General features: G+C 62.7%; 40 protein-coding genes. 20 read left to right on the top strand and 20 right to left on the bottom strand.

Annotated features, from left to right (window positions below; translation table 11 throughout):
• Positions 1 to 248: 248 nt before the first annotated feature.
• Entirely contained in the window at positions 249 to 1,487 is a 1,239-nt protein-coding gene (locus tag J3361_RS26440; protein ID WP_186706521.1) for an MFS transporter, read from the top strand.
• Here J3361_RS26440 and J3361_RS26435 read toward each other — a convergent pair.
• The 3 genes from J3361_RS26435 to J3361_RS26425 are packed head-to-tail and all read right to left on the bottom strand — an operon-like array spanning position 1,484 to position 5,216.
• Positions 1,484 to 3,685 carry a xanthine dehydrogenase family protein molybdopterin-binding subunit gene (locus tag J3361_RS26435; protein WP_207967022.1) on the bottom strand — a complete coding sequence of 734 codons (2,202 nt, stop codon included), beginning with the start codon at positions 3,683 to 3,685 and terminating at the stop codon, positions 1,484 to 1,486. The genes J3361_RS26440 and J3361_RS26435 overlap by 4 nt on opposite strands.
• Positions 3,685 to 4,686, bottom strand: a complete 1,002-nt coding sequence (locus J3361_RS26430) for a xanthine dehydrogenase family protein subunit M (RefSeq protein ID WP_207967021.1) — start codon at positions 4,684 to 4,686, stop codon at positions 3,685 to 3,687. The genes J3361_RS26435 and J3361_RS26430 overlap by 1 nt, the downstream gene beginning before the upstream one ends.
• Positions 4,683 to 5,216 (bottom strand): (2Fe-2S)-binding protein, encoded by a 534-nt coding sequence (locus tag J3361_RS26425; RefSeq protein ID WP_207967020.1) that lies wholly within the window; start codon positions 5,214 to 5,216, stop codon positions 4,683 to 4,685. The genes J3361_RS26430 and J3361_RS26425 overlap by 4 nt, the downstream gene beginning before the upstream one ends.
• A gap of 192 nt (positions 5,217 to 5,408) precedes the next feature.
• Here J3361_RS26425 and J3361_RS26420 point away from each other — a divergent pair, with 192 nt between their 5' ends.
• Entirely contained in the window at positions 5,409 to 5,687 is a 279-nt protein-coding gene (locus J3361_RS26420) for a type II toxin-antitoxin system RelE/ParE family toxin (protein WP_186706609.1), read from the top strand.
• Between the two features lie 15 nt (positions 5,688 to 5,702).
• The gene (locus tag J3361_RS26415; protein ID WP_186730615.1) at positions 5,703 to 5,990 is read left to right on the top strand and encodes a HigA family addiction module antitoxin; all 288 of its coding nucleotides are present in this window, start codon (positions 5,703 to 5,705) and stop codon (positions 5,988 to 5,990) included.
• 6 nt (positions 5,991 to 5,996) lie between these two features.
• Here the strand turns inward: J3361_RS26415 and J3361_RS26410 are convergent, their stop codons facing one another.
• Both J3361_RS26410 and J3361_RS26405 read right to left on the bottom strand, forming a co-directional pair.
• Positions 5,997 to 6,563: a DJ-1 family glyoxalase III gene (locus tag J3361_RS26410; RefSeq protein ID WP_207967019.1), complete on the bottom strand. Its 567-nt coding sequence runs from the start codon at positions 6,561 to 6,563 to the stop codon at positions 5,997 to 5,999.
• Between the two features lie 161 nt (positions 6,564 to 6,724).
• A complete protein-coding gene (locus J3361_RS26405; RefSeq protein WP_207967018.1) occupies positions 6,725 to 7,177 on the bottom strand; it encodes a DUF4879 domain-containing protein in 453 nt (150 codons plus the stop codon).
• Between the two features lie 204 nt (positions 7,178 to 7,381).
• Between J3361_RS26405 and J3361_RS26400 the strand changes: the two genes are divergently transcribed.
• The 4 genes from J3361_RS26400 (at position 7,382) to J3361_RS26385 (ending at position 11,438) form a co-directional block, all read left to right on the top strand.
• Positions 7,382 to 8,677, top strand: a complete 1,296-nt coding sequence (locus J3361_RS26400; protein WP_207967017.1) for an NCS2 family permease — start codon at positions 7,382 to 7,384, stop codon at positions 8,675 to 8,677.
• Entirely contained in the window at positions 8,674 to 9,753 is a 1,080-nt protein-coding gene (trmA, locus tag J3361_RS26395) for a tRNA (uridine(54)-C5)-methyltransferase TrmA (protein WP_207967016.1), read from the top strand. The genes J3361_RS26400 and trmA overlap by 4 nt, the downstream gene beginning before the upstream one ends.
• Positions 9,754 to 10,140: 387 nt before the next feature.
• Positions 10,141 to 10,581: a type II 3-dehydroquinate dehydratase gene (gene aroQ, locus J3361_RS26390; protein ID WP_186706530.1), complete on the top strand. Its 441-nt coding sequence runs from the start codon at positions 10,141 to 10,143 to the stop codon at positions 10,579 to 10,581.
• Between the two features lie 5 nt (positions 10,582 to 10,586).
• Positions 10,587 to 11,438 (top strand): shikimate dehydrogenase, encoded by an 852-nt coding sequence (locus tag J3361_RS26385; protein WP_207967015.1) that lies wholly within the window; start codon positions 10,587 to 10,589, stop codon positions 11,436 to 11,438.
• 128 nt (positions 11,439 to 11,566) lie between these two features.
• On the opposite strand, the gene J3361_RS26380 is transcribed toward J3361_RS26385, so the two are convergent.
• Positions 11,567 to 12,244, bottom strand: coding sequence for a TetR/AcrR family transcriptional regulator (locus J3361_RS26380; RefSeq protein ID WP_207967014.1), 678 nt, complete (start codon positions 12,242 to 12,244; stop codon positions 11,567 to 11,569).
• 102 nt (positions 12,245 to 12,346) lie between these two features.
• Positions 12,347 to 14,248, bottom strand: coding sequence for a 3-dehydroshikimate dehydratase QuiC (gene quiC / locus J3361_RS26375; protein WP_207967013.1), 1,902 nt, complete (start codon positions 14,246 to 14,248; stop codon positions 12,347 to 12,349).
• Positions 14,249 to 14,517: 269 nt separating this feature from the next.
• Between quiC and J3361_RS26370 the strand changes: the two genes are divergently transcribed.
• Positions 14,518 to 15,855, top strand: coding sequence for an MFS transporter (locus J3361_RS26370; RefSeq protein WP_186706534.1), 1,338 nt, complete (start codon positions 14,518 to 14,520; stop codon positions 15,853 to 15,855).
• Between the two features lie 216 nt (positions 15,856 to 16,071).
• On the opposite strand, the gene J3361_RS26365 is transcribed toward J3361_RS26370, so the two are convergent.
• On the bottom strand, positions 16,072 to 16,950 hold the full coding sequence (locus tag J3361_RS26365) for a DMT family transporter (RefSeq protein WP_207967012.1): 879 nt from the start codon (positions 16,948 to 16,950) through the stop codon (positions 16,072 to 16,074).
• 252 nt (positions 16,951 to 17,202) lie between these two features.
• On the opposite strand from J3361_RS26365, the gene J3361_RS26360 reads away from it, so the two are divergent.
• Together J3361_RS26360 and J3361_RS26355 are read left to right on the top strand one after the other, a co-directional pair.
• On the top strand, positions 17,203 to 18,087 hold the full coding sequence (locus J3361_RS26360; protein WP_207967011.1) for a neutral zinc metallopeptidase: 885 nt from the start codon (positions 17,203 to 17,205) through the stop codon (positions 18,085 to 18,087).
• Entirely contained in the window at positions 18,088 to 19,035 is a 948-nt protein-coding gene (locus J3361_RS26355; protein ID WP_207967010.1) for an alpha/beta hydrolase, read from the top strand.
• Between the two features lie 144 nt (positions 19,036 to 19,179).
• Here J3361_RS26355 and J3361_RS26350 read toward each other — a convergent pair whose 3' ends face one another.
• The 3 genes from J3361_RS26350 to J3361_RS26340 all read right to left on the bottom strand — a co-directional run bounded on the left by J3361_RS26350 (position 19,180) and on the right by J3361_RS26340 (position 21,314).
• Positions 19,180 to 19,773, bottom strand: coding sequence for an HAD family hydrolase (locus tag J3361_RS26350; protein WP_207967009.1), 594 nt, complete (start codon positions 19,771 to 19,773; stop codon positions 19,180 to 19,182).
• On the bottom strand, positions 19,770 to 20,639 hold the full coding sequence (gene tesB, locus J3361_RS26345) for an acyl-CoA thioesterase II (RefSeq protein ID WP_207967008.1): 870 nt from the start codon (positions 20,637 to 20,639) through the stop codon (positions 19,770 to 19,772). The genes J3361_RS26350 and tesB overlap by 4 nt, the downstream gene beginning before the upstream one ends.
• A 105-nt stretch (positions 20,640 to 20,744) precedes the next feature.
• The gene (locus J3361_RS26340) at positions 20,745 to 21,314 is read right to left on the bottom strand and encodes a GNAT family N-acetyltransferase (protein WP_207967007.1); all 570 of its coding nucleotides are present in this window, start codon (positions 21,312 to 21,314) and stop codon (positions 20,745 to 20,747) included.
• A 73-nt stretch (positions 21,315 to 21,387) separates the two neighbouring features.
• On the opposite strand from J3361_RS26340, the gene J3361_RS26335 reads away from it, so the two are divergent.
• Together J3361_RS26335 and J3361_RS26330 are read left to right on the top strand one after the other, a co-directional pair.
• Entirely contained in the window at positions 21,388 to 22,308 is a 921-nt protein-coding gene (locus J3361_RS26335; protein WP_207967006.1) for a histone deacetylase, read from the top strand.
• A 278-nt stretch (positions 22,309 to 22,586) separates the two neighbouring features.
• The gene (locus J3361_RS26330) at positions 22,587 to 23,834 is read left to right on the top strand and encodes a TIGR03862 family flavoprotein (RefSeq protein WP_207967005.1); all 1,248 of its coding nucleotides are present in this window, start codon (positions 22,587 to 22,589) and stop codon (positions 23,832 to 23,834) included.
• A gap of 70 nt (positions 23,835 to 23,904) precedes the next feature.
• Here J3361_RS26330 and J3361_RS26325 read toward each other — a convergent pair whose 3' ends face one another.
• Both J3361_RS26325 and yedA read right to left on the bottom strand, forming a co-directional pair.
• The gene (locus J3361_RS26325; protein ID WP_207967004.1) at positions 23,905 to 25,242 is read right to left on the bottom strand and encodes a DEAD/DEAH box helicase; all 1,338 of its coding nucleotides are present in this window, start codon (positions 25,240 to 25,242) and stop codon (positions 23,905 to 23,907) included.
• 58 nt (positions 25,243 to 25,300) lie between these two features.
• Positions 25,301 to 26,203 carry a drug/metabolite exporter YedA gene (yedA, locus tag J3361_RS26320; protein ID WP_207967003.1) on the bottom strand — a complete coding sequence of 301 codons (903 nt, stop codon included), beginning with the start codon at positions 26,201 to 26,203 and terminating at the stop codon, positions 25,301 to 25,303.
• Positions 26,204 to 26,365: 162 nt separating this feature from the next.
• Between yedA and J3361_RS26315 the strand changes: the two genes are divergently transcribed.
• The gene (locus J3361_RS26315) at positions 26,366 to 26,818 is read left to right on the top strand and encodes an Lrp/AsnC family transcriptional regulator (protein ID WP_003205835.1); all 453 of its coding nucleotides are present in this window, start codon (positions 26,366 to 26,368) and stop codon (positions 26,816 to 26,818) included.
• 130 nt (positions 26,819 to 26,948) lie between these two features.
• On the opposite strand, the gene J3361_RS26310 is transcribed toward J3361_RS26315, so the two are convergent.
• The 3 genes from J3361_RS26310 to J3361_RS26300 all read right to left on the bottom strand — a co-directional run bounded on the left by J3361_RS26310 (position 26,949) and on the right by J3361_RS26300 (position 28,939).
• Entirely contained in the window at positions 26,949 to 27,560 is a 612-nt protein-coding gene (locus J3361_RS26310; protein WP_207967002.1) for a 3'-5' exonuclease, read from the bottom strand.
• Between the two features lie 21 nt (positions 27,561 to 27,581).
• Positions 27,582 to 28,061 carry an NYN domain-containing protein gene (locus J3361_RS26305; protein WP_013694260.1) on the bottom strand — a complete coding sequence of 160 codons (480 nt, stop codon included), beginning with the start codon at positions 28,059 to 28,061 and terminating at the stop codon, positions 27,582 to 27,584.
• Between the two features lie 128 nt (positions 28,062 to 28,189).
• Complete coding sequence (locus tag J3361_RS26300) at positions 28,190 to 28,939, bottom strand: DUF2076 domain-containing protein (RefSeq protein ID WP_207967001.1); 750 nt, start codon at positions 28,937 to 28,939, stop codon at positions 28,190 to 28,192.
• 176 nt (positions 28,940 to 29,115) lie between these two features.
• Here J3361_RS26300 and J3361_RS26295 point away from each other — a divergent pair, with 176 nt between their 5' ends.
• Positions 29,116 to 29,775: a YciC family protein gene (locus J3361_RS26295; protein ID WP_207967000.1), complete on the top strand. Its 660-nt coding sequence runs from the start codon at positions 29,116 to 29,118 to the stop codon at positions 29,773 to 29,775.
• Complete coding sequence (locus J3361_RS26290; RefSeq protein ID WP_207966999.1) at positions 29,772 to 30,851, top strand: endonuclease/exonuclease/phosphatase family protein; 1,080 nt, start codon at positions 29,772 to 29,774, stop codon at positions 30,849 to 30,851. Before J3361_RS26295 ends, J3361_RS26290 begins: the two co-directional genes overlap by 4 nt.
• A gap of 134 nt (positions 30,852 to 30,985) precedes the next feature.
• On the opposite strand, the gene hrpB is transcribed toward J3361_RS26290, so the two are convergent.
• Complete coding sequence (gene hrpB, locus J3361_RS26285; protein WP_207966998.1) at positions 30,986 to 33,502, bottom strand: ATP-dependent helicase HrpB; 2,517 nt, start codon at positions 33,500 to 33,502, stop codon at positions 30,986 to 30,988.
• Positions 33,503 to 33,597: 95 nt separating this feature from the next.
• Between hrpB and J3361_RS26280 the strand changes: the two genes are divergently transcribed.
• Positions 33,598 to 34,017: a polyribonucleotide nucleotidyltransferase gene (locus J3361_RS26280; RefSeq protein ID WP_207966997.1), complete on the top strand. Its 420-nt coding sequence runs from the start codon at positions 33,598 to 33,600 to the stop codon at positions 34,015 to 34,017.
• A 28-nt stretch (positions 34,018 to 34,045) separates the two neighbouring features.
• On the top strand, positions 34,046 to 34,939 hold the full coding sequence (locus J3361_RS26275; protein ID WP_207966996.1) for a cation diffusion facilitator family transporter: 894 nt from the start codon (positions 34,046 to 34,048) through the stop codon (positions 34,937 to 34,939).
• Between the two features lie 125 nt (positions 34,940 to 35,064).
• Here the strand turns inward: J3361_RS26275 and J3361_RS26270 are convergent, their stop codons facing one another.
• Complete coding sequence (locus tag J3361_RS26270; RefSeq protein ID WP_207966995.1) at positions 35,065 to 36,066, bottom strand: DUF6515 family protein; 1,002 nt, start codon at positions 36,064 to 36,066, stop codon at positions 35,065 to 35,067.
• A gap of 248 nt (positions 36,067 to 36,314) precedes the next feature.
• Between J3361_RS26270 and J3361_RS26265 the strand changes: the two genes are divergently transcribed.
• The 3 genes from J3361_RS26265 (at position 36,315) to J3361_RS26255 (ending at position 38,362) form a co-directional block, all read left to right on the top strand.
• A complete protein-coding gene (locus J3361_RS26265) occupies positions 36,315 to 37,136 on the top strand; it encodes a hypothetical protein (protein ID WP_207966994.1) in 822 nt (273 codons plus the stop codon).
• Positions 37,137 to 37,473: 337 nt separating this feature from the next.
• Entirely contained in the window at positions 37,474 to 37,953 is a 480-nt protein-coding gene (locus J3361_RS26260; protein ID WP_003185723.1) for an Lrp/AsnC family transcriptional regulator, read from the top strand.
• Positions 37,954 to 38,152: 199 nt separating this feature from the next.
• Positions 38,153 to 38,362 (top strand): DUF2788 domain-containing protein, encoded by a 210-nt coding sequence (locus tag J3361_RS26255; protein WP_039594082.1) that lies wholly within the window; start codon positions 38,153 to 38,155, stop codon positions 38,360 to 38,362.
• Here the strand turns inward: J3361_RS26255 and J3361_RS26250 are convergent.
• Positions 38,357 to 38,923 carry a pseudouridine synthase gene (locus tag J3361_RS26250; RefSeq protein WP_207967024.1) on the bottom strand — a complete coding sequence of 189 codons (567 nt, stop codon included), beginning with the start codon at positions 38,921 to 38,923 and terminating at the stop codon, positions 38,357 to 38,359. The genes J3361_RS26255 and J3361_RS26250 overlap by 6 nt on opposite strands.
• A gap of 138 nt (positions 38,924 to 39,061) precedes the next feature.
• The gene (amn, locus tag J3361_RS26245; protein ID WP_207967023.1) at positions 39,062 to 40,561 is read right to left on the bottom strand and encodes an AMP nucleosidase; all 1,500 of its coding nucleotides are present in this window, start codon (positions 40,559 to 40,561) and stop codon (positions 39,062 to 39,064) included.
• Positions 40,562 to 40,837 lie beyond the last annotated feature (276 nt).

Genomic DNA, 40,837 nt, shown 5'->3' with positions numbered 1-40,837 from the left:
CTCTCCCTCGCGGGTGCTGACACACCAGTGATAGCTACGGCCTCTTTCCCCGCGCGCACCCAATCTTAAGCCGAGCACTTGTTTGCTGCGCGACAGCGCAGCGTCGGCGACGCGGCGGGGACTCCCTCGCCACAAAAACTCCAAAAATGTCCAAGATCGATGCTTGGCTAACTATTTTTCCCGCCATAGCAACTTCCTGTTACAGCTCGGTGATAATCTCGTAGCCTTCATTTCCGGACCCGTCATAGATGCCCAGCCAAGCACCGCTGCTGCTCCGTCACCACCGTCCCTTCATCGCCTTCTGGCTGGCCCGGATCTTCACCGCCAGCGGCTTCCAGATGCTCACCGTGGCCATCGGCTGGAACCTCTATCAACTGACCGGCAACGTTCTCGACTTGGGTCTGGTGGGCTTGGTGGAATTTGCCCCGCGCGTGCTGTTCATGCTCCACACCGGGCATGTGGCGGACCGCTACGATCGGCGCAAGGTCGCAGCGATTTGCCAGTCGTTGCAGGCGATGATTGCCCTGGCGCTGGCGATCGGCAGCGCCACCGACCATGTCACCCGGGAGATGATCTTCATCCTCGCCTTCCTGCTGGGCGCCGCCCGCTCCTTCGAAATGCCGACCACCCAGGCGTTGCTGCCGAGTATTGTGCCGGCTGGCCTGTTTCCCCGCGCCGTGGCCGCCGCGCAATCGGCCCAGCAATCAGCCACCATCGTCGCGCCGGCACTGGGCGGTTTGCTCTACGCCTTCGGTAGTGTCTGGGTCTATGGGCCTACCGTGGTGCTTTATCTCATCGCCTGCTGCCTGATGCTCAACCTGCCCGCCCGGCAGACGCCGCTGAACAAAGGCAAGGCGACCCTGGATTCGTTGCTGGCCGGGGTTCGTTTCATTCGCAGCCGCCCGGACATCCTCGGGGCGATCTCCCTGGACCTGTTCGCAGTCCTGCTCGGTGGCGCGACGGCGCTGCTGCCAGTGTTCGCCAAGGACATCCTGCTCACCGGTCCCTGGGGCCTGGGCCTACTGCGTTCGGCACCGGCGGTCGGGGCCTTGCTGATGTCGCTGTGGCTGGCGCGGTTTGCCGTGGAGCGCAAGGTCGGCCGGGTGATGTTCACGGCGGTGGGCGTGTTCGGCGTCGCCACCATTGCCTTCGGCCTTTCTACCTCGTTCTGGTTTTCCCTGGCGGTGCTGGTGGTGCTGGGCGCGGCAGACATGATCAGCATGGTAATCCGCGCCTCGTTCGTACAACTGGAAACCCCGGATGAAATGCGCGGCCGGGTCAGTGCGGTGAACGGGCTGTTCATCGGCGCTTCGAACCAGTTGGGCGAGTTCGAATCCGGCCTCACCGCCCACTGGTTCGGCACGGTGCCGGCGGTGGTCATGGGCGGTGTGGGCACACTGCTGGTGACCGGGACCTGGATCAAGCTGTTCCCGACCCTGGCCAACCGCGACCGGATGCACGAACCGGTGGACGAAGCGAAGGCCTAAAGCAATTTGTCGAGGGTGATGGGGAAGTCCCGCACCCGCTTGCCAGTGGCATGGTAGATCGCATTGGCCACCGCCGCGGCCACCCCGACGATACCGATCTCACCGACGCCCTTGGACCCGAGGGCATTGACTATATCGTCCTGTTCCTCGACGAAAATCACCTCGATGTCACCGATGTCGGCACTGACCGGCACGTGATACTCGGCCAGGTTGTGGTTCATGTGGCGACCGAGGGCGTGGTCGGTCAGGGTCTCTTCGTGCAGGGCCATGCCGACGCCCCACACCACGCCACCGAGAATCTGGCTGCGGGCGGTTTTCGGGTTGACGACCCGGCCGGCGGCGATGGCACTGACCACTCGATTTACCTTCACCGTCCCCAAATCCTCGTCCACCCACACTTCGACAAACACCGCCGAGTGTGTAGCCGTGGCGTAGGCCTGGCGCTTTGCATCCGGCTCGGCGGTGACCTGGGCCTGCAACGGAGTCTCGCCACTTTTCTGCGCCAACTCCGCGAGGGCGACACTGGCTTCGCCCAACCGCAGTTGGCCATCGACAAATGTCACCTGCTCGAGGGTCGCACCGCTGAAGGCCGGACACGCCTGGCGGGCCACGGCCAGGAGTTTTTCCTTCAGCGCTTCACAGGCCTGCTGCACGGCGGTGCCCACCGACGAGACGGTGAACGAACCGCCCTGCAGCGGCGCCGTGGGCAGCGACGAATCACCCAGGACAAACCTGACGTTCTCAAGGGAAATCCCTGACGCCTCGGCGGCGATCTGGGTCATGACCGTGTAGGTGCCGGTGCCGATATCGGTGGTGGCGCTGCTGACGGTCAGCTTGCCATCCGTATCCAGCGAGGCCCGGGCACTGGCCTTCTGCTGCATGGCCTCCCACACACCACCGGCCATGCCCCAACCCACCAGTTGCCGGCCTTCGCGCATGCTGCGCGGTTCCGGGTTGCGTTTGTCCCAGCCGAAACGACGGGCGCCTTGGGCATAACACTCACGCAGTTCCTTGCTGGAATAGGGCTTGCCTTCGTTCTCGTTGCGTTCGGCGTAGTTGATCAACCGCAGTTGCACCGGATCGATCGCCAAGGCACAGGCCAGTTCATCCATGGCGCATTCCAGGCCGATCAGCCCGAGGGCCGCGCCGGGCGCACGCATGTCCAGGGGCGTGTAGACGTCCAGCGGCACCAACTTATAGGTCAATGTCACGTTATCGCAGTGATAGAGCATGCCGCTCCACTCCACCACGTGCTCGGTGAAGTCTTCGAAACGCGAGGTCTGGCCGACGGCGGTGTGCGCCACGGCCAGCAAGCGGCCGTTGGCCGCCGCCCCCAGCTGCACGCGCTGGAACGTGCGTGGCCGATAGCCAAAGGTGAACATCTGCTGGCGCGTCAGGCTGACCCGCACCGAACGCTTGAGGGCGAGTGCCGCCATCACCGCCAACGGCAATTGATATTGCGGGCGCAGTCCGGAACCGAAGGCGCCGCCGACAAATGCGGCAAACACGCGCACCTGCTCTTTCTCAAGGCCGAAGACCTTTTGCACATAGGCTTGGCAATTTTGCGTGCCTTGGGTCTTGTCGTGGATGTGCAGGCTGCCGTCAGGCTGATACAGCACGGTGGAGGCGTGTGGCTCCATCGGGTTGTGGTGTTCGACCGGCGTGCTGTAGGACACATCCACGCTGAGCGCGGAACTGGCGTACTCGCCCTGAAAATTCCCACGAGGCTTGGGCAATTCAGCGGGTGCCGGATGGGCCTCGTTTTGCAGGATTTTCAGATCGGTCTGGTGATCTTCGGCCGCGTATTCGATCTCAACCAGCGAGCCGGCATACCGGGCCAGCTCAAGATTTTCCGCTACCACCAAGGCCAATGGTTGACCGCTGTAGAGCACTTGGTCGTTGTACAACGGCCGGAACGGCGAGCCGTCCGCGGCATCGGCATCCTGGTAGGGCTCGTCGTAGCTGGCGATTCTGGGCCGGTTGGTGTGGTCGATGACCGCGACTACGCCGGGCAGTGCCAGGGCTCGGGACGCATCGATGCGCAGCACCCGGCCTCGGGCGAGCGTACCGGACACGACGCTGCCGTAGAGCAGGCCGGCCTCTGGGTATTCGCCAGCGTAACGCGCCTGGCCCGTCACCTTGAGCAGGCCATCGACCCGGTCGAGTGGCTGCCCTATGGATTTGCTCGAAGCGTTCATCAGACGTGTCCTCCCTGCGGTGCGCTACCCAACGCGGCATTGCTCAAGGCGCGGACAATCGCCCGCCGCGCCAACCTGACCTTGAAGCCGTTGTGTTCCAGCGGCTCGGCGTGTTGCAGCAGCGCATCGGCGGCGGCGGTGAACGTTTCGCGGCTGACAGTCTGCCCGCTCAGCCAGCTCTCCACCGCCCGGTCGCGCCAAGGCTTGTGCGCCACGCCCCCCAGGGTCAGGCGCGCCTGACGAATCACCGGCCCGTCCAGTTCCAGCGCCGCGGCCACCGAGACCAGGGCAAAGGCGTAGGAGGCGCGGTCACGGATCTTCAGGTAGTGGCTATGGTCGGCAAAACCGGCGGCTGGTAATTCTATGGCGGTAATCAACTCATCGTCGGCCAGTTGATTATCCCGTTCCGGGGCATCGCCGGGCAGGCGATGGAAGTCGGCGAACTCGATGGTCCGCGCCCCGCCCCGTCCCAAGACATGGACCACCGCTTCCAAGGCGGCCAAGGCCACGCACATGTCGGAGGGATGGGTGGCGACACATTGATCGCTGGCACCGAAAATCGCGTGGATGCGGTTCAAACCGTTCCGGGCCGGGCACCCGCTGCCGGGCCGGCGCTTGTTGCACGGCACGCTCGCGTCATAAAAGTAATAGCAGCGGGTCCGTTGCAGCAGGTTGCCGCCGGTGCTGGCCATGTTGCGCAACTGCGGCGAGGCCCCCGCCAAGATTGCCTGGGCCAGCAGTGGATAGCGGCGTTCGATCCAGGGGTGCCAGGCCAAGTCGGCATTGCTCACCAAGGCCCCGATCATCACTCCGCCGGACGGGGTTTCACTGAGGTCCGCCAGGGGCAAACCGGTGATGTCGATCAAGTGTTCAGGGCGGGTGAGGTTCTCTTTCATCAGGTCCAGCAGGTTGGTGCCGCCAGCGATGAAGCGGGACACCGGGCTCGACAGATCGACGGCCGCCTGCACCGTGTCCGGCTTGCTGTATTGGAAAGGGTTCACTGGTCACCTCCCTGCGCCTGGGATGGGCGGCACAGTGGCAACGCTTGTTCGATGGCATCGCGAATGTTGTTGTAGGCACCGCACCGGCAAAGGTTGCCGCTCATCAGCTCACTGATTTCTGCGCGGGTCTGCGCCCGACCTTCGTTGGCCAGTCCCACCGCTGAACAGATCTGCCCCGGCGTGCAGTAACCACACTGGAACGCGTCATGGGTGATGAACGCCTGTTGCATGGGATGCAATGCCTCATCGCCAGCCAAGCCTTCGATGGTGGTCAGTTCGGCACCGTCGCACATCACCGCCAGGGTCAGGCAGGCATTGATCCGCTTGCCATCGCGCAGCACGGTGCAGGCACCACACTGGCCGTGGTCGCAGCCTTTCTTGCTGCCCACCAGGTCCAGATGCTCACGCAGCAGGTCCAGCAAGGTGGTCCAGGCCAGCACTTGCAACTCTCGCACCTGGCCATTGAGGGTCAGACGGATCGGATGACGGACGAAGGACGCCGACGTCGCTTCGGACAGGGTCGCGCTCATGGAACACCTCACGGTTGGTCGTACTCGCGGCGTTTTGGGAAACCGCCGTCATAAGGGGTACGACTTCAGGGTGGGGTGAAGCGTTCAAGGCAATTGCGATGCTGCAGGCAACGCAAGCAACATGAATCTAGCGGGCCTGTGCGGTATATATGTACCGCACCGAGTGTAATGTATCGCCTTACACTCTGTTCCATGATTAAATCCTTCCAGCACAAAGGCCTCAGGCTCTTTTATGAGACGGGGTCGACCCGTGGTATCCGGGCGGACCACGGAAAACGCCTGGCCCGCATGCTCCAGTTCATGGACAGGGCGCAGGCCGCCAACGACTTGGATATCCCGGGATGGCGATTGCATCCGCTCAAGGGTGAGCTGGATGGGTACTGGTCGCTGGGGGTTTCGGGAAACTGGCGGGTTATTTTTCGTTTCATCGGGTCCGATATCGAACTGGTCGATTATCTGGACTACCACTGATCAGGAGGCTGGAACATGCCCATGCACAATCCGCCACACCCTGGCGAAACCTTGCGGTTGGACGTATTGCCCGAGCTGGGCATCACGGTCACCGAACTGGCACGACACCTGGGCTTCGCCCGGCCTCATCTCTCCCGGGTATTGCATGGCCATGCGCCCATCAGCCCCGATCTGGCGGTGCGCCTGGAACGTGCCGGGATCGGCAAGGCCAGGGTGTGGTTGGGCGTCCAGGCCGACTATGACTTGTGGCAAGCCGAGCGCCGTGAGCAACCCGCGATCGAACCTTTCCCCCAACACGCTTGACTTCCGTCAGGCCAGCAACTCCGCCGCCACCACGCTCCTCACGCCCTTGCCACTGAGTTGTTCCACCAGCATCAAGGCAAACGCCAGGGCGGCGGCCGAGCCTTGGGCGGTGATGCAGTTGCCATCCACCACCACGGGTTGATCCACGAAGCTGCAACCGGACAATTGCTGGCTTACCGCTGGCAGGCAGGTCATGCGCCGCTGGCGCAGGACGCCGAAGGCCTGTAGCGCCAGGGCCGGGGCTTCGGCGATGGTGGCAAAGAAACGCCCGGCGGCGGCCTGGTCCTTGATCAGTTGTTGCAGCGGCTGATGGGCCGCCAAGTGCTGAGCGCCGATGATGCCACCCGGCAGGACGACCAGGTCGAAATCCTGCACGAGCATGTCCACCAGCATGCCATCGGCCGTCAGGCGCGTGCCGCGGGCGCAGGTGAGCATGCGCCGTCCTTCGATGCTCGCCACCACGGTTTCGATCTGCGCGCGCCTCAGCACATCGATCAAGGTGACCGTCTGCAAGTCGTCGACGCCCTCGGCGACGGCGATCAGGGCTCGGGGGATCTTGGTTCCAGGAATCATGGGCGCTCTCTCCACTGGGTGATGCCTGTAGTGTAGGAGCTGCCGAAGGCTGCGATCTTTTTACAGGCGTTTGAGACTCAAGCGTCTGGGGAAAGATCGCAGCCTCGCTGCGCTCGGCAGCTCCTACACAGCGTTTATGCAGTTCCCACGCGGGAGCCGGGCTATTTGATGTACAACTGGGTCGACATCCGGTTGCCCGGTGCGTTGATCGACTGGTTGCTAAAGCTGAAGGTGCCCTCTTGCTTGCCCTTCAGGTCGAAGATGTAGATATAGCCGACGACTTTGGTCCGCACCGAGCAGTCGTTGAGATTGCCATTGCTGTAGGCACATACCGGCGAGCGGGTGCCGTCGACTTCAAAGCCGTCCAGGGTGACATGGGGCTGATGACCATAGCCGATCTCCAGCACGTAGACCTTGATCGTCGGGCCGTGGTCGCAACGGGTTTCCGCTTGCCCTGGGGCGATGTCCTCGAAACCACAGGTCGGCGACTCGACCTTGAGCACCTTGACCTCACTCAAGGGCGGTGCCGACGCGGCATTGACCGCCTGGCCAGGCAACCACAGGCCCAGCACGCAGCCCACGACCGCCAGCAGCTTTTTATTCATGTGAAGCATAGAGACCTCCCGGAACCGCGAGCAGTATGGCCCACTTGGCGCGTTGGCAAAACATCGACGACGATCGCAGCCACAACGCTACGCTGCTGGTATGATGCGCGGCTTTTTCCGACCCGCAGAAAATTCCCGGGCGCCACTGGCGACCTGTGCTTTGCTGTTGAGGTCGATACATTCACGGCGCCGGGCGCGCCACGGGGAGCAGACATGCTGGAAAGGCTGTTTCAACTCAAGGCACATAACACCAACGTGCGGACCGAGATCCTGGCGGGCGTCACGACCTTCCTGGCCATGGCCTACATCCTGTTCGTCAACCCGAGCATCCTCGGCGAAACCGGCATGGACAAGGGCGCGTTGTTCGTCGCCACCTGCCTCGCGGCTGCCATTGGCTCCACGGTCATGGGCCTGATCGCCAACTACCCGATCGCCCTCGCGCCAGGCATGGGCCTGAACGCCTTCTTCACCTACACCGTGGTCCTGCACATGGGCCACACCTGGCAAGTGGCGTTGGGCGCGGTGTTCATCTCCGCCGTACTGTTCTTCCTGCTGTCGATCTTCCGCATCCGCGAGTGGATCATCAACAGCATCCCGCTGCCACTGCGCTCGGCCATTGCCGCCGGTATCGGCCTGTTCCTGGCGCTGATCGCCCTGAACAATGCCGGCATCGTGGTGAAAAACCCGGCGACCATGGTCGGCCTCGGCGACTTGAAGCAACCGGCGCCGATCCTCGCGACCCTCGGTTTTGTCCTGATCGTCGCCCTCGAAGCCTTGAAAGTACGCGGCGCGGTGCTCATTGGCATCCTGGCGGTGACTGTCGTCTCGATCCTGATGGGCTTCACCCCGTTCAACGGCGTCATCTCCGCGCCGCCATCCCTGGCCCCGACCTTCCTGCAACTGGACATCAAGGGCGCCCTGGACATCGGCCTGGTGAGCGTGATCTTCGCCTTTCTGTTCGTCGACCTGTTCGACAACTCCGGCACCCTGATCGGCGTCGCCAAGCGCGCCGGCCTGATGGGCAAGGACGGCCACATGCCGAAGATGGGCCGTGCGCTGATCGCCGACAGCACCGCAGCCATGGCCGGTTCGCTGCTGGGCACCTCCACCACCACCAGCTACATCGAATCGGCGGCGGGGGTCAGCGCCGGCGGCCGCACCGGTTTGACCGCCATCGTGGTGGCGGTCCTGTTCCTGCTGGCGCTGTTCTTCTCGCCACTGGCCGCCAGCGTCCCGGCCTTCGCCACCGCGCCGGCCCTGTTGTTCGTCGCCGTGCTGATGACCTCGGGCCTGGCGGAAATCGACTGGGATGACATCACCGTCGCCGCCCCCGTGGTGGTGACCGCCCTGGCAATGCCATTCACGTATTCCATCGCCAACGGCATCGCTTTCGGTTTCATCGCCTGGACCGCCATCAAACTGGTGTCTGGCCGTGGCCGTGAGCTGAACCCGGCGCTGGTCATTCTGTCGATCCTGTTCGTGATCAAGTTGGGTTGGTTCAACGCATGACTTTTGATTCCCAGGCCTACGCCGCCCAGTTACAGGACAAGGTCACCCGCTTGCGTGACCTGTTGGCGCCGTTCGATGCACCGGAACCTGCGGTGTTCGATTCGCCCCTGAAAAACTTTCGCCTACGGGCTGAATTCCGCCTCTGGCGCGAGGCCGGCGAACGGCACTACGCGATGTTTTCCCAGGACGACAAGCGCACGCCGATCCTCATCGAGGAATTCCCCATTGCCAGCCTGCGCATCAACCAGTTGATGCCGCAACTCAAGGCGGCCTGGCAGGCCAGCGCGCCCCTGAGCCATAAGCTGTTCCAGGTGGAATTCCTGACCACCCTCGCGGGCGACGCGATGATCACCCTGTGTTATCACCGCCCGCTGGACGAGCACTGGCACGCTGCCGCGTCGAAACTGGCGGCCGACCTGGGCGTCAGCATCATTGGCCGCTCCAAGGGCAAACGCGAAGTGATCGGCCACGATTACGTGGTGGAGAAACTCGAAGTGGGCGGCCGCACCTTCAGCTATCGCCAGCCCGAAGGCGCTTTCACTCAGCCCAACGGCACGGTGAATCAGAAGATGCTCAACTGGGCTTATGAAGCGCTGGGCGAGCGCAGCGACGATCTGCTGGAGTTGTACTGCGGCAACGGCAACTTCACCCTGCCGTTGGCCACCCGTGTGCGTAAAGTGTTGGCCACCGAAATCAGCAAGACGTCGGTGAACGCCGCGCTGAGCAACCTCAGCGAAAACGCTGTGGATAACGTCACCCTGGTGCGCCTGTCTGCCGAGGAACTGACCGAAGCCTTGAACGAAGTCCGACCGTTCCGTCGCCTGCAGGGCATCGACCTGAAAAGCTACGCGTTCGGCAGCGTCTTCGTCGACCCGCCGCGTGCGGGCATGGACCCGGATACCTGCGAGTTGACTCGGCGTTTCGACAACATCCTCTACATCTCCTGCAACCCTGACACCCTCGCCGCGAACATCGCGCAACTGAACGACACCCACCGCATCACGCGTTGCGCGTTGTTCGATCAATTTCCTTGGACCCATCACATGGAGTCTGGGGTGTTGTTGACTCGGCGCTGAACGCTGGGCCGAGCTCCCCTCTGGGCTGGAATGGGCAAGGCTTTGTGGGAGCAAGGCTTTGTGGGAGCAAGGCTTTGTGGGAGCAAGGCTTTGTGGGAGCAAGGCTTTGTGGGAGCAAGGCTTTGTGGGAGCAAGGCTTGCCCGCGATACAGGCGACTCAATTTCTGAAAGACCGCGTTGCCTGTATCGCGGGCAAGCCTTGCTCCCACAGATAAATCCCCTCGCCACAATGGCTCTCCCTCCCCTTTCGGCCGGCAATGTTCGATCATCGAACACTTATTGCCCAACGACCGCTGCTTTATTTGACCAAATTAACCATCTAGTACAATTTATCTCCACCGGCTGAAACCCCGCCGACACCAACAATAAAAATGTGGAGAAACTGCGATGCCTCCGATCGTTCTGGTGCTCAACGGCCCGAACCTGAACCTGCTCGGCACCCGCGAGCCGGCCACCTACGGCCATGAAACCCTGGCCGACATCTCGGCACTGTGCGGGCGCGCCGCCGACGAATTCGGCCTGGCAGTAGAGTTTCGCCAAACCAACCAGGAAAGCGAATTGCTGGACTGGATTCACGGCGCTCGGGGCCGGTGCGCCGGGATCGTCATCAACCCGGCCGCCTGGACCCACACCTCCGTGGCGATCCGCGACGCCCTGGTGGCCAGCGAAGTGCCGGTCATCGAAGTCCACCTGTCCAACGTCCACGCCCGGGAAACCTTTCGTCACCACTCCTTTGTCTCATCCGTCGCCATTGGCGTGATGTGCGGGTTTGGCAGCCATGGTTATCGCCTGGCCCTGGAACATTTCAGTCAGCGGTTGAAGGGTTGATGCGCATGTCGAATATCACTGTGCTGGCCGGCCTGATCGGCGCGGGCATCCAGGCGTCCCGCACGCCCGCGCTGCATGAGCAGGAAGGCGATGCCCAAGGCATGCGTTATCTCTATCGGCTGATCGACCTCGACGCATTGAAGCTCGACAGCGGTGCCCTCGCCGATTTACTGGTGGCCGCCGAACGCATGGACTTCACGGGCCTGAACATCACCTTCCCCTGCAAACAGGCGATCATCCCGCTGCTGGACGAGCTGTCGCCCGAGGCCCGTGGCATCGGCGCGGTCAATACGGTGGTGCTCAAGGACGGCAAGCGCATCGGCCACAACACCGACTGCCTGGGGTTCGCCGAAGGTTTTCGCCGTGGCCTGGGGGACGTAACGCGCAAGCGCGTGGTCCAGATGGGTGCCGGTGGTGCCGGCGCGGCGGTGGCCCACGCGCTGTTGCTGGAGGGCGTGGAAACCTTGAGCATTTTTGACGTTGAAGTCAGCCGTGCCGAGGCCTTAGCTAACAATTTGAATCAACACTTCGGCACCGGCCGTGCACGCGCCGGGCATGACCTGCCAACGGCCATGGCCGAGGCCGACGGTCTGGTGAACACCACGCCCATGGGCATGGCGAAACTGCCGGGCATGCCGGTGCCGGTCGAGTTGTTGCACGGCGCTTTGTGGGTCGCGGAAATCGTCTACTTCCCGCTGGAAACCGAACTGCTGCGCAACGCCCGCGCCATCGGCTGCCGCACGCTGGATGGCGGCAACATGGCGGTGTTCCAGGCGGTGAAGGCGTTTGAACTGTTCAGTGGCGTGGCGCCGGATGCGCAGCGGATGCTGGCGCATTTCCAGAGCATGAACAATTAAAGCCGATTGAAACCCCCTTGTGGGAGCGAGCCTGCTCGCGAATGCGGTGTGTCAGTCACTAATCCGCCCACTGATACACCGCATTCGCGAGCAGGCTCGCTCCCACAGGGTATGCATTAGATTCGGTGTCAGGCTTGCAGGTACCGCAACACCGACTCACAGACCATCTCACGATGCCGCTGCTTCACCGCATCGTCCGACAGGTCGATCTGAAAGATCTCACCGAACGTCTGGCGGTTGGACACCCGGTAGAAACAGAACGAGCTGATCAGCAGGTGCACATCCAGCGGCTCGAGGCCGGCACGGAACACGCCCTCTTCGGCGCCGCGCCGCAGGATCACCCCCAGGGAATCGAGGATGGTATTGGTCATCGCCTTGATCGCGCCTGACTGCTTCACGTATTCGGCGTTGTGAATGTTCTCGATGCAGACGATGCGCACGAAATCCACATTGCGGTCGTGGTGGTCGAAGGTGAATTCCACCAGGCGCCGGATCGCGTCCACCGGGGCCAGTTCCGCCAGGTGCAGGCGGCTCTCGGTGGTGCGGATATCACCGTAGAGTTTTTCCAGCACCTCGACGTACAACTGCTCCTTGCTGCCGAAGTAGTAATAGATCATGCGCTTGGAGGTGTGGATGCGCTCGGCGATGGCGTCGACCCGGGCACCGGCCAGGCCTTGCTGGACGAATTCGACGATGGCTTCCTGAAGAATGTTTTCCCGGGTCTTCTCCGGGTTGTTCTTGCGACTCTTGCGCGGCGGGGCGACAGGTTCGTCGAGCGCTGCGGAAAGCTCTGGATTCATAGTCATTGCGGGCTCACGGCCATCACTGCACAGGCTGGCGATTATGGGCCGCACCGTGCACTGAAGGAAGCCACGACACCGCCCATTACCGCCACGTTTACGATTTCCCTACAACTTGGCGTGCCGCAAGCCACCGCTGCGGGACTTGGCCATGGCCGCCAGGCGCACCGCGACGTTGGCGGCGCCATAACCGGCGTAACCGTTCTTGCGCTGGATGATCTCAAAGAAAAACCGCCCCTCGAACGGCTCGGTGTAGACGTGGAACAGCTCGCCACCCTGGGCGTCACGGTCGTACAACACGTTGAAGTAAGCCAGTTCGCTGAGGAACTCGTCATCGAAATCGAAACGCGCCGCCAGGTCGTCGTAGTAGTTGAGCGGGATGTCGAGCAACGGTACGCCCGCCTCCTTGGCCCGACTGACCTGGGCAAAAATGTCGTCGCAGTCGAAGGCGATGTGATGCACGCCGGAGCCGCGATAACTCGACAGCGCATGTGAGATCGCGGTGTTGCGGTTCTCGGAAATGTTCAGCGGCAAGCGGATCGAACTGCAGCGGCTGCGCAGCGCACGGCTTTTTACCAGGCCATAGGGGTCGGGCAAGACCACTTCGTCGTCGGCCTCGAAATCCAGCAGGCTCTTGTAGAACAGCACCCAACTGTCCAGGCTGTCGGCCGGCAGCGCCATCGCCATGTGGTCGATGCGCTTGAGCCCGGCCCCGATGACCGCACCCGGTTGCAGGTTGAAATCGGTGCCATAGACGTCGGCCTCCCGGTCCACCAGGTAGATCAGGCTGCCGTCCGGTGCACGCACCGCCGCCAGCTCCAGCTCATTGGGCCCCACCAGTCCGCGATAGGGCTGCCCCTTGTAGGCAACCGCTCGCTCCAGGGCACTGGCGCTGTTTTTCACGCGCACGGCGGTGGCGCACAACGACGGCCCGTGGGCTTCGAAAAAACTGTGGGCGAAGGAATACGGTTCACTGTTGAGGATCAGGTTGATATCGCCCTGGCGCAGCAGGCTGACATTCTTCGAGCGATGCTGGCCGGCCTTGACGAACCCCAACCGTTCCAACCAGTGGGAGAGCTTGGCGCCGAGGTTATCGTCCACGGCAAACTCGAGGAATTCGATGCCGTCGTATTCGCTGGCCGGTGGTGTGGCGAACAGGATGTCGGCATTGCCAGCGGCGCTCGCTTCTTCGGCCAGGCGCTGGCGGGTCTTTTCTTCCAGGTACAGCAGCGAACGCAGGCCGTCGGCGGCATTGGCCCGTGGCGGCGCGGCACGAAAACCGTCGTTGAAGATCTCCAGCGACAGCGGCCCGGTATAACCACTCTTGATGATCGGCGCCAGGAAACCCGGCAAGTCGAATTCGCCCTGGCCCGGGAAACAACGGAAATGCCGGCTCCACTCCAGGACGTCCATGGCCAGGATCGGTGCGTCGGCCATTTGCACAAAAAAGATCTTATCGCCCGGGATCTCGGCGATGGCGCTCGGGTCGCCCTTGAGGGACAAGGTATGGAAGCTGTCGAGCAACACGCCGAGACTGGGGTGATCGGCCTGGCGCACTATGGTCCAGACCTGTTGATAAGTATTGACGTGGCGGCCCCAGGCCAGCGCTTCGTAACCAATGCGCAAGCCGCGGGCACCGGCCCGTTCGGCCAGCAGGCGCAGGTCATCGATCAGGATCTGTTCATCGCCGACGCTGTCGGCCGAGGCGTTGCTGCACACCAACACCAGGTCGGTGCCCAGCTCTTGCATCAAGTCGAACTTGCGCTCGGCCCGCTCCAGGTTGCGCGACAGACGGTCGCGGCGGCAGCCTTCGAAATCGCGAAACGGTTGGAACAAGGTGATGGCGATGCCCAGGTCGGCGCACATCTGCCTGATTTCCCGAGGGCTGCCATCGTAATAGAGAAGATCGTTCTCGAAAATTTCCACCCCATCAAAACCGGCGGCGGCGATGGCTTCGAGTTTCTCCGGCAAAGTACCGCTCAAGGACACGGTGGCAATGGAACGCTGCATGACTTCGGCTCCCGGGACAGGCATCGGCTACAAAAGGTGCGCCGCTTTTTAAAGAGTCAGCCGATTATTGAGCTGCCGGTTTCTTTCAGCAATTTAATATGTACTAGTCGGTTAGTTTTTTGGGCGATTATCGAACACAATGCCCATCGCTGAATTGACGATTTTTTGCTCAATGCGCACCATCGCTCCCCACTGACGCCGGCCCTGATCGCCGAGCTCAATGGACAGACCCAGACCAACCATAAGAATTTCAAAAACGGGTACACGCTATGATTCCCTCCCAAAGTTCCCGCCTGGCCCCTGGCCTGGGTGCCTCCACCGGCAGCGTCGGTGACAAGATCCGCGGCGCCATGGCCGTGGGCAAGACCCGTTGGGGCATGCTCGCCCTGGTGTTTTTCGCCACCACCCTGAACTACATCGACCGCGCCGCCCTGGGCGTCATGCAGCCGATCCTGGCCAAGGAAATGAGCTGGACGGCGATGGATTACGCCAACATCAACTTCTGGTTCCAGGTCGGCTATGCCATCGGCTTCGTGTTGCAGGGGCGGCTGATCGACCGGATCGGCGTCAAGCGTGTGTTCTTCTGCGCCGTGCTGCTCTGGAGCCTGGCGACCGGCGCCCATGGCCTGGCCACTTCAGCAGTGGGCTTCATGGTCTGCCGTTTCATTCTCGGCCTCACCGAAGCCGCCAACTACCCGGCCTGCGTGAAGACCACCCGGCTGTGGTTTCCGGCGGGCGAACGGGCCGTCGCCACGGGTATTTTCAACGCTGGGACCAACGTCGGTGCGATGTTCACGCCGATGCTGCTGCCATTGGTCCTGCATGTATGGGGCTGGCAGGCCGCGTTCCTGTGCATGGCCGCGCTGGGCGGGATCTGGCTGCTGTTCTGGGGCCTGAAATACTTCAACCCCGAAGACCACCCTACCGTCAAACAGTCGGAACTGGACTATATCCAGGCCCAGGACGAACCGGACCCGGTCCGCGTACCGTTCTCACGCATCCTGCGCATGCGCGGCACCTGGGCGTTCGCCCTGGCCTACTCGATCACCGCACCGGTGTTCTGGTTCTACCTCTATTGGTTGCCGCCGTTCCTGAACCAGCAATACAACCTGGGCATCAACGTGACCCAGATGGGCATCCCGCTGATCATCATCTACCTCACCGCCGACTTCGGCAGCGTGGGCGGCGGGATCCTGTCCTCGTTCCTGATCGGTCGCGGCCTCGATCCGATCAAGGCGCGCCTGGTGTCCATGCTGCTGTTCGCCTGCTGCATCATCGGCGTGATCATGGCCGCGGGATCCAGCAGCCTGTGGATGGCAGTGTTCGCCATTTCCCTGGCCATCGGCGCGCACCAGGCCTGGACCGCCAACATCTGGAGCCTGGTGATGGACTACACGCCCAAGCACATGATGAGTACGGTGTTCGGCTTCGGCGGCATGTGCGCGGCCATCGGCGGGATGTTCATGACCCAACTGGTGGGCCACATCCTCACGATCACCAACAACAACTACACGGTGCTGTTCACCCTGATCCCGGCGATGTACTTCATTGCCCTGACCTGGTTGTACTTCATGGCGCCGCGCAAGGTGCCTACGCTGGAGAACTGATACTGGGGTCAGCTCCGGGCAATCAAGCCGAGCACATTTGTGGCGAGGGGATTTATCCCCGCTGGGCTGCGAAGCAGCCCCAAAACCAGAGGAATGCGGTGAGCCAGATACACCGCAATCTCAGTTCTTGGGGCTGCTGCGCAGCCCAGCGGGGATAAATCCCCTCGCCACAGGTGTTAACCATGTCCCCTGTCCAAACAGGAATCTATGGAACGGTTACTTACGCCGCTGTTGCCACGCCGCCGCCAACCCACTCAAGCAGATCAAGGCGATGCCCACTACAGTGGTCAGCGTCGGCGTGTGGTTGAACAGCAACCAACCCAGCAGGCCAGCAAACACGATCTGGCAATACCCGAACGGCGCGAGCAGCGCCGGGGCGGCAAAACGGAAGGCCTGGGTCAGCATCAGGTGCGCCGTCATCCCGCAGCCCCCCAGCGCCAACATCATCGCCCCGTGCATCAGGCTCGGTACTTGCCAGAAGAACGGCACCAGCGCGCTCATCACCAACGTGTTGCACAGGCCGGCGAAGAAATTGCTGGTGGTCGGGCTGTCGATCTCGCTGAGCTTGCGCGTGAGCAGTTGGTAGAAGCAGAAAAACAGTGCCGAACAGAACGGCAACAACACCGCCGGGGTGAACAGATCGCCGCCGGGATGGACGATGATCAACACCCCGATAAAACCGAAGATCACCGCGATCCATTGACCGCGCGTCACGTGTTCACCCAGCAATGGCACCGACAGCGCGGTCACCAGCACGGGCGCGAGGAAGTTGACCGCCGTCGCCTCTGCCAGCGGTATGAACATCAACGCAGTGGTGAAAAACAGACTGGTGCCCAGCAGGCACAACGCCCGGGCCAGCTGCCACAACGGCCGCTTGGTACGCAGCACCCGCAGCCCCGAGCGCGGCAGGAAAATCCCCGCCATCAACAACGTATGCACCACATAACGGGCCCAGACCACCATGATGATCGGATAAAAACCGGACAGGTATTTAGACAACGCGTCATGACTGGAGAACAGGAACGTTGCAACCAGAATAAGCACGATGCCCTTGAAAGCCTGATTGACGCCGGAGAGCGGTGTGCTGACGGTCATGAGGGGAACCTGCGTTGCTTGATGTAAAGGCCGTGACACACGATGCAGATGTTGGGCCAGCGAGCATGCCGATAAGTTCTGAATTCGCAGTGTAATGAAAATTCCGGCGCCAGGCAGGATCGGCTCACTGCTGAACCAAAACCGATGTTCGTTGCCTGACAGCTCAAGCGCAGCGCGCACCTTGGGCGCCTAAAAGCTAGACTCACCGCCACAGCAGTCATTTCTCGCAGCGTCATTCAGAGGATCTCCCACATGTTATGGAAAAAAGGTCGCCGCAGTGACAACGTGGTGGACGCCCGTGGTGATGGTGGGGGCGGTGGCGGAATGCGTTTTGGCGGCGGCAAGGGATTGAGCCTGACGGCCATTCTCCTGATCGTCGGCATCGGCTGGATCACCGGCCAGGACCCGATGCAGATTCTCGGGCAATTGGCCGGGCAGATGGACCAGTCCGCACCCGCCACGTCACAAACCCGTCAGGCGCCACCGGCCAACGATGAACAGGCCGAGTTCGTGCGTTCGATCCTCGGCGACACCGAGGACACCTGGGGCCAAGTCTTCCAGCAGGCCGGACGCCAATATCAGCAACCCAAACTGGTGCTGTTCAGCGGTCGGGTCAATTCGGCCTGCGGCCTGGCCTCCTCGGCGACCGGGCCGTTCTATTGCCCGGCGGACCGGCAGGTCTACCTGGACATGAGTTTCTTCAAGGAAATGTCCCAACGCTTTGCCGCCGCCGGCGACTTCGCCCAGGCCTACGTCATTGCCCACGAAGTCGGCCACCATGTGCAGACGCTGCTCGGCGTGTCGGCGAAAATCCAGGAAGCACGCCAGCAAGGCCGGCAAATGGAAGGCGACGGTGGCTTGTTGGTGCGCCAGGAGTTGCAGGCCGATTGCCTGGCCGGGGTCTGGGCCAACCATGCGCAGAAACGCTTGAACTGGCTGGAGCCGGGCGACATCGAAGAGGCCTTGACCGCCGCCAATGCGATCGGTGACGACCGCTTGCAGCAGCAAGGCCAGGGCCGCGTGGTGCCGGACTCCTTTACCCACGGTACGTCGGCGCAGCGGGTGCGTTGGTTCAAGACCGGCTTCGCCCAGGGCCAGGTCAGCCAGTGCGACACGTTCGCGGCGAAAAGCCTGTAGATGAAGGGGTGGGCGCTGATCGGGCTGGTGCTGTGCTGCGCCGCGGCCCAGGCCGAGGAACACGGCGTCAAGGTGGTCGCCCAAGGGCGCCTGCAATTCAAGGGCGGCGCCATGGCCGTCGCGGTGAGCCCGCCCCCGGCGTCCATCCAGCGCGTGCTGATCATCCTTCATGGTCGGCTGCGCAACGCCGACACCTACCTGCACAGCGCCGAAAAGGCGGCCGAACAGGCCGGGCAACAGGGCACAACGCTGATCATCGCCCCGCAATTTCTCAACGAGCAGGACGTGGCTCGCCATCAATTGCCCAACGAGCTGCTGCGCTGGCAGGGCAACGACTGGATGGCCGGGGGCCTGTCCACAGGGCCCAATCCAGTCAGCTCCTTCCAGGTTCTCGACGACATCGTTGCGCGAGTCAGTGACCGGCAGCAATTTCCCGAAGTGAAGGAGATCGTCATCGCCGGCCATTCCGGCGGCGCCCAGGTCGTGCAGCGCTATGCCCTGCTCGCCCAACGCCAGTACCGGATCGAGCCGCGCTTCGTCATCGCCAACCCGTCGTCCTATGCCTACTTCGATGCTCAACGGCCCATGGCTTTCGACCCGGCCAGTTGCCCTGGCTTCAACCGCTGGAAATATGGCCTGCAGGACTTGCCAGCCTACGCGGCGGGACAAACACCTGCGCAACTGGAAGATAACTACGTCAAACGCGACATCGTCTATTTGCTCGGGCAGCAGGACATCGACCCGGAGCATCCGGCGTTGGACAAGGGTTGTGAAGCACAGACCCAGGGGGCGTATCGGTTACTGCGTGGGCATTTCTTTTTCGACTACCTGACCCGGCGTCATCCTCAGGGGCTGAACCAGCGGCTGATCGAGGTGCCCGGGGTCGGGCACGATGGGGATGGGATGTTCAATTCGCCGGAGGGGCTGAGGGTGTTGTTTGGGCAGTGAGCCTCGTTGCGACTGATAGGGCCTCTTCGCGAGCAGGCTCGCTCCCACAGTAGATCGGGTGTAGACACACATTTTGCGATCAACAGACTTCCCCTTGTGGGAGCGAGCCTGCTCGCGAAGGCGGCGGGTCAGTGATCCCCTATCTCAAGCCGACAACATCCGCCGCAACTCAAAACAATCCCGCGCATGCCAGTCCGTCAGCTCCGGCCATGGATTGTCCGGCAAGTTCACCAATACCGTCCGTGCGCCCGCCGCACGACCGCAATCCAGGTCGAAGCGGTAGTCGCCCACCATCACCATCGTGTCCGGCGCCACGCTCCAGGCCTCGGCCAGTTTCAACAGGCCACCAGGATGCGGCTTGGGCGGTGCCTCGTCGCGGCCCAGCACGTCCTCCACCGCGAAACAGTCCGCCAGGCCAATGGCCTCCAGGGTCACGTGGGCCAGCTCGCGGGCGTTGCGGGTCAGGATGCCCAGGCGAAGACCGCGCCCGGCCAGCTCGCGCACCAATTCGACCGCGCCCGGCGCAGGCTTGGAGCCCAGCGCCAGGTCCCGCTCGTGTTCCAGCAACCAGGCATGCTTGGCCGCGGCCTCCTCAGCGGGCAAACCTGCGAGGTGAGTGAGAATGTCATCTTCGGCCGGAATCGCCAGGGCCACGCGGATCGCCGCAAAATCATGCACGGCGATGGTCAGCGTGCCATCCATGTCGAACACCCAGTGACGAACCTCGGCCAGGCTCATGCCCAGTCCTTGCGGTGGCGAATCAGGCCTTCCTGGGTGACCGAGGCCACCAGTTGCCCAGCGCGATTGAACACGCTGCCACGGGAAAATCCACGGGAATTGCCGGCCCACGGGCTGTCCATGGCGTAGAGCAACCAGTCATCGGCGCGCAGGTCGGCATGGAACCACAAGGCGTGATCGAGGCTGGCGACCTGCATATCCTTCTGCCACACCGATTTGCCGTGGGGCAGCATCGAGGTGGTCAGCAGGCCGAAGTCCGACGCGTAGGCCAGCAGGTACTTGTGCAAGGCCGGGATGTCCGCCAAGGCGCCATCGGCACGGAACCACACGTATTTCACCGGGTCGGCCGGTTGCGGGTTGTACGGGTCTTTTTCGGTGACCGGGCGGACTTCGATCGGCTTGGGGCACAGCAACTTTTCACGCATGTGCTCGGGCAACAGGTGCGCGCGCTGCTGGGTCAGTTCCAGCTCGGACGGCAGGTTCTCCGGGCCGACGACTTGCGGCATGCTGCTCTGGTGCTCAAAGCCTTGTTCGTCGTACTGGAACGACGCACTGCAGGTAAAGATCGGGTTGCCCTTCTGAATCGCCGTCACCCGCCGGGTGCTGAAGCTGCCACCGTCACGCACCCGGTCCACCTGGTAGACCACCGGCAGCGCGGCATCGCCCGGACGCAGGAAGTAACCGTGCATCGAATGCACATGGCGCGCCTCTTCCACGGTCTGGCTGGCGGCCGACAACGACTGGCCCAGTACCTGGCCGCCGAACAGCTGGCGAAACCCCAGGTCCTGGCTGCGACCGCGAAACAGGTTCTCTTCGATCGGTTCCAGGGTCAGCAGGTCGACCAGATCTTCCAACACGTGGCTCATTCAGACTTTCCTCACACAGCGCAAAAACCGCGCAGTCTACGCTGCGGCGGTGGATCGATTGTTGGCCCAGGCCATTCTGGCGGGCATTGTAAACGTCCGTGTCGGCTAACCGTGAAGGGTCTGCAACCATTGCTCACGATTGATGCGATAAAGCACATGGTGACGCAATGGATGATCGACCGCGAGTTTTGGGTGTTCAAAATCGTCGGCAGGATCATGCTGCATGCCGATGGCCTGCATGACTTTCTGCGACGGCAGGTTATCCACAGCGGTAAACGCCACCACTTCATCCAGCCCCAGGCGGTCGAAGGCACAGCGCAGCGCGGTCCACGCCGCTTCGCTGGCATAACCGAGCCCCCAATGCTCGCGCGCCAGGCGCCAGCCGATCTCCACCGCCGGCGTGAAAGGCGCGTCGAACCCGACCACGCCCAGCCCGGTAAAGCCAATAAACGCCCCGGTGTCCTTGCGCTCCAACGCCCACAAACCAAAACCATGCTCGGCAAAATGCCCGCGCACACGGCCGATCAACGCAGCGCTTTCCAGGCGACTCAAGGGTGCCGGAAAATAACGCATCACTTGCGGATCGGCAGACATGGCCGCAAACGCCGGCAAATCATCGTCGCGCCACTGCCGCAATATCAGCCGTGCGCTTTCCAGTTCCAGTATCGGCTCCATCTTCACTCCCCTCCATGCCCCCAGAGTCTACATCGCTGGTAGGATTCGTGGCTCAATCACCACTGAAAACACCATGCCGCTACCGCTGATCTATCACGAAGACTACAGCCCCGAATTCCCGGCGGAACACCGCTTCCCCATGGACAAGTTTCGCCTGTTGCGCGATCACCTGGTGGAGAGCGGACTGACCCGCGATGCGGACCTGTTGCGCCCCTCGCTGTGTCCGCCGGACATTCTCGCCCTGGCCCACGACCGCGCGTATATCGAACGCTATATGGGCGGCGAGTTGTCCCGTGAAGACCAACGGCGACTCGGCCTGCCCTGGAGCGAGGCCCTGGCCCGCCGCACGGTGCGCGCGGTGGGCGGTTCACTCCTGGCCGCCGAACAAGCCCTCGAACATGGCCTGGCCTGTCACTTGGCCGGCGGTACCCACCACGCCCATTACGACCACCCGGCCGGGTTCTGCATTTTCAACGACCTGGCGGTGATCAGCCGCTACTTCCTGGCCAGCGGCCGGGTGTCGCGGGTGCTGATTTTCGATTGCGATGTGCATCAGGGCGACGGCACCGCCCGAATACTCCATGACACCCCGGACGCCGTGACAGTTTCCTTGCACTGCGAAAAGAATTTTCCCGCACGCAAGGCGCAAAGCGACTGGGATATCCCGCTGCCGATGGGCATGGGCGACGCCGCTTACCTGAACGTGGTGGACGATGCGCTCAACTACCTGCTGCCGCTCTATCAACCGGACCTGGTGTTGTATGACGCCGGCGTCGACGTGCACAAGGATGACGCCCTCGGTTACCTCAAGCTGACGGACGAAGGCCTCGCCGCCCGGGACGAAAGCGTCATGCGCCATTGCCTGGGGCGCGACATCCCGGTGGTCGGGGTGATCGGCGGTGGCTACAGCAAGGATCGCCAGGCCCTGGCCCGCCGCCACGGCATCCTGCACCACAGCGCACAAAGGGTCTGGACGTCATCAGGTTGTTACTGAAACCTGGGCTTTACCCACAATGCCTGTGGAGCGGCCTGTGGATAACCTGAGCGAAACGGCTCGCAGCCGGTGTTGCCTATAGCTCGCAGGGGCTTGGTTGTTTTTTGATCACGTATTCAGAAGTCACCGCATTCTAATGTGGGAGCGAGCCTGCTCGCGAAAGGGGTGTGTCAGTCGACATGGATGTTGCTGATCCGCCGCTTTCGCGAGCAGGCTCGCTCCCACAGGGACTTGTGCTGATAGAATGCCTCGCCTATTCCAGCCCCGCAGCTCAGATCATGACCTCGACCGCCAAGCCTTCTATCTCAAACATCGCCATCATCGGCGGCGGCCCCGCCGGCCTGATGGCGGCCGAGGTGTTGAGCCAGGCCGGCCTGAAAGTCGATCTGTACGATGGCATGCCCTCGGTGGGCCGCAAATTCCTCCTGGCCGGCGTGGGCGGCATGAACATCACCCACTCCGAAGCCTTCCCGGCCTTTCTGTCCCGCTACGCCGAACGCGCGCCCAACCTCGCGCCGCTGCTGCGAACGTTCGGGGCGGATGAGTTGTGCACATGGATTCACGGGCTGGGTATCGACACCTTTGTCGGCAGCTCAGGGCGGGTATTTCCCACCGACATGAAAGCCGCCCCGCTGTTGCGCGCCTGGCTCAAGCGCCTGCGCGATGCGGGCGTGGTGATCCACACCCGTCATCGCTGGCTCGGCTGGGACGCCGATGGCAGCTTGCGCATCGCCTCGCCGGAAGGCGAAAAAACCTTGCACCCCAAGGCCACCTTGCTCGCCCTGGGCGGCGGCAGTTGGTCGCGCCTGGGCTCCGACGGCGCCTGGATGCTACCGCTGGAACAACGCGGCGTCGCCCTGACGCCGTTGCAGCCGAGCAATTGCGGGTTCGAGGTCGAGGCCTGGAGCGACCTGATGATCAGCAAATTCGCCGGCACCCCGCTCAAGAACATCGCCATGGGCCTGAACGACGATGTGCCGCGCCTCGGCGAATGCGTGATCACCGTCACCGGCCTCGAAGGTAGCCTGGTCTATGCTTTGTCGGCGCCCATTCGTGACGCCATCAACCAGCACGGCAGCGCGACCGTTCATCTGGACCTATTGCCGGGCCGGCCTGTGGATAAAATCCTCCAAGCCTTGAACAAACCGCGCGGCTCACGCTCGATGGCCAAGCACTTGCACAGCCAGCTGGGGATCGACGGCGTCAAGGCGGCGCTGCTGCGCGAGCTCACGCCGGCCGAGTGTTTCACTGACCCGGCGCGGCTGGCCCAGGCGATCAAGGCCCTGCCGGTCACCCTAGTGAAGCCTCGTCCCCTGGACGAAGCCATCAGCAGCGCCGGTGGCGTGACCTTCGAGGCCCTGGATGAACGCCTGATGCTCAAGCAAATGCCCGGCGTGTTCTGCGCCGGGGAAATGCTCGACTGGGAAGCGCCGACCGGCGGCTACCTGCTCACGGCGTGCTTTGCCAGCGGCCGGGCGGCGGGGTTGGGGATGGTGGAGTTTCTACGAAACAGCGGGAAGTTATAAGCTGCAAGCTGCAAGCTGAAGACCATCGACATACAACTTGCGGCTTGCAGCTTGAAACTTGCAGCTGCCGTCAAGGCTTACGCTTACGCGGCCCAGTATTGAACACCGGCACTTTTCGCACAGGCTTGACCGAAGGTTCCACAGGCGCAGCGTCGCCACTGTCCACCCACTTGCCCAGGTTGCGCTTGCCGCCACCACCGGAGGTTTTCGGTTTCTTCGGCTTTTTCGGCTTCTTGATCACCTGGCCGCTGGCATCGGTGTCCGGTACCCGATGCTCAGGTTCGAAGTCCTGTTCCATCTGGCGCGTCAACGTCTGACGGGTCAGCATCTCGATGGCCGACAGCAGGTTCACTTCGTCAGCGCAGACCAGGGAAATCGCCTGCCCGGTGGCGCCCGCCCGACCGGTACGGCCGATGCGGTGGATGTAATCTTCGGCGACGATCGGCAGGTCGAAGTTCACCACCAACGGCAAATCCTCGATATCCAAGCCACGGGCAGCGACGTCAGTAGCGACCAGAATCTGCACTTCGCTGGCCTTGAAGCGATCAAGCGCCCGCTGGCGGGTGGCCTGGGGCTTGTCACCGTGGATGCCGTCGGCGTTGACGCCCAGGCCTTGGAGCTTTTCCACCAGCGCATCGACGCCGTTGCGGGTCTTGGCGAAGACCAGCACTTGCTTCCACTTGTGCTTGCGCATCAGGTGCACGAACAGTTCCGGCTTGCGCTTCTTGTCCACCGTCACCACCCATTGCTTGACGGTGTTGGCAGCCACGTTGCGCGGGCTCACTTCGATGCTCAGCGGATCGTTGAGCATCTGCCCGGCCAGCAGGCGGATCGCATCGGAAAAGGTCGCCGAGAACAGCAGGGTCTGGCGCTTCTTCGGCAAGGCCTTGTAGATATTCGCCAGCTCCTCGGAGAAACCCAGGTCGAGCATGCGGTCGGCTTCGTCCAGCACCAGGGTCTGCAACTGGTTGAACTTCAGCGCATTCTGGCGGAACAGATCGAGCAAGCGACCCGGCGTGGCAACCAGCAGGTCGACCCCCTTGCGCAACTTCATCATCTGCGGGTTGATGCTGACGCCGCCGTAGACCGCGTAGGTGCTCAGCGGCAGGTTTTGCGCGTACTGACGCACGCTTTCATGGACCTGCTCAGCCAGTTCACGGGTCGGCACCAGGATCAGCGCCCGCACCGAGTTGGCCGCGACCTTCGGCCCTTCGGTGGTCAGCAACTGCAACAGCGGCACCGCGAAGCCGGCGGTCTTGCCGGTACCGGTCTGGGCCGCGGCCATCAGGTCGCGACCGGCGAGCACCGCCGGCATGGCTTGGGCCTGAACCGGGGTCGGGGTCTGGTAGCCGAGCGTCTCGAGGGCGCGCAACAAGGGTTCGATCAGGCCAAGGGTGGCGAAAGTCATGGAAGTACCGTAGGAAAAATCAGCGCAAGGTGTGCAATGCGCGGCAGTTTACCCTAAATCAGGCGGCGGCCGGCGCAGGCTTGGGTTTGCGCCACTGCGGCAAGCTGATCAACACCACCGCACTGATGATCACCAACATCGCCAGGGCCTCCTCGATGCCGATGGTTTCACCGGCGAATACGATGCCCAGCAACACCGCCACGGCCGGGTTGACGTAGGCATAGCTGGTGGCCGCCGCCGGACGCACATGCTTGAGCAGGTACATATAGGCGTTGAAGGCGATGATCGAACCGAAGCCGATCAGATAGAACAAGGCCAACCAGCCTTCCAGCGGTGGCATGTGGTCCAGCCGTTCACCGCTGACGAAGCTGCCGATCAGCAGCACCACGCCGGCCACCAGCATTTCCACGGCGCTGGCCATCGCCCCCGCCGGCAACGGCACGTGTTTGCTCAACACCGAACCAAAGGCCCAGGACGCCGCCGCGAACACCAGCAACGTCGCCCCCAACGGGCTGGACTGCAGGTTGGAACCGAGGTTGAGCATGGCGATGCCGATCAACCCCAGCACAATCCCCGCCCATTCCAGACGGGTATTACGCGCGCCCCAGAAATATCCACAGAGCAAGGTAAACAAAGGCACCGTCGCCACGGCCAACGCTGCCACGCCGGACGCCACGCCCGTGTGCTCGGCGACACTCACCGCGCCATTGCCAAACGTGAGCAGCAACACGCCGATGAGCGCCCCAGCCTTCCATTGCACCCAGGTCGGTGCCGGCGCCCCACGCCAGCGCAGGAAGCCGTACATCAGCGAACCGGCCAGCACAAAACGAATCCCGGCCAGCAGCAACGGCGGCCAATGCTCCACACCGATACGAATCACCAGGTAGGTCGAACCCCAGATGACGTACAACGCAAAGAAGGCAGCGATCAGGGGCAGAGGGAAACGGCGGGTGCCAGGCATGTTCAACTCGAAGTCAGGACAATGAGAGACCGTTATTCTAGAAAGGCGACAGACGGAATTTAAGTTACAAAACCTGTTTATCCAAGCCATACACTTTTCAAAACACGGCGTTCGGCGCTATAAATCGCGCTTTCGAAAGTCACGCCATTTGGAAGCCTACCTGTGGATAAATACGACCGCATGCTGCTCAGCGCCTTGTTGGAAAACGGTCGTGCGTCCTACGCTGAACTGGCCCGCAAAGTGAACCTGTCAGCCCCCGCCGTGGCCGAGCGGGTCAGCAAACTGGAAGCCAGTGGCGTCATCACCGGCTATCAAGCCAAGGTCGACATGGCCAAGATCGGCCTGCCGGTGCAGTGCGTCATCGAACTGCGGATGAACCAGCACGGCAACCAGAAGACCTACGACGAACTGTGCAAGATCCCACAACTGACCGAATGCCACCGGGTCACCGGGGATCCGTGCGTGATCATGCAAGCGGCAGTCGGTTCGATGCCCGAGCTGGAAGAGCTGATCAACCGCATCGCCAAGTTCGGCTTCAGCAAGACCTCGATCGTGCTGTCCAGCGCCATTGAAAAGCGCGTGCCGTTGGGGCAGTTGGAAGGGAATGGCAAATAAGGATCAAACACTGACTAACCTGTGGGAGCGAGCCTGCTCGCGATAGCTTTGGATCAGCCAACATCAATGTCGACTGACACACCGCAATCGCGAGCAGGCTCGCTCCCACAGTTTTTGTTTTGTGGTGTGTTCAGAACCCGCGATGCCGCTTGAGGTGCTCGTTGATCTTCGCCGCCGGCACTTTCTGCAAACTGCACAGCAGGTCATGGGACAACGCCCGCAGCCCGTGCTTCTGCCGCAGTTCCGCAGCCAGGTGCGCGGTGAGGTTGGCGGCCATTTCGGCGTCGGCCATGGCCCGGTGAGCCTGCCCGGTGTGAGGCAGGCCGGCGAACACGTTGAGCGTGCCGAGCTTGTGGTTCGGCGCCGCCGGCATCAAGCGCCGGGCCAGCAACAGTGAACAGGCAAAATTCTGCAAGCGGGTGCGCTTGATGCGTCCCAGCTCGAAATCCCAGAACTTCTGGTCGAACGCCGCGTTGTGGGCCAGCAGTGGCGTGGTGCCGACAAACTCGTTGACCTCGTTCATGACCTTTTCCGCCGACGGTGCGCTGCGCAGCATGGCGTTGCTGATGCCGGTCAGTTGCTCGATAAACGCAGGGACGCGCACACCGGCATTCATCAGGCTCTGGTAGCGGTCGACGATCCGGCCCTGTTCGAGCATCACCACTGCGATTTCAGTGGCCCGGCAGCTGCTGCTCGGGGTGATGCCGGTGGTTTCAAAGTCGATGACTGCGATGCGTTCCAAACCTTTTGAACTCCGTGAAAATTAATTCTTGAGCAACAACGCGCCTTCGATGGGCACATAGCGACTGGCGGCGCGGATCAGCGAGTTGGCGGTCAGCCCCGGCACGCCATAGGCCACGGCTTGCACACCGTGCTTCTGGATGATGCGTTCGAGCAGCATGTCGAAATCGCCATCGCCGGAGGCCAGCACCACTTCGTCGACGTGGTCGGCGGCGTCCATGATGTCCAGCGTGATGCCCACGTCCCAATCGCCCTTGGCCGAGCCGTCGCTGCGCTGGATGTAGGGCTTGAGCTTCACGATGAACCCCAGGTTGCGCAGGATCTGCTGGAACTGCTGCTGCTTGCTGTCACCGCGATCGATCGCATAGGCGTAGGCCTCGACGATCTGCCCCTGCTTGCTCACATCAGCCCACAGCGCGGCGTAGTTGAAATGGCAACCGTAGGCTTGGCGCACGGTGTAGTAGAGGTTCTGGACATCGGCGAACACTGCTATTTTTTTCACCGCGTTTCCTCTTGGATGCACACGCACGCAGACCACCTGGGCCGAAAAGTCGCCCAGTATGCCAGCCAGAGGGATTGTTCCGCGAATAATCGGCCCGAGGCGCCAGGGCGCCCCGGACGAATGGCAGCTCAGACGAAGGAGTCGTCGTCGCCGAAGGAAGATGAGTCGTCACTGTAGTCCGCGTCGCTGAACCCGCCCGGGTCGTTGCCGTAGGCGTCGTTGTCGGCCACGCGTTGGTCATCGCCCCAGCCGTTGTCAGCGGTGTCGCTGACCGGTTGCGCCGGTTCTTCCTTGAGGATCTCGACGATTTCCTGCGGTTGCTGGTTGCTGTGAAACAGGCTGCTGATGCCCTGGGCCAGCATCACGCCACCGGCCACGCCCGCTGCGGTTTTCAGGGCGCCACCGAGGAAGCTGCCCGCCGCCGGGGCCTGCTGCTGCGGTGCGCCATAATTGCCGGTCGGTGCGCCAAAGCCTTGCTGGGGCGGCGCATTGAAAGACGACGGTGCGGGTTCGCGCCAGCCACCACCGCTGGAAGCCGGCGCGCTCGCCGGGCGTGAATCCCGCGGGCTGCCGCCGAAAATACTCGAAAGGAAACCACCGCCACCGCTGGACGCCGGCGCTTGCTTGCGGGCCTGTTGCAGCTCGGCCTGCAATTGCTCGACCTGCTGGGTGAGTTGTTTGTTCTGTTCATCGAGGCGCTTGATTGCGGCCTCCTGCACCAGGATCGCCTGGGCCATGAAATAGCCCGCCGCTGACTGGCTCGCCAGGTGCTCCTTGATCCGCGCCTCGGCTTGGGCATCGCGCGGGGCTGAATCCTTTTCGGCCTGTTGCAGCCGTGAAAACAGTCCATCGATCAGGGTTTGTTCTTCGCTGTTCATGGCGACCTCATTCGATTGCCGGGTAGAAACCATTCCGATCCCGAAGACCGGTGCCCATCAGTAATGGGGCGCGTCGAAAAGCTTTCAATGGTCTTTACCTGATGTTTACGTTTGTTTCTGCGGTCACCTGATGGGTAAAGTGTCGGACCGCTTTTTTTGAACTGCGATACCGACCCATGAATCCGTTAGAAGTACTGCGTGACTCCTTGTATTTTTTCAAGCGCCATCTGGGCCGGATCGCCCAGTTGTGCCTGCCGCTGGTGATACTTGAAGCCGTGCTGCAACAAGGGGTGGACAGCGCCCTGGGGGCCGACGGTTTTTCCGGCTACAGCGTAATCGTTGGGTTATTGGTCTATCCGCTGTACACCGCGGCGCTGATTCTGTTTCTCGATGCCCGCAGCCGTGGTGAAGCGCCACGCACGCGTGACTTGCTTGCCGCCGCCCTGCTCCAATGGCCACGCTTCGCCTTGCTGACCGCGCTCAACACGTTGCTGATCCTGATCGGCATCTCCTTGTATTTCCTGCCTGGGCTGTGGCTGATGGTCGTCCTGGCCTTCGGTGAATACCTGTTGGTGTTGAAAGGCCTGGCGCCACTGGCCGCCATGAAGGAAAGCGCGCGCCTGAGTCGAGGCCATTTCTGGCGAATCCTGCTTTGCATCCTGGCCGTGATGGTCCCGCTGTGGCTGCTCAAGGGGGCCAGCGTCTCGGTGTATCCGCCGCCGCAGAATCCGTTGATCAGCTTGTTGATCGACAGCCTCCACAGTTTCCTGCAATTGTTCACCACCGTGGTGTTGTTCCGAATGTTCATGCTGATTGCAGAAAAACCCAAGCCATGATCCGTCTGCTGCGATACACCTTGCTGGGCCTGCTGTTGATTGTCGGCATCGGCGCCTTTGCAACCTACGGTCTGACCTGGCGCCCCCAGGCCCGGGAAGCACTGCCGGTCAGTTGCACCGCCAACGCCGCACCGCTGGTGCCCGGCCAGGCCTTGAAGGTGATGACCTGGAACGTCCAGTTCCTCGCCGGCAAGCGCTACGTGTTCTGGAACGACCTGGCCCAGGGCGAAGATGAAAGCCCGACCCTGGAAGACATGGCCTTCAGCCTCGACGAAGTGGCACGGGTGATCCGCGACGAACAACCGGACGTCGTGCTGCTTCAGGAGCTCGACAAGGACGCCAAGGCCAGTGATTACCAGGACCAGCTCAAGTTGTTACAGGAACGCTTGGCCGACCTCTATCCGTGCGGCACCAGCGCCTTCGACTGGAAGGCCGACTTCATCCCCAACCCACACATCTTCGGCAGCGTCGGCCGGCAACTGGCGACCCTGAGTCGCTACCGCATCGACCGTGCCGAACGGGTGCAACTGCCGGTGGCCGACGCCAACTTCATCAGCCGTCAGTTCCAGCCAAAAAACGCTTTGTTGGTGAGTTATCTGGCGCTGAGCGACGGCGGCCAACTGGCGGTGCTCAATACCCATCTGGAACGGGCCACCGAGCCGGACGACACCCTGCCCAAGCAAATCGCCGCCGTCACCAAGGCACTGGATAAATTCGAATCCGCGGGCACGCCCTGGCTGATCGGCGGCGACTTCAACCTGCTGCCCCTGGGCCAGTACCGGCGCCTGCCATCCGAGCAACGCACGCCCTACGCCGCCGACAGCCCGCTGCACCTGCTGTGGGACAAATACCCGATGATCCCCACCAACAACGAGGCCAGCGGCATCGACCGCGAACACTGGCTGACCCACTACCCGAACGACCCCGGCCTCAACGGCCCCGACCGTACTGTCGACTACCTGTTCTACAGCCCGCGGATCAAACGAGTCCAGGCCCAGGTAAGGCAGGACGACACCTTGCGCATCTCCGATCACTTGCCGGTGATTGCGCGGTTCCTGTTGCCGGCGATGCCGTGATTTGAGCCCCATCACCGAACAACTGTGGGAGCGGGCTTGCTCGCGAATACGGTGGGTCAGTTACATAAATTATTGACTGACACTCCGCATTCGCGAGCAAGCCCGCTCCCACAAAGGTTTTGTCTCGGCCCCAATTACTTACGCGGCTTGACCCGCGCCGTCGCCTCCGCCACCAGCGGGTCGTCCGGCCAGTAATGCTTGGGGTACCGCCCCTTGAGATCCTTCTTCACCTCGGTGTAGGTGCTGCGCCAGAAGTTCGCCAAATCCTGGGTCACCTGCACCGGCCGCCGCGCTGGCGACAGCAGGTGCAACTTGACCACCTGCCGCCCGCCGGCGATGCGCGGGGTGTCGGCCAGGCCGAAGAGTTCCTGCAGGCGCACTGCCAGGATCGGCGGATGCTCGCTGTAGTCCAAGCGGATCGACGAGCCCGAGGGCACGCTCAGATGGTGCGGCGCCAGCTCATCCAAGCGTTGCGGCAGGGGCCAGGGCAACAGGTTGTGAACGAAGCTCGACACGTCCAGGTTGGCGAAATGGCTGAGGCGCGAGACGCGGCCTAGATAGGGCATCAACCAATGCTCGAGGCTGTCCAGCAAGGCGCTATCGCTGACGTCCGGCCATTCGCTCTCGCCCTTGGCGTCCAGGTCCAGGCGCCGCAGCAGCGCCACCCGCGCCTGCCATTGCCGCAGTTCCGGGGTCCAGGGCAACAGTTCCAGGCCCTTGCGCCGCACCAGATTCACCAAGGCCTGGCTACGGGCTGACTCATCCAGGCCGGTCAGCGGTTCGCGGCTGAGCACCAGTTCGCCGACCTTGCGCTGGCGCTCGGCCCGCAGCACGCCTTCGCGCTCGTCCCAATCCAGTTGGTCCACGGTGCGCACTTGCTCGGCCAGCACCGAATCGAACAGCGTCGGGTCGAAATCCGTCGCCAGGTAGATTCGCTCTTCCCGCTGGCCCTGGCGGCTGCCCAGGTCGGCGATCACCAGCCACGCTTGTTTCATCAGGCTGTCAGCCTCGGCAAACAGCGCCGCACGACCATTGGCCAAACGATATTCCGCGCCGCCAGGCCTTCGCTGCTGGGCGACGCGGTCCGGGTAGGCCAGCGCCAGCAACGCGCCGAGCCAGCGCGGATGATCGGGATTGGCCACGGCTTCTTCGGCCTTGCCCCGCAGGTAGCCGCGATACTGCCGAGCCAATTGCCGGGCCCGTTGCACCCCACCTTGGGCGCCCCGCGCGGCGCGTTCTTCGCCCGACAGCAAGGCCAGGCGACTGTGCAGATCCGCACCAGCGCCACGGAGAATGTCGCGCTCGCCCAACAGTGCGGCGACGTTGCAAGCCATGTCCGCCAGCCCCAGCGCCTGGCCACGTAACAGCAAATGGGCGATACGCGGGTGGGCCGGCAGTTCAGCCATGGCCTGGCCGTGGCGGGTCAGTTGTTCGCCCTCCAGCGCGCCCAGGCGTTGCAGCAGGTCTTGGGCCTGGGCATACGCAGCGGCAGGCGGAATGTCGAGCCAGACCAGTTGCGGCGGCGTCACGCCCCAGCGTCCCAGTTGCAGGGCCAACCCGGCCAGGTCCGCCGACAGAATCTCCGCGCTGCCGTAAGCGGCCAGTTGTTCATGCTGGTCTTCGGACCACAATCGGTAGCACACCCCCGGTTCCAGACGCCCGGCGCGACCGGCCCGCTGGGTGGCGCTGGCCCGGGAAATGCGCTGGGTGTCGAGCCGGGTCATGCCACTGCCCGGATCGAAACGCGGCACCCGGGCCAGTCCGGCGTCGATCACCACGCGTACGCCGTTGATGGTCAGGCTGGTCTCGGCGATGTTGGTGGCCAACACCACTTTGCGCTGGCCGGGGGGTGCCGGGTCGATGGCGGCGCGTTGGGCGGCGAGGTCCAGTTCGCCGTGCAACGGACAGAGCAACACATTGCCGCCCTCACCCAAGGCCTCGGCCAATTGTTGATGGACCCGGCGAATCTCCGCCTGCCCGGGTAAGAACACCAGGACGCTGCCGGTTTCATCGTGCAGGGCGTCGAGCACGGTCTGCACCAGGCGCGGCTCGATGAACTCGCCGGGCTGGAACGGCCGGCCCCAGCGCACCGTCACCGGGAACATACGGCCTTCGCTGCGCAGGATCGGCGCGTTATCCAACAACCCGGCCAGGCGCTCGCCTTCCAGGGTGGCGGACATCAACAGGATCTTCAGCGGCTGGTCGTCGCGAAACAACTCCCGACCGTTGAGGCTCAGGGCCAGGGCCAGGTCGGCGTCGAGGCTGCGTTCATGGAATTCATCGAAAATCAGCAGCCCCACGCCTTCCAGCGCCGGATCGTCCTGCAAGCGGCGGGTGAGGATGCCTTCGGTGACCACTTCGATGCGGGTCTTGGGCCCGACCTTGCTGTCGAGGCGAATCCGGTAGCCGACCGTCTCGCCGACCTTTTCCCCCAGTTCGCTAGCCAGCCGTTCGGCCGCCGCCCGTGCCGCCAGGCGCCGGGGTTCGAGCATCAGGATGGTCTGTCCGGCCAGCCACGGCTCGTTCAGCAAGGCCAGGGGAACACGGGTGGTTTTACCGGCACCGGGCGGCGCTTCGAGCACGGCTTCGTGGCGCGAGGCCAAGGCTTGGCGCAGGGCGGGTAAAACTTCATCAATCGGCAAAGAAATCATGCTGGCTCCAAAACAGAGGGCCGAGTATAACGGCGAACTGTTTAGCGTGGTCTGGACTCCAACCAGCAACGCCTTTACCTGTTCAGGAGATTGCTATGCGTATTCCCTTTCGCGTGATCGGTGGCGTCCTGGTCGCCACCCTGCTGACCCAGATCAGCGCCTGTGGCTCGATCTTCTACCCGGACCGTCGCGGCCAGATCGAAGGCAAGATCGACCCGGCCATCGCCGCCCTCGATGCGGTCGGCCTGCTGTTCTACATCATCCCCGGCCTGATCGCGTTCGCCGTGGACTTTGCCACCGGCGCCATCTATTTCGAACCGGGCCGCAGCGTCCAGATCGAGCCCGAGAAACTCAAGCCGGCCATCAACCCCGACGGCACCGTCAACAACCAAAAACTGCAGGCGATCCTGGAACGCGAACTGGGCCGCAGCTTCCCGCTGGACGATCCGCGCCTGATCCAGCACAAGGGCAGCGCACAACAACTGGCTGCCCTCGGTCTCAAACCGGCCGCATGACCGACGCGACGGAAGGAACGACCGCGCCATGACCACCAGCACCGAACACGCTCGCCTGTTGCGCCTAGCCACCCGGGCGTCGGTGGCCGTGGCACTGATTCTGATCGTCGCCAAGGCCTTCGCCTGGTGGCTGAGCGGTTCGGTGAGCATGCTCGCCGGCCTGACCGACTCGGCGCTGGACGGCGTCACCTCGCTGCTTAATCTGCTGGCGGTGCACTACGCCCTGCGTCCTGCCGACGATGACCATCGCTACGGGCATGGCAAGGCCGAATCCCTGGCGGGCATGGCCCAGGCGTTGTTTATCGGCGGCAGTGCGGTACTGATCGCCTTGCAGGCCTTCGAGCGCCTGAAAGCGCCGGTGCCGGTGGACGCGCCCTGGCTCAGCGTCGGTGTGATCGTGTTTTCCCTGGTGCTGACCTTGGCGCTGCTGGCGTTGCAGCATCGGGTCGTCCGCGCCACCGGCTCCAACGCCGTGCGCGCCGACTCGCTGCACTATCGCTCCGACCTGCTGCTCAACGGCAGCATCCTGGTGGCGCTGGTGTTGGCCGGGTTTGGCTGGTATCAGCTCGACGCCTGGTTCGGCCTGGGGATCGCGGCCTATATCCTGTGGAGTGCCATCCAGATCGCCCGGGAAAGCTTCGCCGTGCTGATGGATGAAGAACTGCCGCCCGACGTCAGCCAACGCATGCTGGAACTGGCCTGCGCCGTGCCCGGCGTGCTCGGCGCCCACGACCTGCGCACGCGGGTTTCCGGCAACCATTGGTTCGTGCAACTGCACTTGGAGCTGCCGGGGGACCTGACCCTGTCAGTGGCCCATGGCATCAGCGACCAGGCCGCCGATGCGATCCATCGCGCTTACCCGAAGGCCGAAGTGCTGGTGCATGCCGATCCGTCGGAAGTGGTGAAGCGCGCCAGCGCCTGATGTCGAACACCGTGGCGAGGGAGCTTGCTCCCGCTGGCCTGCGCAGCAGGCCCAGGATTTTGCGGTCGCTGCGCAACCGAGCGGGAGCAAGCTCCCTCGCCACAAGAGCGGCCTCCCACCAGAACTCAGTACGTCACCTGATACCCACGACTGCCCAAGCAACTGCCCTGGGCCTGGCGATAGGTCTGCACCACTTCCGGTGCCGGTGGGTAGGTGTAGTTGCGCGGGTCGAAACCACTCTGCTGCACCGCCCAGCGATAACAGTCGTAGCCATCCTGATTGACCTGCTCGGGAGACTGGCCATTGGCGGGATAAGCCACCACATCGAAACTATTGCCCTGGGGTTGCGGCTGCGGGTTGGCAACCGGCGCATCGACCACGACGTAATCCTGGGTGTTGGCTTCATAGATGTAATAGGCGCCGGCAGCGAGGAAGAACAGCGAGCTGCCGATCCACACTTCCCTGGCGTAATCGGGCAAGTAACGGGTACGGATGCCCCGCGGTGGTGCGACCACCACATAACGCGGCCCTTGCGGGCGATACCAGTAGCCGCCCGAATAAAAGTAATCCTGACCGCGATAGGGCACACGGTAGTTGCGATCGGGGAAACGGTCGATCACATAACCTGGACGGTATTGCGGCCCAGGCCCCCAACCGTTGCCATGCCCGCCCGGCCGACCAGGCCAAGGCTGATCGGGCCGACCGTCATGGTCAGGACGGGGACCTGCGTTCGGATAGCCATCGTTGCGACGAGGAATGTCGCGGTAGTAGCCCGGTTGCGGCTCGCGGGTCTGGGTCACGCTGTCGGGCCGCCCCTGGATCGGCAGGTTGTTGCCGGGTTGCGGCTGCGGCGGACGCCCGTGAGCGTTGGGGTCCTGGGGTGGACGACCGTAGTGCTGCCCACCTGGGTCCTGCGGCTTGACCTCGAACTGACGACTGTTGTCGCCTCGAATGATTTCGTTGCTCTGCGGCCGTGGCTGGCCCGAAGAACCCTGGCCGCCGCGCCCGTCCTGGCCGTGGCCACCGTCCGGGCCACCTCGGTTTTGCTGATCGTCGGCCATTCCCTGCGCACTGACACTTGCCCACAGCAGACCAACACCTGCCAAACGCCAGATGCGCGACTTCATGAAATTCCTCACAACGGTTCAAGGCCTGATGATAAGACTGGAAAAGCCCAGGCCGGTTCTGCGACAGATTATCAGCCACGGGGTTTATTTCGCAGGCTGCTGAAAGTTTTCCTCTAAGATGCCTATCGATTTCGCCGGTTGACAGGGACTGTCCGTTCCCCCGTAACGACTACCGGCATCGGTCGCAATGAGCCAATCAAGGGAGTGAAGGTATGACAATTCCATTCAGGTGGGGTCAGGGGCACCGCATGCAGCGCCTCGTCACGAGGATCCGTCTTGGTGCCCTGATGCTGCTGCCCGTGGCCCTTTGGGGCTGCGCGCCAGCGCCGCGGGTGCATGAAGATGATAAGCGGCTGAGCCGAATGCTGTGTGAAGTGGGGGAACAACGGGTGACCCTGAGCCCACGCTTCTCCTACGACCTGCCAGGGCCGTTGCGGCACACGCCGTGCGGTACGATCAAAAGCGGCTTCGACTATGACAAGGTGCGCGACATTCAGTCGGCGAGTGCTGCCGGCCGCTTTCGCTCCGATGACCTCGTCGTACTGGCCTCATCGCGCTGGATAACCGTCGAAAGCCTGCTTGACGGCAAGGACGAAGGGACGCTCTATTCTCCCGAGCAGTTCCTGCAAAACAAACTCGCCCTGATGGACCTTACCCCAAGCAAGGCACGCCCCGAAGGAATCGATTGGGTCACGCGGCAAGGCATGCAATGCCTGCGCTTCTATGACATATGGCATAGCCCGACGGATGCCTGGGTAGAAGATGTCACCTACTGGTGCTGGGAAAACCAGAGCGGCTTGAAACAGCCATTCTCGGTCAGCGCCGGCCAACGCTTGCCCGAAGGCACCAAAGGCTACGATCTGGATCAGGCGTTTATCCTGCCTTTTTTCCAAAGCCTGAAAATCAATCGCCTGTCCGATACCGCCCTGGCGGAGGCTGACGCAAAAATCAAGGCTGCCTGCGCCCACGTCAAATCTCGTTATGACCAGCATCTGAATTGGGGCAGCGACTACCCGGACAAGCGCCTGACCCGCCAGCGCCTGCGTTCTTGCGGATATGACGCGCCCTAGCCAAAGCAGAATCTGCGCCCAATAAAAAGGGGAGACCCGTCGGCCTCCCCTTGAGAATTTCGTCCGTGCGCGACGCTTATGACGTCGGCTCACCTCACGCCGTCTTCTGGACGGTGTGCAGCTCGGGGGCCTGCCAGTACCGGTGGGTACTGCGACCGCAGCCGGCCTGCTTGGGCGGGCTGCACTGGACTGTTTGTCCGAGCAGTGATCTTGGTGGTAAGCATAAGCTTGGGGCGCCGATAGATGATTGCGAAGATTGCGGAAATAAACATCACTTGCGCAATTTTTAACCCCGGATAGATAATCTGCCGCAATTATCAAGATAAAGGCCCGACCGATGAGCAAACTCGACCGTTACGACCTGAGCATTCTGGCGGAATTGCAACGTGACGCGCGCATCTCCAACCAGGAACTGGCCGAACGCATCGGCCTGTCGCCCTCCCCCTGCTCGCGGCGCGTCAAGCAGTTGGAAGATGACGGCTACATCACCCGCCAGGTCGCCCTGCTCGACCGCAAGCTGCTGGGCCTGAGCCTGACGGCATATGTGCTGATCGGCATGGACCGTCACACACCCGAGCGCTTCGAGAACTTCGAAGCCGCCATTCGCAACCTGCCGCAAGTGCTGGAGTGCAGCCTGGTCACCGGCATGGACGCGGACTACCAGCTCAAAGTGGTGGTGCCGGACATGGACCATTACCAGAAACTGCTGCTGGGGCACCTGACTCGTATTGATGGCGTTACCAGCGTGCGTTCGAGTTTTGTGCTGAACCAGGTGCTTAACAGCACTGAACTGCCGTTGACGCATCTGCGTAGCTGAAGCCCCCATCGCGAGCAGGCTCGCTCCCACAAGGAGTTGCGCCCTGACACAGATCCATTGTGGGAGCGAGCCTGCTCGCGATGGCGTCAGCCCAGGCGATGAATAGCTGCGACACACCGCCGCAGGCCAATCCTCCACCCGCTCCCCATGCCTTATACTCGCCGCGCCTTTTCAATCCCGCCCACGCTGGAGTGTCCTGATGGATCCTGCTGTTTTCGAAGAGTGGATGATGACCGGCCTGGTCAGCATCCTGATCATTTTCATGGGTTTCATCGTCTGGGACCTGGCGAAGAAGTCCAAGGCCGGGCGTTTCGGCTCGTTCATCCTGTTTTTCGTGCTGGGCCTCGGCGTGGCGGCGTTCATCATCAAGAGCGTGGTGATCGGCCTGATCGAGTCCGGGACGTTATAAGCGCGCCGGCACTTCTTTCCACTGCCCCTGGTCGAGCCCTTCGAGCGTCCAGTCGCCGATCCTGACCCGCACCAGGCGCAGTGTCGGCAAACCCACGGCGGCGGTCATGCGTCGCACCTGGCGGTTGCGGCCTTCGCGGATCACCAATTCCAACCAGCTCGTCGGCACACTTTTACGAAAACGCACCGGCGGGTTGCGCGGCCACAGTTGCGGTTCGTCCAATGGGCGCGCCTCGGCCGGCAACGTCATGCCGTCGTTCAACTCCACCCCATCGCGTAAACGCTGCAACTGTTCGGCGCTCGGCTCACCCTCGACCTGCACCCAATAGGTCTTGGCCAATTTGTGCTTGGGGTCGGCAATACGCGCCTGCAACTGTCCATCGTTAGTCAACAACAGCAAGCCTTCGCTGTCGCGATCCAGGCGTCCGGCCGGGTAGATGCCCGGTATGTCGATAAAATCCTTGAGTGTTGCCCGCCCCTCACCGTCGCTGAATTGCGTCAGCACATCGAAGGGTTTGTTGAACAGGATCAGCTTCGGCTCGGCCGGCGGAGCCTTGGCCACACGGCGCGGTGCGGCGATTGCGGGCTTCGCGCCAGGGCGACGGGAAGCAGGGCGTGGGGGACGGGGCATGGGAAATACAACATCTAACGGTCAGGGCCGACCATGCTAGTGGCCCGACCGTTAAATGGCCACCGTCGATCAGCGGAACGGCGGCTCGTCGAAGCTGCGCAGCTTGCGCGAATGCAATGAGTTGAGCTCGGTGCGCAACAGGTCCAACGCCGCGATGCCGATCTTCAGGTGCTGGTTGACCGCACGTTCATAAAACGCGTTGGCCGAGCCCGGCAGTTTGATCTCGCTGTGCAACGGTTTGTCCGAGACGCACAGCAACGTACCATAGGGCACCCGCAGGCGATAACCCTGGGCGGCGATGGTGCCGCTTTCCATGTCCACCGCCACAGCGCGGGACAGGTTGATCAGCGGACGTTCCTGGGCCCAGCGCAGTTCCCAGTTGCGGTCGTCGTAGGTCAGTACGGTACCGGTGCGCAGGCGTTTTTTCAGCTCGTCGCCCTTCTCGCCGGTGATGTTCGCCGCGGCCTGCTGAAGCGCCATCTGCACTTCGGCCAGGGCTGGAATCGGAATGTTCGGCGGCACCACCCGGTCGAGAATTCCATCGCGGCGCATGTAGGCGTGGGCCAGCACGTAGTCGCCAATGGTCTGTGACTGCCGCAGCCCGCCGCAGTGGCCGATCATCAGCCAGCAATGCGGACGCAGCACGGCGAGGTGGTCGGTGATGTTCTTGGCGTTGGACGGGCCGACACCGATGTTCACCAGGGTCACGCCATGGCCGTCGCTGGCCTGCAGGTGATAGGCCGGCATCTGGTAGCGATGCCAGACCACGCCGGCAGCGATGGCCGACGCTTCGCTGTGCTCCATGTTCTTGTCGATGATCACGTTACCCGGCAGGACCATGCGCACGAAACGCGGGTCGCTACGCAGTTGCTCCAGGCCATGGACAATGAACTGGTCGACGTAGCGGTGGTAGTTCGTCAGCAAGATCCACGGCTGCACATGGCGCCAGTCGCTGCCGGTGTAGTGCACCAGCCGGCGCAGGGAAAAGTCCACCCGCGCGGCGTCGAACAGCGCCAGGGGCAGCGGGTCGGTGTTTTCCCAATCATAGAGGCCGTCGGCGATGCCATCGGTGGCGGCCGACAGGTCGGTGCTGGGGAATACCCGCGCCAGCACGGCGGCGGTCACGCCGGAGCCGGCCAGTTCGTCGCCCTGCTCGACCACGTACGGGTACGGAATGTTCTGCTCGCTGACGCCCACCTCCACGGTGACGGTAAAGTCGTGCATCAGCGGGACCAGTTGTTCCAACAGGTATTTACGGAACGCGGCGGGATGGGTGACGGTGACGCTGTAGGTGCCGGGCAACTGGACCTTGGCATAGGCACGCGTGGTTTGCGGGACTTCACCGTGGCAGTGATAGGTCAGGCGCAGGGCGGGATAACGAAACAATGCACGCTGCTCGGCATCCGGCTCGACGCGGTCCTTGAGATACCGCATCAGCGCCTGGTTCAGCGCGGTGGTCGCACGCTCGTGCAGGGCCGCCAGACGATCCACGGCTTGTTCGGCGGTTTGAACGACAATAAACGCTTCGGTCACGATCAGCTTCCTGTGTTCTGACTTGCAGGCCTTCATCTTGCCTGCATCGCCGCCCGACGGGAACAGTGGCGTACTTAGATGTTGCGTACGACTCAGGGCCACTGTGGGAGCGAGCCTGCTCGCGATTGCGGTGTATCAGTCACTACAGATGCTGAATGGGCCGACGCTTTCGCGAGCAAGCCCGCTCCCACAAGGTTCGGTGGTGTACTCCGATGTTGCGTACAGCTCAGATCCACTGTGGGAGCGAGCCTGCTCGCGATAGCGGTGTATCAGCCACTACAGATGCTGGATGGGCCGACGCTTTCGCGAGCA

The organism is Pseudomonas sp. OA65, from assembly GCF_017498305.1.
Lineage (GTDB): Bacteria > Pseudomonadota > Gammaproteobacteria > Pseudomonadales > Pseudomonadaceae > Aquipseudomonas > Aquipseudomonas zanjanensis.
The sequence above is the reverse complement of the archived record's forward strand: the minus strand, read 5'-3'. Positions and strand labels throughout refer to the sequence as shown.

Bases quoted from the DNA above. Each gene is read 5' to 3' on its own strand.
- J3361_RS26335 (WP_207967006.1), top strand. From the start codon at position 21,388: ATGCCGCTACCGCTGATCTATCACGAAGACTACAGCCCCGAATTCCCG.
- J3361_RS26415 (WP_186730615.1), top strand. From the start codon at position 5,703: ATGCCCATGCACAATCCGCCACACCCTGGCGAAACCTTGCGGTTGGAC.
- tesB (WP_207967008.1), bottom strand. From the start codon at position 20,639: ATGAGCCACGTGTTGGAAGATCTGGTCGACCTGCTGACCCTGGAACCG.
- J3361_RS26405 (WP_207967018.1), bottom strand. From the start codon at position 7,177: ATGCTTCACATGAATAAAAAGCTGCTGGCGGTCGTGGGCTGCGTGCTG.
- J3361_RS26340 (WP_207967007.1), bottom strand. From the start codon at position 21,314: ATGGAGCCGATACTGGAACTGGAAAGCGCACGGCTGATATTGCGGCAG.
- J3361_RS26300 (WP_207967001.1), bottom strand. From the start codon at position 28,939: ATGAACAGCGAAGAACAAACCCTGATCGATGGACTGTTTTCACGGCTG.
- J3361_RS26330 (WP_207967005.1), top strand. From the start codon at position 22,587: ATGACCTCGACCGCCAAGCCTTCTATCTCAAACATCGCCATCATCGGC.
- J3361_RS26270 (WP_207966995.1), bottom strand. From the start codon at position 36,066: ATGAAGTCGCGCATCTGGCGTTTGGCAGGTGTTGGTCTGCTGTGGGCA.
- J3361_RS26435 (WP_207967022.1), bottom strand. From the start codon at position 3,685: ATGAACGCTTCGAGCAAATCCATAGGGCAGCCACTCGACCGGGTCGAT.
- J3361_RS26425 (WP_207967020.1), bottom strand. From the start codon at position 5,216: ATGAGCGCGACCCTGTCCGAAGCGACGTCGGCGTCCTTCGTCCGTCAT.
- J3361_RS26380 (WP_207967014.1), bottom strand. From the start codon at position 12,244: ATGACTATGAATCCAGAGCTTTCCGCAGCGCTCGACGAACCTGTCGCC.
- J3361_RS26255 (WP_039594082.1), top strand. From the start codon at position 38,153: ATGGATCCTGCTGTTTTCGAAGAGTGGATGATGACCGGCCTGGTCAGC.
- quiC (WP_207967013.1), bottom strand. From the start codon at position 14,248: ATGCAGCGTTCCATTGCCACCGTGTCCTTGAGCGGTACTTTGCCGGAG.
- J3361_RS26420 (WP_186706609.1), top strand. From the start codon at position 5,409: ATGATTAAATCCTTCCAGCACAAAGGCCTCAGGCTCTTTTATGAGACG.
- J3361_RS26290 (WP_207966999.1), top strand. From the start codon at position 29,772: ATGATCCGTCTGCTGCGATACACCTTGCTGGGCCTGCTGTTGATTGTC.
- J3361_RS26260 (WP_003185723.1), top strand. From the start codon at position 37,474: ATGAGCAAACTCGACCGTTACGACCTGAGCATTCTGGCGGAATTGCAA.
- yedA (WP_207967003.1), bottom strand. From the start codon at position 26,203: ATGCCTGGCACCCGCCGTTTCCCTCTGCCCCTGATCGCTGCCTTCTTT.
- J3361_RS26265 (WP_207966994.1), top strand. From the start codon at position 36,315: ATGCAGCGCCTCGTCACGAGGATCCGTCTTGGTGCCCTGATGCTGCTG.
- J3361_RS26355 (WP_207967010.1), top strand. From the start codon at position 18,088: ATGAAGGGGTGGGCGCTGATCGGGCTGGTGCTGTGCTGCGCCGCGGCC.
- aroQ (WP_186706530.1), top strand. From the start codon at position 10,141: ATGCCTCCGATCGTTCTGGTGCTCAACGGCCCGAACCTGAACCTGCTC.
- J3361_RS26400 (WP_207967017.1), top strand. From the start codon at position 7,382: ATGCTGGAAAGGCTGTTTCAACTCAAGGCACATAACACCAACGTGCGG.
- J3361_RS26385 (WP_207967015.1), top strand. From the start codon at position 10,587: ATGTCGAATATCACTGTGCTGGCCGGCCTGATCGGCGCGGGCATCCAG.
- amn (WP_207967023.1), bottom strand. From the start codon at position 40,561: ATGAAGGCCTGCAAGTCAGAACACAGGAAGCTGATCGTGACCGAAGCG.
- J3361_RS26275 (WP_207966996.1), top strand. From the start codon at position 34,046: ATGACCACCAGCACCGAACACGCTCGCCTGTTGCGCCTAGCCACCCGG.
- J3361_RS26440 (WP_186706521.1), top strand. From the start codon at position 249: ATGCCCAGCCAAGCACCGCTGCTGCTCCGTCACCACCGTCCCTTCATC.
- J3361_RS26370 (WP_186706534.1), top strand. From the start codon at position 14,518: ATGATTCCCTCCCAAAGTTCCCGCCTGGCCCCTGGCCTGGGTGCCTCC.
- J3361_RS26295 (WP_207967000.1), top strand. From the start codon at position 29,116: ATGAATCCGTTAGAAGTACTGCGTGACTCCTTGTATTTTTTCAAGCGC.
- J3361_RS26280 (WP_207966997.1), top strand. From the start codon at position 33,598: ATGCGTATTCCCTTTCGCGTGATCGGTGGCGTCCTGGTCGCCACCCTG.
- trmA (WP_207967016.1), top strand. From the start codon at position 8,674: ATGACTTTTGATTCCCAGGCCTACGCCGCCCAGTTACAGGACAAGGTC.
- J3361_RS26325 (WP_207967004.1), bottom strand. From the start codon at position 25,242: ATGACTTTCGCCACCCTTGGCCTGATCGAACCCTTGTTGCGCGCCCTC.
- J3361_RS26360 (WP_207967011.1), top strand. From the start codon at position 17,203: ATGTTATGGAAAAAAGGTCGCCGCAGTGACAACGTGGTGGACGCCCGT.
- J3361_RS26350 (WP_207967009.1), bottom strand. From the start codon at position 19,773: ATGAGCCTGGCCGAGGTTCGTCACTGGGTGTTCGACATGGATGGCACG.
- J3361_RS26410 (WP_207967019.1), bottom strand. From the start codon at position 6,563: ATGATTCCTGGAACCAAGATCCCCCGAGCCCTGATCGCCGTCGCCGAG.
- J3361_RS26365 (WP_207967012.1), bottom strand. From the start codon at position 16,950: ATGACCGTCAGCACACCGCTCTCCGGCGTCAATCAGGCTTTCAAGGGC.
- hrpB (WP_207966998.1), bottom strand. From the start codon at position 33,502: ATGATTTCTTTGCCGATTGATGAAGTTTTACCCGCCCTGCGCCAAGCC.